General features: G+C 65.7%; 50 protein-coding genes, 1 tRNA gene and 1 pseudogene (2 of these 52 running past the window's edge). 19 read left to right on the top strand and 33 right to left on the bottom strand.

Going from position 1 to position 56343, the window contains the following annotated elements; all coding sequences use genetic code 11:
* Positions 1-2062: the 5' portion of a strawberry notch-like NTP hydrolase domain-containing protein gene (locus ACGHN1_RS02165; protein ID WP_390547947.1), read on the bottom strand. It extends 641 nt beyond the left edge of the window; the window shows 2062 of its 2703 coding nt (coding positions 1-2062); it begins with the start codon at positions 2060-2062; the stop codon falls past the left edge of the window.
* Positions 2063-2200: 138 nt separating this feature from the next.
* Here ACGHN1_RS02165 and ACGHN1_RS02160 point away from each other — a divergent pair, with 138 nt between their 5' ends.
* The 3 genes from ACGHN1_RS02160 (at position 2201) to ACGHN1_RS02150 (ending at position 3586) form a co-directional block, all read left to right on the top strand.
* On the top strand, positions 2201-2785 hold the full coding sequence (locus ACGHN1_RS02160) for a lytic transglycosylase domain-containing protein (protein WP_390547945.1): 585 nt from the start codon (positions 2201-2203) through the stop codon (positions 2783-2785).
* 64 nt (positions 2786-2849) lie between these two features.
* On the top strand, positions 2850-3401 hold the full coding sequence (locus tag ACGHN1_RS02155) for a thermonuclease family protein (RefSeq protein ID WP_390547943.1): 552 nt from the start codon (positions 2850-2852) through the stop codon (positions 3399-3401).
* Complete coding sequence (locus ACGHN1_RS02150; protein WP_390547941.1) at positions 3392-3586, top strand: DUF6961 family protein; 195 nt, start codon at positions 3392-3394, stop codon at positions 3584-3586. The genes ACGHN1_RS02155 and ACGHN1_RS02150 overlap by 10 nt, the downstream gene beginning before the upstream one ends.
* Before the next feature lie 136 nt (positions 3587-3722).
* Here the strand turns inward: ACGHN1_RS02150 and ACGHN1_RS02145 are convergent, their stop codons facing one another.
* Both ACGHN1_RS02145 and ACGHN1_RS02140 read right to left on the bottom strand, forming a co-directional pair.
* Complete coding sequence (locus tag ACGHN1_RS02145) at positions 3723-4946, bottom strand: tyrosine-type recombinase/integrase (RefSeq protein WP_390547939.1); 1224 nt, start codon at positions 4944-4946, stop codon at positions 3723-3725.
* Positions 4947-5111: 165 nt separating this feature from the next.
* A tRNA-Leu gene (locus ACGHN1_RS02140) sits at positions 5112-5198 on the bottom strand.
* Positions 5199-5370: 172 nt separating this feature from the next.
* Here ACGHN1_RS02140 and ACGHN1_RS02135 point away from each other — a divergent pair.
* Positions 5371-6315, top strand: a complete 945-nt coding sequence (locus ACGHN1_RS02135) for a complex I NDUFA9 subunit family protein (RefSeq protein WP_390549739.1) — start codon at positions 5371-5373, stop codon at positions 6313-6315.
* 3 nt (positions 6316-6318) lie between these two features.
* On the opposite strand, the gene ACGHN1_RS02130 is transcribed toward ACGHN1_RS02135, so the two are convergent.
* The 9 genes from ACGHN1_RS02130 to ACGHN1_RS02090 form a co-directional block, all read right to left on the bottom strand.
* Complete coding sequence (locus tag ACGHN1_RS02130) at positions 6319-6792, bottom strand: NfeD family protein (RefSeq protein ID WP_390547937.1); 474 nt, start codon at positions 6790-6792, stop codon at positions 6319-6321.
* Positions 6793-6798: 6 nt separating this feature from the next.
* Positions 6799-7821 carry an SPFH domain-containing protein gene (locus ACGHN1_RS02125; RefSeq protein ID WP_390547935.1) on the bottom strand — a complete coding sequence of 341 codons (1023 nt, stop codon included), beginning with the start codon at positions 7819-7821 and terminating at the stop codon, positions 6799-6801.
* 150 nt (positions 7822-7971) lie between these two features.
* Positions 7972-8190, bottom strand: a complete 219-nt coding sequence (locus tag ACGHN1_RS02120; protein ID WP_390547933.1) for a hypothetical protein — start codon at positions 8188-8190, stop codon at positions 7972-7974.
* Positions 8191-8287: 97 nt separating this feature from the next.
* A complete protein-coding gene (locus tag ACGHN1_RS02115; protein ID WP_390547932.1) occupies positions 8288-9151 on the bottom strand; it encodes a dienelactone hydrolase family protein in 864 nt (287 codons plus the stop codon).
* Between the two features lie 42 nt (positions 9152-9193).
* Positions 9194-9853: a YceI family protein gene (locus tag ACGHN1_RS02110; protein WP_390547930.1), complete on the bottom strand. Its 660-nt coding sequence runs from the start codon at positions 9851-9853 to the stop codon at positions 9194-9196.
* Between the two features lie 109 nt (positions 9854-9962).
* Positions 9963-10979 carry an NAD(P)H-dependent flavin oxidoreductase gene (locus ACGHN1_RS02105; RefSeq protein WP_390547928.1) on the bottom strand — a complete coding sequence of 339 codons (1017 nt, stop codon included), beginning with the start codon at positions 10977-10979 and terminating at the stop codon, positions 9963-9965.
* A gap of 41 nt (positions 10980-11020) precedes the next feature.
* The gene (locus ACGHN1_RS02100; RefSeq protein WP_390547926.1) at positions 11021-11419 is read right to left on the bottom strand and encodes a GtrA family protein; all 399 of its coding nucleotides are present in this window, start codon (positions 11417-11419) and stop codon (positions 11021-11023) included.
* A gap of 3 nt (positions 11420-11422) precedes the next feature.
* Positions 11423-12589: a formate-dependent phosphoribosylglycinamide formyltransferase gene (gene purT, locus ACGHN1_RS02095; protein WP_390547925.1), complete on the bottom strand. Its 1167-nt coding sequence runs from the start codon at positions 12587-12589 to the stop codon at positions 11423-11425.
* A gap of 103 nt (positions 12590-12692) precedes the next feature.
* Complete coding sequence (locus ACGHN1_RS02090; protein WP_390547923.1) at positions 12693-13988, bottom strand: aspartate kinase; 1296 nt, start codon at positions 13986-13988, stop codon at positions 12693-12695.
* A gap of 57 nt (positions 13989-14045) precedes the next feature.
* Here ACGHN1_RS02090 and ubiG point away from each other — a divergent pair, with 57 nt between their 5' ends.
* Positions 14046-14804 (top strand): bifunctional 2-polyprenyl-6-hydroxyphenol methylase/3-demethylubiquinol 3-O-methyltransferase UbiG, encoded by a 759-nt coding sequence (ubiG, locus tag ACGHN1_RS02085; RefSeq protein ID WP_390547921.1) that lies wholly within the window; start codon positions 14046-14048, stop codon positions 14802-14804.
* Here ubiG and ACGHN1_RS02080 read toward each other — a convergent pair.
* From ACGHN1_RS02080 to ACGHN1_RS02065, 4 genes are all read right to left on the bottom strand, one after another.
* Complete coding sequence (locus ACGHN1_RS02080) at positions 14785-15852, bottom strand: glycerophosphodiester phosphodiesterase (RefSeq protein ID WP_390547919.1); 1068 nt, start codon at positions 15850-15852, stop codon at positions 14785-14787. The genes ubiG and ACGHN1_RS02080 overlap by 20 nt on opposite strands.
* Entirely contained in the window at positions 15831-16181 is a 351-nt protein-coding gene (locus ACGHN1_RS02075; protein ID WP_390549737.1) for an ArsC family reductase, read from the bottom strand. Before ACGHN1_RS02075 ends, ACGHN1_RS02080 begins: the two co-directional genes overlap by 22 nt.
* A gap of 160 nt (positions 16182-16341) precedes the next feature.
* Positions 16342-16812 carry a crossover junction endodeoxyribonuclease RuvC gene (gene ruvC, locus ACGHN1_RS02070; protein ID WP_390547917.1) on the bottom strand — a complete coding sequence of 157 codons (471 nt, stop codon included), beginning with the start codon at positions 16810-16812 and terminating at the stop codon, positions 16342-16344.
* A gap of 10 nt (positions 16813-16822) precedes the next feature.
* Positions 16823-17569, bottom strand: coding sequence for a YebC/PmpR family DNA-binding transcriptional regulator (locus ACGHN1_RS02065; protein ID WP_390547916.1), 747 nt, complete (start codon positions 17567-17569; stop codon positions 16823-16825).
* Between the two features lie 57 nt (positions 17570-17626).
* On the opposite strand from ACGHN1_RS02065, the gene ACGHN1_RS02060 reads away from it, so the two are divergent.
* Positions 17627-18382 (top strand): type II CAAX prenyl endopeptidase Rce1 family protein, encoded by a 756-nt coding sequence (locus ACGHN1_RS02060; protein ID WP_390547914.1) that lies wholly within the window; start codon positions 17627-17629, stop codon positions 18380-18382.
* A gap of 12 nt (positions 18383-18394) precedes the next feature.
* Here ACGHN1_RS02060 and ACGHN1_RS02055 read toward each other — a convergent pair whose 3' ends face one another.
* The 4 genes from ACGHN1_RS02055 to ACGHN1_RS02040 form a co-directional block, all read right to left on the bottom strand.
* Positions 18395-18712: a heavy metal-binding domain-containing protein gene (locus ACGHN1_RS02055; RefSeq protein WP_390549735.1), complete on the bottom strand. Its 318-nt coding sequence runs from the start codon at positions 18710-18712 to the stop codon at positions 18395-18397.
* 40 nt (positions 18713-18752) lie between these two features.
* Positions 18753-19622 (bottom strand): SDR family oxidoreductase, encoded by an 870-nt coding sequence (locus ACGHN1_RS02050; protein ID WP_390547912.1) that lies wholly within the window; start codon positions 19620-19622, stop codon positions 18753-18755.
* Between the two features lie 71 nt (positions 19623-19693).
* Entirely contained in the window at positions 19694-19930 is a 237-nt protein-coding gene (locus ACGHN1_RS02045) for a DUF2312 domain-containing protein (protein ID WP_086437467.1), read from the bottom strand.
* Between the two features lie 75 nt (positions 19931-20005).
* Entirely contained in the window at positions 20006-20314 is a 309-nt protein-coding gene (locus ACGHN1_RS02040) for a DUF1244 domain-containing protein (protein ID WP_390547910.1), read from the bottom strand.
* A gap of 50 nt (positions 20315-20364) precedes the next feature.
* On the opposite strand from ACGHN1_RS02040, the gene pyk reads away from it, so the two are divergent.
* Entirely contained in the window at positions 20365-21819 is a 1455-nt protein-coding gene (gene pyk / locus ACGHN1_RS02035) for a pyruvate kinase (protein WP_390547908.1), read from the top strand.
* Positions 21820-21823: 4 nt separating this feature from the next.
* On the opposite strand, the gene ACGHN1_RS02030 is transcribed toward pyk, so the two are convergent.
* On the bottom strand, positions 21824-23533 hold the full coding sequence (locus tag ACGHN1_RS02030; protein ID WP_390547906.1) for a SulP family inorganic anion transporter: 1710 nt from the start codon (positions 23531-23533) through the stop codon (positions 21824-21826).
* 80 nt (positions 23534-23613) lie between these two features.
* Between ACGHN1_RS02030 and ACGHN1_RS02025 the strand changes: the two genes are divergently transcribed.
* The gene (locus ACGHN1_RS02025) at positions 23614-23793 is read left to right on the top strand and encodes a hypothetical protein (protein ID WP_390547904.1); all 180 of its coding nucleotides are present in this window, start codon (positions 23614-23616) and stop codon (positions 23791-23793) included.
* Between the two features lie 12 nt (positions 23794-23805).
* On the opposite strand, the gene gltX is transcribed toward ACGHN1_RS02025, so the two are convergent.
* The 3 genes from gltX to rpoB all read right to left on the bottom strand — a co-directional run bounded on the left by gltX (position 23806) and on the right by rpoB (position 33898).
* Positions 23806-25149, bottom strand: a complete 1344-nt coding sequence (gltX, locus tag ACGHN1_RS02020) for a glutamate--tRNA ligase (RefSeq protein ID WP_390547903.1) — start codon at positions 25147-25149, stop codon at positions 23806-23808.
* Between the two features lie 100 nt (positions 25150-25249).
* Positions 25250-29614 (bottom strand): DNA-directed RNA polymerase subunit beta', encoded by a 4365-nt coding sequence (gene rpoC / locus ACGHN1_RS02015; RefSeq protein ID WP_390547901.1) that lies wholly within the window; start codon positions 29612-29614, stop codon positions 25250-25252.
* A 75-nt stretch (positions 29615-29689) separates the two neighbouring features.
* Positions 29690-33898 (bottom strand): DNA-directed RNA polymerase subunit beta, encoded by a 4209-nt coding sequence (rpoB, locus tag ACGHN1_RS02010; protein ID WP_390547899.1) that lies wholly within the window; start codon positions 33896-33898, stop codon positions 29690-29692.
* A 399-nt stretch (positions 33899-34297) separates the two neighbouring features.
* Between rpoB and ACGHN1_RS02005 the strand changes: the two genes are divergently transcribed.
* From ACGHN1_RS02005 to rplL, 3 genes are all read left to right on the top strand, one after another.
* Positions 34298-34555, top strand: a complete 258-nt coding sequence (locus ACGHN1_RS02005) for a hypothetical protein (RefSeq protein WP_390547897.1) — start codon at positions 34298-34300, stop codon at positions 34553-34555.
* Positions 34556-34864: 309 nt separating this feature from the next.
* Positions 34865-35380, top strand: coding sequence for a 50S ribosomal protein L10 (gene rplJ, locus ACGHN1_RS02000; RefSeq protein ID WP_390547895.1), 516 nt, complete (start codon positions 34865-34867; stop codon positions 35378-35380).
* Positions 35381-35461: 81 nt separating this feature from the next.
* Positions 35462-35839, top strand: coding sequence for a 50S ribosomal protein L7/L12 (gene rplL / locus ACGHN1_RS01995; protein WP_390547893.1), 378 nt, complete (start codon positions 35462-35464; stop codon positions 35837-35839).
* 136 nt (positions 35840-35975) lie between these two features.
* Here the strand turns inward: rplL and ACGHN1_RS01990 are convergent, their stop codons facing one another.
* Both ACGHN1_RS01990 and ACGHN1_RS01985 read right to left on the bottom strand, forming a co-directional pair.
* Positions 35976-36146 (bottom strand): Flp family type IVb pilin, encoded by a 171-nt coding sequence (locus ACGHN1_RS01990; RefSeq protein ID WP_390547891.1) that lies wholly within the window; start codon positions 36144-36146, stop codon positions 35976-35978.
* A gap of 138 nt (positions 36147-36284) precedes the next feature.
* The gene (locus ACGHN1_RS01985) at positions 36285-36827 is read right to left on the bottom strand and encodes an acyloxyacyl hydrolase (RefSeq protein WP_390547889.1); all 543 of its coding nucleotides are present in this window, start codon (positions 36825-36827) and stop codon (positions 36285-36287) included.
* 142 nt (positions 36828-36969) lie between these two features.
* Between ACGHN1_RS01985 and ACGHN1_RS01980 the strand changes: the two genes are divergently transcribed.
* Positions 36970-38406, top strand: coding sequence for an MATE family efflux transporter (locus tag ACGHN1_RS01980; RefSeq protein ID WP_390547887.1), 1437 nt, complete (start codon positions 36970-36972; stop codon positions 38404-38406).
* Here ACGHN1_RS01980 and ACGHN1_RS01975 read toward each other — a convergent pair.
* The gene (locus tag ACGHN1_RS01975; RefSeq protein WP_390547885.1) at positions 38387-39220 is read right to left on the bottom strand and encodes a mechanosensitive ion channel family protein; all 834 of its coding nucleotides are present in this window, start codon (positions 39218-39220) and stop codon (positions 38387-38389) included. The genes ACGHN1_RS01980 and ACGHN1_RS01975 overlap by 20 nt on opposite strands.
* Positions 39221-39445: 225 nt before the next feature.
* Between ACGHN1_RS01975 and groES the strand changes: the two genes are divergently transcribed.
* Together groES and groL are read left to right on the top strand one after the other, a co-directional pair.
* Complete coding sequence (gene groES, locus ACGHN1_RS01970) at positions 39446-39733, top strand: co-chaperone GroES (protein WP_390547883.1); 288 nt, start codon at positions 39446-39448, stop codon at positions 39731-39733.
* Between the two features lie 53 nt (positions 39734-39786).
* Entirely contained in the window at positions 39787-41442 is a 1656-nt protein-coding gene (gene groL, locus ACGHN1_RS01965) for a chaperonin GroEL (protein ID WP_390547881.1), read from the top strand.
* 224 nt (positions 41443-41666) lie between these two features.
* Here groL and ACGHN1_RS01960 read toward each other — a convergent pair whose 3' ends face one another.
* From ACGHN1_RS01960 to ACGHN1_RS01945, 4 genes and pseudogenes are all read right to left on the bottom strand, one after another.
* Entirely contained in the window at positions 41667-42746 is a 1080-nt protein-coding gene (locus ACGHN1_RS01960) for a helix-turn-helix transcriptional regulator (protein ID WP_390547879.1), read from the bottom strand.
* A 44-nt stretch (positions 42747-42790) separates the two neighbouring features.
* A complete protein-coding gene (locus ACGHN1_RS01955) occupies positions 42791-45013 on the bottom strand; it encodes a DUF305 domain-containing protein (protein ID WP_390547877.1) in 2223 nt (740 codons plus the stop codon).
* A 134-nt stretch (positions 45014-45147) separates the two neighbouring features.
* Positions 45148-45687, bottom strand: a pseudogene (locus ACGHN1_RS01950) (acyl-CoA dehydrogenase family protein); the annotation flags it as partial.
* Positions 45687-47033 carry a phosphotransferase family protein gene (locus ACGHN1_RS01945; RefSeq protein WP_390547875.1) on the bottom strand — a complete coding sequence of 449 codons (1347 nt, stop codon included), beginning with the start codon at positions 47031-47033 and terminating at the stop codon, positions 45687-45689. The pseudogene ACGHN1_RS01950 and the gene ACGHN1_RS01945, both read right to left, overlap by 1 nt.
* A gap of 103 nt (positions 47034-47136) precedes the next feature.
* On the opposite strand from ACGHN1_RS01945, the gene ACGHN1_RS01940 reads away from it, so the two are divergent.
* Complete coding sequence (locus ACGHN1_RS01940; protein ID WP_390547873.1) at positions 47137-47544, top strand: host attachment protein; 408 nt, start codon at positions 47137-47139, stop codon at positions 47542-47544.
* A gap of 120 nt (positions 47545-47664) precedes the next feature.
* Positions 47665-48723, top strand: coding sequence for a serine hydrolase (locus ACGHN1_RS01935; RefSeq protein ID WP_390547871.1), 1059 nt, complete (start codon positions 47665-47667; stop codon positions 48721-48723).
* 90 nt (positions 48724-48813) lie between these two features.
* On the opposite strand, the gene ACGHN1_RS01930 is transcribed toward ACGHN1_RS01935, so the two are convergent.
* On the bottom strand, positions 48814-49071 hold the full coding sequence (locus tag ACGHN1_RS01930) for a hypothetical protein (RefSeq protein ID WP_390547869.1): 258 nt from the start codon (positions 49069-49071) through the stop codon (positions 48814-48816).
* 201 nt (positions 49072-49272) lie between these two features.
* Between ACGHN1_RS01930 and polA the strand changes: the two genes are divergently transcribed.
* Genes polA through ACGHN1_RS01915 form a run of 3 tightly spaced genes read left to right on the top strand, consistent with a single transcriptional unit; the run spans position 49273 to position 54564 of the window.
* The gene (gene polA, locus ACGHN1_RS01925) at positions 49273-52152 is read left to right on the top strand and encodes a DNA polymerase I (RefSeq protein ID WP_390547867.1); all 2880 of its coding nucleotides are present in this window, start codon (positions 49273-49275) and stop codon (positions 52150-52152) included.
* Positions 52149-53429 carry a sensor histidine kinase gene (locus ACGHN1_RS01920; RefSeq protein WP_390547865.1) on the top strand — a complete coding sequence of 427 codons (1281 nt, stop codon included), beginning with the start codon at positions 52149-52151 and terminating at the stop codon, positions 53427-53429. The genes polA and ACGHN1_RS01920 overlap by 4 nt, the downstream gene beginning before the upstream one ends.
* A gap of 55 nt (positions 53430-53484) precedes the next feature.
* Positions 53485-54564 carry a mechanosensitive ion channel family protein gene (locus tag ACGHN1_RS01915; RefSeq protein ID WP_390547863.1) on the top strand — a complete coding sequence of 360 codons (1080 nt, stop codon included), beginning with the start codon at positions 53485-53487 and terminating at the stop codon, positions 54562-54564.
* On the opposite strand, the gene ACGHN1_RS01910 is transcribed toward ACGHN1_RS01915, so the two are convergent.
* Positions 54561-56343 carry the 3' portion of a CDC48 family AAA ATPase gene (locus ACGHN1_RS01910; protein ID WP_390547861.1) on the bottom strand. It continues 554 nt past the right edge of the window, so 1783 of the gene's 2337 nt are visible here — the last part of the coding sequence; the start codon falls outside the window, past its right edge; its stop codon occupies positions 54561-54563. The two genes, ACGHN1_RS01915 and ACGHN1_RS01910, sit on opposite strands and share 4 nt — an antisense overlap.

Raw genomic sequence — 56343 nt, 5'->3', positions numbered from 1 at the left:
GCATATTGCGCATCGGGATCGCGTGCCGACTGCCAATCTCGTGCATCCGCACCAGGCGCTGCAATCGCAGAGGCCGAAGGTGCCTCGTCACTTCGAGCGAGACGAGACGGGTCTCGGCACCGGTCACGGGGTCTGTGCGCAGGAGCTCATCGGCGAGGACCGTGAAGTGATCGACCCTCACGGTCTCCAGTCCCTGGTCGAGCGTTCCGGCCTCGCGCGCAGCTTCAATCCGCGCTTCGACGAGGCCGAGATATTCGTCGAAGATCGCGTTCTGGAGCGCGATCGGCAGCGCGAGAATGCGGTTGAGCCAGCGCTGGATGGTTGGGAGATTATCGGTCAGCCCTCCAAGTTTCCAGCGCGAGAGCGGCTGGATATCGAGCGGCAGCCCGCCGAGCGCTTCCCAGTCGCGGCGTGCATCTTCAAGCAGCGCTTCGTTCTTGGTGATCCAGACATGCCGGCGCTCGCCTGCGAGCCAGCGGTCCATGATGACCGCGGCGATCTGCCGTCCTTTGCCCGCTCCGGTTCCGTCGCCAAGGAAGAAGCCTTGGCGGTATGCGTGTCCATCTTCGGAGAGTTCCAGCGAGGTGCCTTCCTGGCTAACCTTGAACCGGCCCGGAAGATCGCGCGCAAATGCCAGGGCAGCGTAGACCAGTGTCTCGCATTGCGCTTCGGACAGCAGGCCATCGGCCTGCCAACCTGCGGGAAGGCGCGGGCAAACATCGGGCTGCGGTGCCGCGACCGAACCCATGGCGACCGATTCCACGAGTGGAGTAGGATGAACCGGCGCGTCTTCGAACGCGATGCGGCTGGGGCGGTAAGGCAGGTAGATGCCTGCCTGTTCAGGCACCGGCGCGGGGTCAGCGAGAACAGAATAGGCAAGATTGACCGCATTCGCCTTGGCTGCTGGCGTCGCAGCGAACGGCGCCACCGGTCGGACCGGCGTGCGTTGGGTCGAAGGTTTGCAAACAAGGCGCGCTAGCTTGCCGACGGGCAGGCAATGGAGGCCGGCGGAGGTCTTCGCTCGTGGTGGCAGCTCGGTGACAAGTTCGCCGAGCGCAATCAGGTCGCAGGTAGCTCCGATGATCGTTGACGAGGATGCAGTCGGCACCTTGTCGATCACGACCAGGCGAACGGCGATCCCCGTCCCTGTCCGGCGAAACATCTGCTCCAAGCGGACATTGAGCAGGAGCGACGCTTCGTCCTGTGCTTTGGCGAACGTGGAAGCGTCAAAGCCATCGGGCATGATGGCGATTATCCTCGCCCCATTCGCAGCCGCTCGGATCGCACCGCGCAGGTGACGCATAGCGGTCTCGCCGTCCTTGCCGCGTTCATGGCTATGAGCGAATGGCGGGTTCATTAGCACGACCGATGGAACCGTGCCGCGATGCAGGTCGGCGATCAGTTCCCCGTCGTGCGCAGTGATCGTGGCCGCGGGGAAGATGTGGACCAGACCGCCTCGTCTTGCCGGATCGATCTCGTTGAGGAGCAGCGAGGCGTTCTGGAGGCAACCCCAGAGAGCAAGGGCACCATTGCCTGCGGACGGTTCGAGCAGCGTGTCTTGCGCGCAGACAGCTGCGGCCTTCGCCATCAGCCAGGCCAGCATTGGCGGGGTCGAGAACTGCTGGAGCTCGACCTGTGCTTCGCTGCGAACGTGCCGCGGAGGCAAGGCTGCTTCGAGCCAGTCGAACCGCGCTTCGGCTTCGTGTACATTCGTCGCCAGATCGATCCGTGAGGACTCTCGAAGCCAGAGTAGTGCGCCGATCTCGACCGCGCTGTTGTAGTCGTCGATCGTCCAGGCACCTCCCCAATCCAGAACACCGGTCTCTTCGGCGAACAGCCCGGAAATGTCGGTACGGGTAAGATGACGTCCCGAAGCAAGAAGCGCGGCAACTCGGGTGGCCTGTCGGCCGAGCGAGACACCGAGTGACGGCGTGCGGTCATCATGCGCGGGGCAACAGGCCATGCCCTTTGTGCCGGACCATTTGCCCCCTCGCGATTCGCAAATGCGACGGGCGGTCTCGGCAAGCGACCGGTTGGGATGAGTTTGGACAGACAGGGACATGCGAGCTCCTCAGCATGCAAAGTGGCCCCCTCATCAGCGCTCCTCTCCTCTCCCAAAGGCAGGCGTTCGCCGCTTTCCTACAGGCATATGTTCTATCTATGTTCTCTTGTGATTCGAATCAATGGAGCACCACTCGAGATGACCTCCCTCAATCGTCTGACTGCGATAGCGGTCGCCTGTCTGGGGATGATCGCGACCTCCTCACAGCAGGTCCGCGCCCAAGATTTCACTTTGTTCGAGCACGCGATCGTTCCACCGAAGACGGACCAGCAGCCGGCAAGGCAATATCTACCTGCAATCTACCAGACAGGGCCAGCAGACGTATCCTACCGGGAAGGCCTGTATATGGCGGCAATAGCCGAGGCCGAGCGCCGTTACGGGCTTCCGACCAATCTGCTTCGTGCTCTCATCTGGGCTGAGTCCCGCTTCAATCCGATGGCTGTGAGTCCAGCCGGTGCTGCCGGGCTGGCTCAGCTCATGCCGGCCACGGCGCGAGAACTGGGCGTCCGTAACCGTCATGACCCTCTTGCATCGATCGACGGTGGCGCCCGGTATCTTCGCGATATGTTGGACCGGTTCGACGCGGTCCACCTGGCCTTGGCTGCTTACAATGCTGGCCCAGGTGCCGTCTCCCGATCACGCGGCATTCCCAACAATGGAGAAACGCCGCAATATGTCCGGACTGTGTTGGGACGTTGGCAAGCAATTGGTACGTACAATTGACGAAACTACCTGATTTCCGGCTATTGTCTGAAATCATGTGCCGGAATGAAGACGGACAACGCTAGTGAATGAGACCCCCGTTGAGCCGTTCGACTTTCGCAAGGCGTTGAAGGCACAGAAGCGCCGGAAGCTGAGAAAGGAGATCGCGTTGGGTTTGGGAGCATTCGCGATCGTATTTGCTGGAGGGATGCTGGCACTCAACTGGCCAGTCTATGATGCCAGCCTTGCTGACGGCGATCAGCAGCCTCAGGCTTTGTTCCAGCAAGCGAGCTCCCCGCAATTCGACATCTGCGGATCCATCCGGCGCACATGCGTCGTGGATGGAGATACTTTCTGGCTTGATGGCGTGAAGATCCGCATTGCCGACATCGACACTCCCGAGATCAGCGAGCCTCGTTGCGACTATGAGTACCAACTCGGCATGCGTGCGACGCACCGCCTTGTCGAATTGCTGAATGGTGGGCCCATTGAACTGAGGACCATCGGGAGCAGAGATGAGGACCAGTACGGTCGCAAATTGCGGGTTGTTACGCGCGGCGGTCGCTCGCTTGGCGATCAGATGGTCAGCGAAGGGCTGGCGCGAACCTGGACCGGGAGACGTGAACCATGGTGCTGAACCGCGATCGGGAATTGTGGGCCGTCGCGCTCTGGCTCGAAAAGAACCATGGCAAAGAGGGAACCGCGTATATCGCGCAGCAAATCCAGCGGCTATCCAACGAAGGGGACGAGGCAGGCATAGCAACGTGGAAGACCGTTGCTGAGCGCTTCGATCAGCTTAGCTGCCAAAGCTCTACGAACTGAGGCTCAGCACGATGCGGAATTGGCTTGAAGCTTGGGGCATCAGAATTGAGTTCGCCTTGCTCGCGTCAGTGTCCCTGATAGGGCTAGTCCTGAGCCTTCGGTCCTGCATTGGCTGAGAAGAAATTCGTTCTTCCGATCAACCCTTCGAAAACTTTCCCATGATGACCTTTCCTCCTGTCCGGAGCTCATCGAGGTAGTCGCTCCACCATTGAGCCATTCGCACGCGCTCGTCCCAATGCTTGCCGCGATGATAGATGCCACGCACAACATTGCTGTCGCCATGTGCCAGGGCTCGCTCGATTGCATCCGGATTCCAAAGTCCCGACTCGTTCAGGAATGTCGATGCTGTCGCACGAAGTCCGTGCGCGGTGACTTCTTCTTTCGAGTATCCCATGCGACGGAATGCGGCATTGAGCGTGTTTTCACTCATGGGACGCTTGGAGCTGCGCGCAGATGGGAAAACATATCCTTCGCGGCCGAGCATCTCGGCCAGATCAGTGAGATAGCCTCTAACCTGCTTGGAAAGCGGGACGGCATGCGCTCGGCGCGCTTTCATTTTACCGGCAGGGATCTTCCAGACCCCATCGACAAGGTCGATCTCATGCCATTCAGCGTGCCGGAGTTCGCCGGGGCGGACGAACACATGCGGTGCGATCTGCAAAGCTAACTTCGTCACCATGTAGCCAGTGAAGTCGTCGATTGCGCGCAGCAGCCCGCCTAGCTCGGTGGGCTCGAGGATTGCTGCATAATGCGTGGCTCTCGGCGTTACGAGAGCGCCCTTCAGCATACTGGTCGGATCTGATTTGCAGCGGGTGGTAGCAACACCGTAGCGAAACACGCGGCCTGCGAACGAGCGGCATTTCTTCGCAGTCTCGTGCTTACCAGTGGCTTCCAGTCGTTTCAGAGGAGCCAGGACTTCGAACGGCTCGATCTCGTTGATGGGTCGGTTCCCGATGGCAGGTGCAAGTTTGTCGAGGAAATAATTGGCCTTGACGATCGTGCCATCGGCGCGGCCATTCTGGACCATCATCTGTTCAATATACTCACGTGCGACCGCCTCGAACGTCTGTGCAGAAAGGAACTCGGCGCGGATTTTCCGCTTCCGCTTCTCAAAGGCCGGGTCGCCTCCAGAAGCGACAGCTCGTCGCGCCTCATAGGCTGCGTCTCGCGCTTGCTTGAGGCTGATGTCAGGATAGCTGCCAATGCAGAGCTTCTTTTGCGCACCGCCGATCCGGTATCGGAATCGCCAAAGCTTGCCGCCGGTCGGCGTGACCTCAACATATAGGCCGCGCTCATCGGTTACCTTGTACGGCTTGTCCTTGGGCTTGAGAGCGCGGAGGCGAGTATCTGTCAGCGGCATGTGGGGGCCTTTTCATCTGGGCCTTTGCGAAACGGCCTCAAAAGGCCCACAAAAGTGTCTGGAAGCCCCGAGAACAGGCGGGACGATCCGGAACGATCCAAGGGCCAAATCCCTAGGATTTCTGCGGGTTTTATAGATTATTTGGGAGAACGTGAGAAGAACAAATGGTGCCCAGAAGAGGACTCGAACCTCCACGCCCTTGCGAGCGCCGCCACCTGAAGACGGTGCGTCTACCAATTCCGCCATCTGGGCACATGTGGCCGCGGTCGTCGTCGTCCGCGAGCCAGGTAGGCGCGCGCCACTAGCGAAGGGCGCGGGGCGGTGTCAACGTATTTGCGCCATTGGCGCTCCACTTCGCCATTCGTACCTTGCCGCCGTGGCCGCCCCCGCGCTAGGGGCCGGCAGCGGCAACACGAAGGCGGATATGGCGAAGAGCGAAGCGTTGAACGGCAGGCTGGTCGTGCTGATGGGTGGCAGCGGCTTCGTCGGCCGCTACGTGGCGCAGGCGCTGCTCGAGCGCGGTGCGCGTCTCCGCATCGCCAGCCGCAACCCGGAGAAGGCGTTCTCGCTCAAGCCGCTCGCCAATCTCGGCCAGCTACAGTTCGCGCGGTGCAACGTGCGCGACCGGCGAAACGTCGAACAATGCATTTCCGGAGCCGATGCGGTGGTCAACCTCGTCGGCAGCTTCGAGGGCGATCTCGGCAAGCTGATGGGTGAGAGCGCCGGCTGGATGGCCGCCGCGGCTGCGCAGACCGGCGCGAGCGCCTTCGTGCAGGTCAGCGCCATCGCCGCCGATCCCCAAGGGACGAGCGAATATGCCCGGGCCAAATGGCGCGGCGAAGAGCTGGTGCGCGAGAATTTCCCCAACGCCACGATCCTGCGCCCATCCATCCTGTTCGGCGAAGACGACAGTTTCCTCACCATGTTCGCCGATCTGATAAAGACCTTCCCGGTGCTGCCGGTGTTTGGGCCCGAAGCCTGCCTGCAACCGGTGTTCGTCGACGATGTCGCGGAGGCGGTCGTGCACACGCTCGAGGACCCGGCGCGTTTCGGCGGCAAGATCTTCGAACTCGGCGGTCCGGAAAGGCTGACGATGATCGAGATCAACCGCCGGATCGCCGCGGCGCAGCGGCGCAAGCGGACTTTCCTGCCGATGCCCGACGGGGTCTCCGGTGCCTTTGCCGCTATGCCCGGTACCCCCATGTCGAGCGATCAGTGGGGTCTGCTCAAATCCGGAAATGTCGTGTCCGGCGATCATCCCGGATTCGAGAAACTGGGGATCACGCCGAAGCCGCTGGGGCTGTTCCTCGACCGCTGGATGACCCGTTACCGCAAGCACGGCCGCTTTGCCGGGCGTATCCACGCCTGACGATCACCCGACCGGTGGCGCGGTTCCCTCGTCGCCGATCAGCGTCAGCGGTTCCACGAGCAGTTGCGATCCGTGGCTGCCGACGATCCGGACTCGGTCGCCAACTGCGAGGTCGGGCCCGCGCGCGAGCCATTCGCCATCGCCCACGCGGACCCGGCCGCTTCCGGCTTCGATCGCTTCGGTCACTCTGGCGGTCTGCCCCACCAGCCTCCCGAGCCGGTTGTTGAGCAGGGGGTCGCTCGACAGGATCGGCTGATCGCGCAGCCAGCGCTTGGCCGAGAACGCGGCGATCAGGGCCAGGAACACGAAACAGACGACCTGCATCAAGGCCGGCGGGCCCGAGACGAGGACGATCACGCCCGTGACCAGCGCCGCCACGGCCAGCCAGATCAGGTAGACGCCCGGCAGGACCATCTCGAGACCCGCGAGCACGAGGCCGACGGCGAACCAGATCCAATAGGCTTCGATGCCGTCCACGCCCGATCAGCCGCGAGAAGCGCTGCTGGGGACCGAGGGGCGGCGAACCGGCTCGCGCTGACGCTCCTGGGGGATCGACGTGCCCGTGTCGGCAGGCGCCGGGTTCGCGGGAGTGTGCGCATCGCTCAACCCGCCCCGAACCAGCTCGCCGATGCCGCCCAGCGAACCGATCAGCTGTGTCGCCTCGACCGGGAACAGGATCGTCTTGGCATTGGGGCTGTCGGCGAATTTTCCGACCGCCTTGGTGTATTCCTGCGCGACGAAATAGTTGATCGCCTGATTGCCCGAAGCAGCGATGGCGTCGGAGACGAGTTCGGTCGCCTTGGCCTCCGCCTCGGCTTCGCGTTCGCGCGCCTCCGCGGTGCGAAATGCGCTTTCCTTCTGGCCCTCCGCTTTGAGGATGGCGCTCTGCTTCTCGCCTTCGGCACGCAGGATGCGGCTGGCGCGGTCGCCCTCGGCCTCCAGGATTTCCGCGCGCTTGAGGCGTTCGGCCTTCATCTGGCGCGCCATCGCTTCGGAGATATCGAGCGGCGGGCGGATGTCCTTGATCTCCACCCGGGTGATCTTGATTCCCCACGGCGAAGTCGCGTGATCGACCACGGACAGGAGGCGCGCGTTGATCTCGTCGCGCTTGGACAGCGTCTCGTCCAGATCCATCGACCCCATCACCGTGCGCAAATTGGTGGTGGTCAGCGCCAGGATCGCATTGTGCAGGCCGGATACCTCGTAGGCAGCCTTGCCCGCGTCAAGCACCTGGAAGAACACCACCGCATCCACGCCCACCATGGCGTTGTCCTTGGTGATGATCTCCTGCCCTGGAATGTCGAGCACCTGCTCCATCATGTTGATCTTGTGACCGACGCGATCGATGAAGGGCACGATGATGTGCAGTCCCGGCTCCGCGGCAGCCGTGAACCGGCCCAGCCTTTCGATCGTGTAGACGAAGCCCTGCTTCACCACGCGGACCGACATCATCAGGAAGATGACGAGGACCAGTATCGCAAGGATGGAAATTATCGTGCCGCCCATGGCGCTCTCTCCTGATTGGCGGTCGAGACTAAGGAAATCCTACGCCGAAGAAAACGGCCTCCGATCCGGCGTCATTCACGCTTCCGCCCAACGAACAAAAAGGGCCGCGCAATCGCGCGGCCCTCCTCGTAATCATAATCGCGACTGGCCTTACGGGCTCAGCGGCTCGTCATCTTCGGTGAGCAGGATGCCGCCCGCGATGACCGCCGCGACGACCGCGATGATCGCCAGCTGGGAAGTTCCACCGCCCAATTCGCTCTCACCGGAAACCGGCGCAGCATCGCGCGCGGCGCTGGCGGCCTGAGCCGCAATCGGGGCGGCACTGAGCGCCGCAACGGCGGCCGCCAGTGAAACTGTCTTCAAACGCATCATGCACTCCTGTCTGATCGCTTATTCGCAGGTACCTTTGCAGCCATTCGCGCCCGACTTCAACCCGAAAAGCAAATTATCCCGTATCGAAGGCGGGTTACAGCGAAGCGGTGTAAAGCTGCAACAGGTTGGCCCAGGCCCGTTCGGCAGCCTCCGGGGCGTAGGCGGGAGAATCGGGCACGGTCCAGCCGTGATCGCCCGCATAGACTTCGATCTCGGCGTCCGCACCTGCGCCAGCGGCTGCCTCGCTCAGGATCGCCTTGTGCTGCGGATTTTCGGCGTCGTCGTCCTGCGCGATCGCGATCAGGTAATCCGTCTCGCTCTGGAGCATCCGGTGGGGGCTGGTCGGGGAATCCTCTCGTACCAGTCCGCCGCCGTGGAAGCTGGCCGCCGCGCCGACGCGATCGGGAACCGCCGCGGCAGTCCAGACGGTGAAGGGGCCGCCCATGCAATAGCCCTGCGTGCCGATCCCGCGGCTCCGATCGACCGCTTGCTGCGAATCGAGCCAGCCGATCGCGGAGCCCGCATCGCGCATGATCGCCGCGGCATCGAGCTTCGCGCGCCACGGGCGCACCGCCTGAAACCCCTCGCGTTCGACGAACGCGGCGAAATCGGCGAACTGCTCGCCGGAGACATCGCGGTAGTAGGGATTGGCGACGAAGACCGCGTAACCCGAAGCAGCCAGTCGTCGCGCCATGCTGCGCTTGGCCTCGCGCAGACCGGCGATATCGGGCCAGAACAACACGCCCGGCGCGGCGCGATCTCGCGGATGGACGAAGAAGCCGTCCATGGTTCCGTCGGCGGTCGCGAAACTCACGCTCTGTTCGCGCAATGCACCCGGTCCGCCGCCCGTCGCGGTTCCGGCCATCGGCGCACACGCCGCGGCAAGGCCCGCGCCGCCCATCGCGCCGAAGCTCCGCCGGGATAGCGCCCACTGCGCCAATTTCTCTTGATCACACATGGATGCCGTCCTCTCTCGATATTGGGCGGGCGCGGGTTCGCCTCACTGCTTCTCGAATGCGGCGCTGATCGTCAGCTCGACTTCGTCGCTGACCAGCGGAATGGCGGTGTCGATCCCGAACTCGGACCGGCGGATTTCGGTCGTTCCCTCGAAGCCGATGGTTTCCACCCCGCTGCGCGGATGTGCGCCGGCGCCGGTGAACTGCACGTCCATGCTGACCGGGCGAGTGATGCCGTTCATCGTCAGCTGGCCGGAAACGGTCGCGGACGTCCCGTCCTCGTGCACCGCCACGCTGTCGGACACGAAGCGCGCCGGGGCGGGATCGGGACCGAAGAAGTCGGGATCGCCCCCATTCGCGCCGGGCCGCAGGAGATGGTCGCGCAGGCCCTCGCTGACCACGGAGACGCTGGTGATCGGCACCGTCACGTCGACCGTGGCGGAGGAGGGATCGGCCGGATCGATCGTCAGGGTGCCCTCCGCATCGCCGAAGCTGCCGAAATAATCGTTGAACCCGAAATGGTTCACCCGCCAGCCCACCAGCGTGTGGGCGGGATCGGTGGCGTAGGTGCCCGCCGCGACTCGGGTGACGTCCATCTGTCCGGGGAGCTGCGGCGATGCGTCCTGCACGGCCAGCGCGGGCACGGTTGCGAGCGCCACGGCACTGGCGAGCGAGAGGGCGGCGAACGGTCTGGCAATTGTCATGGGCTTCTCCGGCTTGGGTCGTCTGGCCCGGGCACGCGCATGTCGTCCCGGAAGGACGGTCAATGTTCAAACCGGGCGAGCGCGTGCCGGTTCCTGAGCCGCGATCCGCTCAGCGGCGCGTCAGCGCTTCCTCGCTTTGCGCCATGAGCTTGGCGATGATCGCTGCAACCGGTTCCTCTTCCTTGAGCATGCCGACAGACTGGCCGGCCATCAGCGAACCGTTCTCGACATCTCCGTCGATCGCCGCGCGGCGCAGCGCGCCGGCCCAGTAATGTTCGACCTGCAGCTGCGCTTCCTCCATCGCGATCTCCTCGCGATCGAGCGTGGCGGCGATCTCGCGCTGCTTGGCGGTGAACTCCTCGGTGCCCTTGTTCCTGAGCGCGCGCACGGGGATGACCGGAAGCCGCGGATCGACCTGGACGCTGGCCACCGCGTCGCGGGCGCTGGCGCGGAAGAAGGCCTTCTTGAAGTTCGGATGCGCGATGCTTTCGGTGGCACAGGCGAAGCGCGTGCCGAGCTGGACGCCGCAAGCCCCCATTTCCAGATAACCGGCGATCGCCTGGCCGCGCCCGATCCCTCCGGCAACGAAGATCAGATGATCCTCGGCAAGCTCGGGCAGCATCTCCTGCGCCAGCACGCTGGTCGAGACCGGGCCGATATGGCCCCCCGCCTCCATTCCTTCGATCACGAGGGCGTCGGCGCCGGAGCGGAGCAGCTTCTTGGCCAGCGCCAGCGTGGGCGCGAAGCAGACGACCTTGGCGGGGTTGGCCCCACCCTTGATCGCCTCGACGCTGCCTTTGGGCGGGATTCCACCCGCCAGCACGACATGGGTGACGGCATGTCGCTCGCACACCGCGATCAGGTCGAACAAGTCGGGGTGCATGGTGATCAAGTTGACCCCGAACGGCCGATCGGTACGCTTTCTGGTCTCGGCGATCTCGGTATCGAGCAGGTCGGGCGTCATCGCCCCGCAGGCGATCACGCCGAAGCCCCCGGCGTTCGAGATGGCGGAAACGAGGTTGCGCTCCGACACCCAGCTCATCGCCCCGCACAGGATCGCGTGTTCGCTGCCGAGAAATTCCGCCCCGCGCCGCATCAGCGCGTCGGTCTTGGGATAGTCCGTCATTCCCGGCGCTTACCCATCACCCGTGCGGCCGACAAGCACGCTTACCCGCGGCGGCGGAAGACGAGATATCGCGCGCCGAGAAAATTGAAGCTCACCGCCGCCATCGATCCGGCCGCCACCGCCAGCATGGCGAGGCGGCGATCCTGCCCGAAAGCCGCGACGATCCCGGCGAAGACGGTGTAGTTGATCGCCATTCCGGTCAGCTGGACCATGAGATAGCGCGACGCCTGGCTGGCGGTCCGATCGCCCGCCTTCCGTCCGAACGTCCACAACCGGTTGAGCAGGAAGTTGGCGGCGAAGGCGGGAATGAAGGACACGATCCTCCCGACGAACGGGCCGACCCCGGCACCCATCAGCAGCCACAGCGTGCCGGCATCGATCGCGAACGCCAGTGTGCCGACCATGCCGAAACGCAGGAACTGGCCCGCGAACGCGCGCATGCTTCAATCCGTGCCGTAGTGGATGTGGATCCTGCCCGCCGCTTCGCGGGCCTTGCGCCGCGCTTCGTCGGTGTCGCCACCGGTCGCCAGCGCCACACCCATGCGGCGGTAGGGCCGGCTGGTCGGCTTGGCGAAGATGCGGATGTCGGTCCCCTCTTCCACCAGCGCCTCGGCAAGCCCCGAATAGCTTACCACGTCGCTGTCGCGTTCCGCCAGGATCACCGCGGAGGCCGAAGGGCGCGCCCGGATGGTTGCGGGGGCGGGCAGGCCCATGATCGCGCGCACGTGCAGATCGAACTCGCTGAGGTTCTGGCTCGCCAGCGTGACCATGCCGGTATCGTGCGGACGCGGGCTGAGCTCGGAAAAGATCACCTCGTCGCCGCAGACGAAGAATTCCACGCCGAACAGACCGTGCCCGCCAAGCTCGTCGACCACTTTGCGCGCCATGTCCTGCGCGCTCGCCAGCGCCGCATCGCCCATCGCCATCGGCTGCCAGCTCTCGCGATAGTCGCCGCGTTCCTGCCGGTGGCCGATCGGCGGGCAAAAGGTCACGCCTCCCGCGTGGCGCACCGTCAACAGGGTGATCTCGTAGTCGAAGCGGACGAACTGCTCGACGATCACCCGCGCCCGGTCGCCGCGCATGTTGGCGACGGCATAGTCCCAGGCCTCCTCGAGCCCCGCCTCGCCATCGACCCTGCTCTGGCCCTTCCCGCTCGACGACATCACCGGCTTGACGACGCAGGGGTATCCGGTGTGTGCGGCGGCGGCACGTACCTCCTCGAAATTCTTGGCATAGCGGTATGCCGAGGTGCGCAGCCCGAGCTCGTTCGCGGCGAGATCGCGGATCGCATCGCGGTTCATGGTCATCTGCGCCGCGCGGGCGGTCGGGACAACAGTGAAGCCTTCCCCCTCCAGCTCGGCCAGAACTTCGGTGCGGATCGCCTCGATCTCGGGCACGATGAAGTCGGGCCGGTGCGCCTCGACCACCTCGCGCAGCCGGACGCCGTCGAGCATGGAGAACACCTCGCGCGCATCGGCCATCTGCATCGCCGGCGCGTCGTCGTAGGCATCGCAGGCGACAACAAAGGCGCCCAGCCGCTTGGCCGAGATCGCGAACTCGCGGCCCAGCTCCCCCGAACCCAGCAGCAGGAACTTGGCGGTGTGGCTCACGTCCGTGCCGCCCCCCGCCCGAGCGCGAAGCCGGCCTGATAGGCGAGATAGACCAGACCCGCCGCCAGCAGCAGGCCGGCGCCCCACACGGCCGGGCGCCGGATCACCCCGCGCTCTCGTCCGGCGCGTCGAGGCCGTAGGCGGTGTGCAGCACGCGCACCGCCAGCTCGGTCTCGTCCTCGTCGATCATCACGCTGACCTTGATCTCGGAGGTGGTGATCGCCTGGATGTTGATCCCGCGCTCGGCGAGCGCGGCGAACATCGTCGCGGCGACACCCGCATGGCTCTTCATGCCGACGCCAACGACGCTGATCTTGGCGATGTGGCTGTCAGTGATGATGCGGTTGTAGCCGATCTCCTCGCGCCGATCCTCCAGCAGTGCCTGCGCCCGTGCGAGGTCGGCCTGCGGCACGGTGAAGGTCACGTCGGTCTCGCCCTTGTCGCGGCCGACGTTCTGGATGATCATGTCGACATTGATGCTGGCCTTGGCCAGCGGCTCGAAGATATGCGCCACCGATCCGGGCCGGTCGGGCACGCGGGTGAGGATGATCTTCGCCTCGTTCTTGTCGTGCGCGATCCCGGTTACGAGCTGTCTTTCCACTTCGCCCCTCTCCACGAGCTGGTTCATTTCGTCTTCGGACACGATCATCGTGCCCGGATGGTCGTCGGCCGGCGTCGCATCGTCGTCCACGAAGCTCGACAGCACCTGGACCCGCACGCCCGCGCGCATGGCAAGGCCGACGCTGCGGGTCTGCAGCACCTTGGCCCCGACGCTGGCGAGCTCGAGCATCTCCTCGTAGGTCACCGCCTTCAGCTTGCGCGCCCGGGCGACGATCCGCGGATCGGTGGTGTAGACCCCGTCGACATCCGTGTAGATATCGCAGCGGTCCGCCCCGATCGCCGCCGCCACCGCCACTGCGCTGGTGTCCGATCCGCCGCGCCCCATGGTCGTCACCCGGCCTTCCGGCGACAGGCCCTGGAAGCCGGGGATCACCGCGATCTGCCCCTCCTCCATCGCCGCGATCAGCCCGCTGCCCTCGATCCGGTCGATCAGCGCCTTGGCGTGGTTCTCGACGGTGTGGACCGGCAATTGCCAGCCGAGCCAGCTGCGGGCCGGTTGCCCCAGCGCCTGGAGCGTCAACGCCAGGAGGCCGCTGGTGACCTGTTCCCCGCTCGCCACCACGACGTCGTATTCCGCCGGATCGTAGAGCGCGTTGGCTTCGCGGCAGAAGTTGACCAGCCGGTCGGTCTCCCCCGCCATGGCGCTGACCACCACGGCGACCTGATTGCGTTCACCGTCGCGCCCGGCCGCCTGCCGGCGCACGATGTTCGCCACCCGGCGAATGCGCTCGGTGCCGGCCATCGAAGTGCCGCCGAATTTCATCACGATGCGTGCCAAGACCGGAGCGATGCCTCCCGCTGGATTGTGCCGAGCGGCGCTGTTACGGCAGCACCCATGGAAGATGCAACAGCCCAGCGGACCGGCGGCATTGCGGCGGGATCGACGATCCGGCCGGGCGAGGCCGCCCATTTCGGCGCGCTGGCGGCCGACTGGTGGGATCCGAAGGGTTCCTCGGCGATGCTCCACCGGCTCAACCCGGTGCGGCTGCGTTTCGTCCGGCAGGCGATCGATGCGCATTGGGGCGGCGACGTACGCGACCGCGCGCCGCTGGCGGGCAAATCCGCGCTCGACGTCGGCTGCGGCGCGGGCCTTCTCGCCGAGCCGCTGGCGCGGTTGGGAGCGGAGGTGACGGGCGTCGATGCCGCGCCCGAGAACGTCGCCGCCGCCGCCGCCCATTCGGAGGGCAGCGGGCTCGACATCCGCTACATTGCCGGCGAGGTCGCCGCGCTCGACATCGGCAGTTTCGATCTCGTCACCGCGCTCGAGGTCATCGAGCATGTCGCCGACAAGCCCGCCTTCCTGCGCGCGCTCGCCGAGCGGCTGGCTCCCGGCGGCCTCATGATCCTGTCCACCCCCAACCGCACGCCGCAATCGCGGCTGCTGATGGTCGGCGCGGCGGAGACGATCGGACTGATCCCGCGCGGGACCCACCACTGGGAGGATTTCGTGACGCCCGAGGAACTGGGCGGCATGCTGGCCGACCTCGGGCTCGAACCGGTCGAGCGGCGGGGAATCGCCTTTTCGCCCGCCCGGGGGCTGCACCTGTCGAGCGATTGCTCGCTCAACTACATCCTCAGCGTCCGGCGTTCCTGACCGCGACCGCGAGCGCGGGATCGTCGGTGAAATAGCCGTCCACTCCGGCCGCCACGAGCAGGCCGATCAGCGCCTCGGCATCGCCGCGCGCCGCCGGATCGCTTCCGCGGCGCAAGGCCGGCGGCAGGAAGCCGTTTTCCTTGCGCACCGTCCACGGATGGACCGTCAGCCCCGCCGCATGGGCATCGGCCACGAGCGCGCTCGGCGTGCCGTCCGGGGCGAGGACGTGGCCCATGTAGGGGCCGATCCCGTCGGCATAGTCGGCGATTTCGGCAAGGCCAGAGGGAGTCATCATCTGCGCCCAGCGCATGGCGGGCTCGTCGAAGGGTCCACCCTCGGAGGAGATCAGCAGGACCAGGGGCACATCCACCATCCGGTCGAGCCGCTGGAGCGGGCCGACTTCGAAGATCTGCACGAAGACGGGATCGTCCGCATCGTCGAGATCGTGCTTGCGCAGGGCAGTGACCAGCAGATCGACCGTGTCGATCCCCGCCTGCTGCAGCAGCAGGGTCGGGTGCTTGAGTTCCGGATAGAGGCCGATGGTGCGGCCCGTCTCGGCCTCCTTGGCCTCCACCAGCGCCACGATCTCGTCGAAAGTCGGCACTTGATATAGCCCGTCGAACCGGACGTTCTGCGGCCGAAGCTCCGGCATGCGCTCCGTGACCCTCAGCGTGCGCAGTTCGGCAAGGGTGAAGTCCTCGGCGAACCAGCCGCTGACCATCCGGCCTTCGATATCCTTGGTCCGCTTGCGTTCGGCGAATTCCTCGCGCGCGGCGACATCGGTGGTGTCGGACAGCTCGGTCTCGTGCCGCGCGACGAGGACGAGATCCTTGGTCACCACCAGATCGGGTTCGATGTAGTCCGCGCCCTGGTCGATCGCCCGCTCGTAGGCGGCGAGCGTGTGCTCGGGCCGCTCCCCGCTCGCGCCGCGGTGGGCGATGATCAGCATGTCCCCGGTGGCGGGCTCGGGGGCGGGCTTGGGGGCGGGCTGGGCCGCGGCGGGCGCCGCGAGCGCGGCAGCGACAATCAGGAGAAGGCGGCGGACCATTCGTCTTCCTCGAAACCGATGATGATGCCGCCCGCGTGTTCGGCGACCGGACGCTTGATCATCGAGGGATGCTGAACCAGCAATGAGACGGCCTCGTGACTGTCGTCCGCACGGGCCTTTTGCGCATCGTCGAGCTTGCGCCATGTCGTCCCGCGCCGGTTGAGCACGGTGCCCACACCCTTGGCGGCGATCCAGCTTTCGACTTTCGCGGGATCGGCACCTTCCTTCTTGAAGTCGTGAAAGGTGTAATCGAGGCCCCGGGCATCGAGCCATCGCCGCGCTTTCCTGACCGTGTCGCAATTGGGGATGCCGTAAAGCTGGATGGTCATCGGATGCCTGTAGGACATGGACCGGGTGTTACACGGTCCAGGAGAGGAAATTCCCCGTGCCCCGCGCCGGCATTGTCGTCGGAACGCAGGGCGGGTGGAGACGCGATCGTCGACGCCCCCTAGCCCGGCGCCCGCTTGTAGGAAAGGCCGGCAGGAAAGGTCAGATCGGCCGGTGCGCGTCGGCGATGGCGACCGCCAGCGCGTCGGCAGCGTCCGGACCGGCGATCGCGGCACCGGGCAGCAGCACCTTGAGCATGGCCTGGACCTGCGCCTTGTCGGCGCCGCCGGTGCCGACGATGGCCTTCTTGACCGCCCGCGCGGCATGTTCGCGCACCTCGATACCCGCTTCCCCGCAAGCCGCCAGCACCGCGCCGCGCGCCTGGGCGAGCTTGAGCGTGGATTGCGGGTTCTTGTTGACGAAGACCTCCTCGGCCGCGGCGCGATCGGGGCGGTGGGTGGCAATCGCTTCGGCGATCCCCGCCTGGAGCGCCGCCAGCCGGGCTGCCATGGGTGCCGAGGGGTCGGTGGCGATCTGCCCGTTGGCGACATGCGCCAACCGCGAGCCCTCGACGCGGATCACGCCCCAGCCCGTGCAGGAAAGCGAAGGGTCGAGGCCGAGGATGTGAGTCACCCGACCTCCGTCAGCCCTCCACCTTCTCCATGACTTCGTCGGAGATGTCGTAATTGCCCCAGACCGTCTGGACGTCGTCGTCGTCGTCGAGCGCGTCGATCAGCTTGAGCAGCACGCCCGCGTCCTTCTCGTCCATGTCGACGGTGAGGTTGGGCTTCCAGGCGAGCTTGACGGTCTCCGCCTCGCCCAGCGCCTTCTCGAGATCGGCGGCGACCTGGTGGAGATCGTCGGCCGCGGTCCAGATCTCGTGGCCGTCATCGGTCGAGGCGATGTCCTCGGCGCCCGCTTCCATCGCCGCCTCGAGCACCTTCTCCTCGCTCCCGGCATCGGCCGGATAGAGGATGAAGCCCAACCGTTCGAAGCCGTGGACGACGCTGCCCTCGGTGCCAAGATTGCCGCCGTTCTTGGAAAAGGCGGTGCGCACGGCGGTGGCGGTGCGGTTGCGGTTGTCGGTCAGCGCCTCGACGATGATCGCGCTGCCGCCCGGGCCGTAGCCCTCGTAGCGGACCTCCTCGTAATTCTCGTCGTCGCCGCCGGTGGCCTTGTCGATCGCGCGCTGGATGTTGTCCTTGGGCATCGACTGCGCCTTGGCGGCGTTGACCGCCAGCCTGAGGCGCGGGTTCATGTCCGGATCGGGCATGCCCATCTTGGCCGCCACGGTGATCTCGCGGCTGAGCTTGGAAAAGAGGTTGGAGCGCTTCTTGTCCTGGGCACCCTTGCGGTGCATGATGTTCTTGAACTTGGAATGGCCTGCCATGTGCTATGCTTCTTCGCGTATCGCTGATGGGTGGAAAATCGGGGCCGCAATAGCCGCATGACAGAGGTGACGACAAGCCCGGTCCGGGGCGATACGGCACGCGCGGAATGGCGCGCCTTCCGGCGCTTCGTGGCGCGGCCGGTCCTTCCCGAACGCACCGCGCGCTTTTCCGCGGGCGCGGCCGCGGCGCTCGTGCGGATGTACGCGCTCGACGTGCTGCTGATGGCGGTGCTCGCCCTGACCGCGGGCGCGGTGATGGCGGCGGGCTTCGAACTGCCGGAAACCGCGCTGGCGGAAATGGAGATCACCGCCGGAGTCGCGCTGGCGGTCGTGGTCGGCGCACCGCTGATGGAGGAGATCGTCTTTCGCGGCTGGCTGTCGGGCCGCGCGCGCCATCTGCTGGCGATCGCCTCGCTGCTGTTCGCAGGGGCCGCCGCCGCGGCGATCATGGGGACGGGCATTCCCGGCACGGGCGTCTGGGCGCTGGCGGCGCTCGCCATTTTCGGCCTGCTCGCCGCCTGGCTCTCCTGGAGCGGACGCCGCAAGCCGCCGATGCGCTGGTTCCGGCGGCTCTTCCCGGTGTTCTTCTGGCTGAGCACGCTGGCGTTCGCCTGCATCCACCTGCTCAATTTCAGCGAGGGGGCGCTGTGGGTGCTGCTGCCGCTGGTGCTGCCGCAGTTCATCCTCGGCGCGATCCTCGGCTATCTGCGGGTGTATTACGGGCTCTGGGCCAGCATCGCTCTCCACGCGATGCACAACGGCACCGCGCTGGGGCTGGTCTATCTCGGCACACGGTATGCGACCGGAGCCTGATCCGGTCCGGGGTCAGACCTTGACGGCGGTACCGCTGACCGAAACCATCAGCATCGACCCGGTATCGCCGATCACCTCGTAATCGAGATCGATCCCGACCACCGCATTGCCGCCCAGCGTCCCGCACTCGGCCTGCAATTCCTCGATCGCCCGCTCGCGCGCCTCGCGCAGGATGCGCTCGTAGCTACCCGAACGCCCGCCGACGATGTCGCGGATGTTGGCGAAGAGATCGCGGAAGATGTTGGCACCGACGATCACTTCCCCGGTGACGATGCCGAGATATTCCTGGATCGGCTTTCCTTCGATCGTCGGTGTCGTGGTGACGGTGATCCCGCGCGCGTCTTTCCAGGGGCCTGCCATCCTGTCCTCCTCAGCCGTTGACGATGATGCCGCCGTTGGGATGCAGCACCTGGCCCGACATATAGGAGGAATCCTCGCAGGCAAGGAAGAGGAAGGCGGGCGCGACCTCGTTGGGCTCGCCCGGCCGCCCCATCGGCGTGTCCTTGCCGAAATCGTCCATCTCCTCCCTGGGCTGGCCGCCCATGGGATTGAGCGGGGTCCAGATCGGGCCGGGCGCGACGGCGTTCACACGGATTCCGTCCTCGATCAGGTTTTCGGAGAGCGAGCGCGTGAAGGCGGTGATCGCACCCTTGGTGGCCGAATAGTCCAGCAGGATCGCCGCGCCCTTGTACATCGTCACGCTGGTGCAATTGACGATCGCCGCGCCCTTCTTGAGATGCGGTCGCGCCGCCTGCACCAGATAGAACATCGCGAAGATGTTGGTCTGGAAGGTGCGCTGGAGCTGTTCGGCGGTGATGTCCTCGATGTCGTAGTCGGGATGCTGCTCGCCGGCATTGTTGACCAGCACGTCGAGCCGGCCCCATTTGCCGATCACCTTGTCGACCAGCGCCCTGCCGACCGCCGGATCGCCCAGATCGCCCTCGTGCAGGATCGCCTCGCTGCCTTCCTGCTCGATCGCGTCCTTGGTGATCTTGGCGTCGTCGGTCTCCTCGAGATAGGCGATCGCGACCTTCGCCCCTTCGCGCGCGAACAGCACGGCGGTGGCGCGGCCGATGCCGCTATCGCCTCCGGTGACGATCGCCACCTTGCCCTTCAGGCGCCCCGATCCGGGGAAGCGCGGTTCCCATTTGGGTTTGCGGTCGAGCGCGGTCTCGTGCCCCGGCATCCGGGGCTCTTCGGCGGTCTCTTCGATGAAGGCGGTATCGGTCTCGGTGGGCATGGGGCGTGTTCCTTTCGCCCCCACCTACTGGCGAGCGCCCGGTCGCGTTCCGAAACCAACCACCGGCAAGATCAACCCATGCCGAGCGCGGCCTTGTAGGTGTCGAGGATCATTTCCTGTTCGCTGCGGTCGTCGGGCTTCATCTTCCGCAGACGCACGATCTGGCGCATGATCTTGGTATCGTAACCCACCGCCTTGGCCTCGGCATAGACGTCGCGGATATCGTCGGCGATGCCCTTCTTCTCTTCCTCGAGGCGTTCGATGCGCTCGATCAGCAGGCGCAGGCGGTCGTCGGTGGCTTCGGCCATCTTGTCGGGCTCCATTGGTGAATCGGTTGGCGGCTCGATAGCCAGCGCAGTCGCCCGGGTGAACAGGGCGCGGTTCTAATCCACGCGATTCTTCGCCACGCTTGCCGCCATCCGGTCGAGCTGCTCCTGCGTCGCCGGGGTCTGGCGGGTGGCCTTCCACTCCTCCTGCGGCATGCCATGGATCAGTTCGCGCGCAGCCGCTTTGTCGCCCGCGTAACCGGCGTCCCGGATCCAGTCGGCGAGGCAGTTGCGGCAGAACCCGGAGAGCCCCATCAGCTCGATGTTCTGCGCATCGTGGCGATGGCGCAGGTGGCGGACCAGTCGGCGGAAGGCGGCGGCGGCCACTGCATCGTCGAGATCGTCGACCGGGTCGGGTGTGGGCAAAACGCTTCCTCCTTCATTCCGTCACGCGGCTCTGCCATAGGCGGCCGCGCATGAAGAAATTCGCTCCCCGCGACCGCAAGGTCAAGATTCTCGCCACGCTCGGCCCGGCCAGCCGCGATCCCGAAATGCTCGAGCGGCTCTTCCGTGCCGGTGCCGACGCCTTTCGCGTCAACATGAGTCACGGCGAACACGCGACCCATGCCGAAACCATCGCCGCGATCCGCGCGATGGAAAAGAAATTCGACCGGCCGATCGCGATCCTCGCGGACCTCCAGGGTCCCAAGCTCAGGGTCGGCAGCTTCAAGGACGGCAAGGCCGTGATCCGCCATTCGGGTCATTTCACCCTCGACCGCCGCGACGAGCCGGGAGACGATACCCGCGTCCAGCTGCCTCACCCCGAACTGTTCGGGGTGCTGGAGAAGGGCCAGCGGCTGCTGATCAACGACGGCAAGATCAGGCTCAAGGTGATCCGCGCCGGGGAGGACGAGATCCTCTGTTCGGCCGAGGTCGGGGGGGTGATCTCCGACCGCAAGGGGGTCAACGTGCCCGATGCCGAGGTGCCGATCCCGGCGCTGACCGACAAGGACCGGCGCGATCTCGCCTTCGCCATGGACCAGGGGGTCGACTGGATCGGGCTCAGCTTCGTCCAGCGGCCCGAGGATCTGGCCGAGGCGCGCAAGCTGATGGGCGGCAAGGGTGCCCTGTGCGCCAAGATCGAGAAGCCGAGCGCGGTGCGCCGGCTCGACGAGATTCTCGAGCTCGCCGATGCCCTGATGGTCGCGCGCGGCGATCTCGGGGTCGAGCTCGAGCCCTTCGAGGTGCCGCCGCTGCAGAAGCGGATCGTCAACCAGGCGCGGACCGCGGGCAAGCCGGTGATCGTGGCGACGCAGATGCTCGAATCGATGATCGAGAGCCCGGCCCCGACCCGTGCCGAGGTCTCCGATGTCGCCAACGCGGTCTACGACGGGGCCGATGCAGTCATGCTTTCGGCCGAGACCGCCGCGGGCGAATGGCCGGAGGAGGCGGTGGCGATGATGGACCGCATCGCCGCGCAGGTGGAACGCGACGAGGCCTATCTGCCGCGCATCCGCTTCCTCGACACCCCGCCCGACCGGACCACGGCGGATGCATTGGCGCACAGCTGCATGACCATCGCCGATACGGTGGCGATCCGGGCGATCACGGTGTTCACCTTCTCCGGTTCGACCGCGCGGCGCGTGGCGCGCGAACGGCCGAGCGTGCCGATGCTGACGCTTACGCCCTCGCTGGAGACCGCGCGCCGCGTGGGCCTGCTGTGGGGCGCGCATGCCGTCGTCACCCGCGACATCGGCAGCTTCGAAGAAATGATCGCCAAGGGCCGGCGCATGGCGTTGCGGCACGGTTTCGGCGCGGGCGGGGACAAGCTGATCGCGCTGGCCGGGGTTCCCTTCGGTACGCCCGGGAGCACCAATCTGCTACACATCGTCACCCTTTCCGGCGACGAACTGGACCGCCATCGGCGATGATGTCTCAGGTGTAGGGCAGCGTGTCGTCGAGCAGGACGCCGCAATGCTCCACCGCCTGGCGCACGCTGCGATGGAAGGTGCAGGCCTTGCTGTCGAGCCCATTCATCCGCGCGCGCACCGGCGCGTGGATTTCCGCGAAATGCACCTCCACCCCCATCTCGCGCAATCGCACCGTCAACCGGCGCAGCATCGCCGCGCCGCTGGCATCGACATCGTTCACCGCCCGCATGTCGAGGATCAGCTTCTCGATGGTCTCGTGCTCGGAAAGGCGATCGAGGATCTCCTCCTCGCAATAGGCGGCATTGCCGAAATAGAGCGAACGGTCGATCCGAACCACCAGCGTGGGCAGGGTTTCCAGCTGCACCGCCTCGCGGTCGATCGAGCGGAAGGTGACACCACCATCGTCGGTGCCCACGCGGGTGACGCGCGGAAGCGACGAGAACCAGAGGAAATGCGCGATCCCGAGACCGGCCCCCAGCGCCAGCCCCCAGCGCACCCCCAGCAACAGCGTACCGAGGAAGGAGAGCGCGATGATCGCTCCCTCGATCCGGTCGTGCCGCCAGACATCCTTGATATCGCGCCACTTGATGAGGCCGAAGACCGCGCTGATGACCAGCGCCGCCAGCGCCGTCTCCGGCAGGAAGGCCAGCAGCGGCGCGAGGAGCAGCAGGACCGCGAGAACCACCAATGCGCCGACGACGCTGGCGAGCGGCGAGCGCGCGCCGCTGTCCTCGACCAGTGCCGAGCGGCTGAGACTGGCGCCGACGGCATATCCGCCGGTGAGCGCGGCGGCGATGTTGGCGCTGCCCAGCGCCACCGCCTCGCGACTGGTGTCGAGCTGGCTGCGGTCGCTGCCCGCGAGCGACTTCGCCACTGCGGTGGCCGTCACGAACACGATTATCGCCACCGCTACGGCACTGGGCAGCAGGTCGAGCCACAGCCGCGGTGCGCCGAGCCCGCCGGGGAGCGAGGGCAGCGCTGCATCGATCGCCCGCACCGTGGCGACGGCGCCCGGCCACAGGGTCGCGGCGAAACCCGCCGCCACGATCACCGCGAGCGGAACCGCCTTGGCGATCGCCTGCCGGAACGGTGGCCTGACGCCGAGCTTCCACAGCAGCGGGGCGGCGAGCCGGTTGGCGAGCAGCAGCGCGGCCAGCGCGCCGGCCCCCACCCACAGCGTCGGCCAGCTCGTCTGCTCGATCGAGCCGAGGAGAGTGGAGAGCGCGCCGACGAGGTTTCCCGAGCGCGCCGCCTCGATCCCCAGGAGGGTCGGCAACTGGCTCGCCGCGATCAGGAACGCCGCCGCGGCGGTAAAGCCGAGCAGCACCGGCTCGCTTATGAAATTGACCAGTCGCCCCAGGCCGAGCCCGCCCAGCAGCATCAGCAGCACGCCGGCCTCGATGGCGATCAGGACCGCGGCGGTTGCCGGATCGCCGCCGCTGTTGCCCGCCGCCTCGGCGACGACGAGCGATACCAGCGCCACCGGGCCCAGCGAGACGAAGCTGCTCGTTCCGAACAGGGCATAGAGCACGGGCGGCAGCAGCGCGGCGAAGAGACCCATTTCCGGCGGCAGCCCGGCGAGCTGGGCGTAGGCCATCGCCTGCGGTACCAGCAGAATCGAGAGCACGAGACCTGCGATTGCATCCTTCGCCGCTGCCTCTGCGCCGTAGCCGGGCAGCCATGCGAGGCGCGGAACCAGTGCGCGACCGGGCATCAGCAACCCCGTCCGTTCGCGGCTTTCGGAAAGATCGCCGTCATCGGGCGTTGGTCTTCAAGAAAGACAGGAGAAAAATCGTGGAAGGATTCTGGGGTATCGTCCTGATCGTCGGGCCGCTCTTGCTGATCGGTGCGATCATCTACGGGACCATGCGCAACCGCAAGGCGGGGGCCGCGACCGATCGGCAAGCGGAAGTTGGCGCCAAGCGTCTGCAGGAAGAAATCGAGGCGCGCCCGAACAAGGATGTCGACCTGTAGCGCCCGCATCCCTCAGCCCGATGCCGCGCGGGCAAGCCGTTCGCGCGCCCGTTCGGCCCCGATCAACGGCAGAAGTTCGCCCATGTCCGGGCCGTGATCCATGCCGGTTAGCGCTTGGCGCAGCGGCAGAAACAAATCCCGGCCCTTGCGTCCGGTCGATTCCTTGAGCGCGCCCGTGAGCGCGCGCCAGGGGTCGTCGACGGCAAGGCCATCTCCCTGCGCCACGCGCACCGCTTCCGCCAGATAGGCGCGTTCTTCGGGTGAAAACGCGGGTGCTTCCACCGGCCCGGTGACAAGCCGCCACCAGTCCGCCGCTTCGCCGACATGCGCCAGATTGGGGCGGATCGCGTGCCACCCGGCCTCGTCCATGCCGTCGGGCAGACGATGGGCAACGGCATCGTAATTCATCTGGTGAACGATGGCGGCATTGAGTCGCTCCAGCTCGTCCTCGTCGAACTTCGCCGGGGCGCGGCCGAAGGTGCCCAGATCGAAGCTTTCCAGTAGAACCTGGCGATCGGCGATGGGTTCGACCGGAAGCGCCGTGCCGAGCCGGGCGAGCAGGGCGACCAGCGCATCGGGTTCGATGCCGCGCTCGCGAAAGGCGTCGCAGCCCAGCGACCCGAGCCGTTTCGACAGCTTGCCTTCGCGGCCCACCAGCAGCGCCTCGTGCGCGAACCGCGGGTGTCGGGCACCGAGCGCGGTGAACATCTGGACCTGCACCGCGGTATTGGAGACGTGGTCCTCCCCGCGAAGGACATCGGTGATCCCCAGGGCGATATCGTCGACCGCGCTCGGCAGCATGTAGAGCCAGCTGCCGTCGGCCCGTCGGACCACGGGGTCGGACAATTGTGCCGGATCGAATGTCTGCGGTCCACGAACGCCATCCTGCCAGACGATGGCCTCGTCGTGGTCGAGGCGGAAACGCCAGTGCGGGGCCACGCCCTCGGCTTCCTTCGCGGCGCGCTGCTCCTCCGTCAGCGACAGCGCGGCGCGGTCGTAAATCGGGGGCAGGCCGCGGCCGAGCTGCACCTTGCGCTTGAGTTCCAGCTCCTGCTGCGTCTCGTAGGCCGGATAGACCCGCCCGGACTGCTTCAGCGTCTCGAAAGCGGCCTCGTAATGCGCCAGTCGCTGCGACTGCCGTTCCTCGCCATCGGGTTCGAGCCCCAGCCAGGCGAGATCGGCCCGGATCGCCTCGACATGTTCCTCGCGGCTGCGCGCCGCATCGGTATCGTCGATCCGCAGCAGGAACCGCCCGCCCGTCTTTCGCGCCAGCATCCAATTGTGCAGCGCGGTCCGGATGTTGCCGACATGCAGGCGCCCCGTGGGCGAGGGTGCGAAACGGGTGACTTTGGCCATCCCGAGCCGTTAGCCCGCCCGATCGGGAAGGCGCAAGAAAAAGGCCCCCCGGACGCCTGAGGTCCGGGGGGCCGATCTTGCTTTTGGAAGGAAGGCGGGCCTATTCGGCCTCGCCGCTCTCCTTCTCGATCGCCTCGGCATTCTCGGCGCCTTCGAGATACTCGCCCGCATCGGCATCGGTGCCGTGGGTCTCGCCCTCCATGGTCGCCAGCGGATCGTCGCCGATCGCCGCCTCGGGACCCTGGGCGAGTTCCGCCTGGTGCTCTTCCTCGGCGGTCTGGGCGGCGATGATCGCCTCCTGCGCCTTCTTCCACTGCGCCCGCAGGGCAGCATCGCGGCCGGAAGCGGTGACGCGCAGCCGGTTCATGCCCGCGCCGGTACCGGCGGGGATGAGACGGCCGACGATCACGTTCTCCTTGAGACCGATCAGCGTGTCCTTCTTGCCCTCGACCGCGGCCTGGGTGAGCACGCGGGTCGTTTCCTGGAAAGACGCCGCCGAGATGAAGGAACGCGTCTGGAGCGAGGCCTTGGTGATCCCGAGCAGGATCGGCTTGCCCTCGGCCGGCTTCTTGCCTTTGCCGAGCTTGGCATTGGCCTCGTGCATTTCGCCCAGATCGACCTGTTCTCCCGGCAGCAGCACGGTGTCGCCGCCGTCGGTGATCTCGACCTTCTGCAGCATCTGGCGAACGATCACCTCGATGTGCTTGTCGTTGATCTTCACGCCCTGGAGTCGATAGACCTCCTGGATCTCCGTGCAGAGATACTCGGCCAGCGCCTCGATCCCGAGGACCTCGAGGATGTCGTGCGGGTTCGGCGCGCCGGAGATGAGCGTGTCGCCCTTCTTGACGAAGTCGCCTTCCTGAACGTCGATCACCTTGGTCTTGGGGATCAGGTATTCCACCGGATCACCCTCTTCCGGAATGATCGCGATCTTGCGCTTGGCCTTGTATTCGCGAACGAATTCGATCTTGCCTGAGACCTTGGCGATCACCGACATGTCCTTGGGCAGACGCGCCTCGAACAGCTCCGCCACCCGCGGCAGACCGCCGGTGATGTCGCGGGTCTTGGCTGCCTCGCGGCTGGCACGGGCGAGGATGTCGCCACCCTGGACTTCCTGGCCGTCCTCGACCGAGAGCGTGGTGCCCGGAGCCAGCAGGTAACGCTGCGCCTCGGTTTCCTCGTCGCTCTGGCCTTCCCCGAGCAGGGTGAGGCGCGGACGCAGATCGTCCTTCTTCTTGCGGCCGGTGGTGCGCACCTCGGTGACCACGCGCTGGGCGATACCGGTCGCATCGTCGACCTGTTCCTCCAGCGTCGTGCCCTCGATGAGGTCCTGATACTTCACCACGCCCGAGGTTTCGGTGATGATCGGCAGGGTGAACGGATCCCATTCCGCCAGCCGATCGCCTTCGGAGACCTTGTCGCCATCCTTGTGCATCAGCACGGTGCCGTAGGGCACCTTGTGGATCTCGCGCTCGCGACCCTCGGCATCGATCACCGCCAGTTCGCCATTACGGGCGAGGCTGAGGATACGGCCCCTCTTGTCGACGATGGTCGGCATGTCGCGATAGACGACCTTGCCGTCCGAGATCGATTCCAGATGGCTGGTCTCGTTGAGCTGCGCCGCGCCGCCGATGTGGAAGGTCCGCATCGTCAGCTGGGTGCCGGGCTCGCCGATCGACTGCGCCGCGATGACGCCGACCGCTTCACCGATGTTCACCGGCGTGCCGCGCGCGAGATCGCGCCCGTAGCAGGTCGCGCAGACGCCCTGTTCGGCCTCGCAGACCAGCGGCGAGCGGATCTTGGCCACCTGGACCTCGGCGTCCTCGATCTCCTTGACCATCGGCTCGTCGAGCAGCGTGCCCGCCTTGACGATGACCTCGCCGGTCTTGGCATTGACCAAGTCCTCGGTGATCGTGCGGCCGAGGATGCGCTCGCCGAGCGAGGCGATGACCGAGCCACCCTGCACGATCGCGCGCATTTCGAGCGCGTTCTCGGTCTTGCAATCCTCCTCGACGATGACGCAGTCCTGCGACACGTCGACGAGGCGGCGGGTGAGATAACCCGAGTTCGCCGTCTTCAGCGCCGTGTCCGCGAGGCCCTTGCGGGCGCCGTGGGTGGAGTTGAAGTATTCGAGGACGTTGAGACCTTCCTTGAAGTTCGAGATGATCGGGTTCTCGATGATCTCGCCCGAAGGCTTGGCCATGAGGCCGCGCATACCCGCGAGCTGCTTCATCTGCGCCGGCGAACCACGCGCACCCGAATGGCTCATCATGTAGATCGAGTTGATCTCGGCTTCCTTGCCGTCCTCGTCGATCGGGCGGGCCTTGATCTCGTCCATCATGGCGTCGGCCACCTGATCGCCGCAGCGGCTCCAGGCATCGATCACCTTGTTGTACTTTTCCTGCTGGGTGATCAGGCCGTCCTGATACTGCTGCTCGTAGCCGGCGACCAGTTCCTTGGTCTCCTCGACGAGCTTCACCTTCGATTCCGGAATGATCATGTCATCCTTGCCGAAGGAAATGCCGGCCTTGAACGCGTGGCGGAAGCCCAACGTCATGATCGCGTCGGCGAACAGCACCGTGTCCTTCTGGCCGGTGTGGCGATAGACCTGGTCGATGACGTCGCCGATCTCCTTCTTGGTCAGGAGCCGGTTGATGACGTCGTAGGGAACCTTGTGGTTCTTGGGCAGGCATTCGCCGATCAACATGCGGCCCGGCGTGGTCTCGAACCGCTTCATCTGCGTCTTGCCGTCCTCGTCGGCCTGCGGAACGCGGGCAACGATCTTGGTGTGCAGCGTGACCTGCTTGGTCTCGAGCGCCTGGTGGACCTCCGCCATGTCCGAGAACATCGGCAGCCGCTGGTGCTTTTCGCCCTTCTTGTCGCCGTCGACGAACTCGGGGGTCTTCTCCTGGCGTTCCATCGACAGGTAATAGAGCCCCAGCACCATGTCCTGCGAAGGCACGATGATCGGCTTGCCGTTGGCGGGCGAGAGGATGTTGTTGGTGCTCATCATCAGCACGCGTGCTTCGAGCTGGGCTTCCAGCGAAAGCGGCACGTGGACGGCCATCTGGTCGCCGTCGAAGTCGGCGTTGAAGGCCGAGCAGACGAGCGGGTGCAGCTGAATCGCCTTGCCCTCGATCAGCACGGGCTCGAACGCCTGGATGCCGAGACGGTGAAGCGTCGGCGCGCGGTTCAGAAGCACCGGGTGTTCGCGGATGACTTCATCCAGGATGTCCCAGACTTCCTTGCGCTCCTTCTCGACCCACTTCTTGGCCTGCTTGAGCGTCATCGACAGACCCTTGGCGTCGAGCCGGGCGTAGATGAACGGCTTGAACAGCTCGAGCGCCATCTTCTTCGGCAGGCCACACTGGTGCAGCTTGAGTTCGGGGCCGGTGACGATGACCGAACGGCCCGAATAGTCGACGCGCTTGCCGAGCAGGTTCTGACGGAAGCGGCCCTGCTTGCCCTTGAGCATGTCGCTGAGCGACTTCAGGGGACGCTTGTTGGCACCGGTGATCACGCGGCCGCGACGGCCATTGTCGAACAGGGCGTCGACCGATTCCTGCAGCATGCGCTTTTCGTTGCGCACGATGATGTCGGGCGCGCGCAGCTCGATCAAACGCTTCAAGCGGTTGTTGCGGTTGATGACGCGGCGATAGAGATCGTTGAGGTCCGAGGTCGCGAAGCGGCCACCGTCGAGCGGCACCAGCGGGCGCAGTTCGGGCGGGATGACCGGCACGACCTCGAGGATCATCCATTCCGGCCGATTGCCGCTCTCGATGAAGCTCTCGACGACCTTCAGCCGCTTGATGATCTTCTTGGGCTTGAGCGCCGACTTGGTGGTCGCGAGCTCTTCGAGAAGGTCTTCCTTCTCCTGTTCGAGATCGAGGTCCATCAGCATGGCCTTGACCGCTTCGGCGCCGATCCCGGCACTGAAGGCATCCTCGCCATATTCGTCCTGCGCCTCGAGCAGTTCGTCCTCGGTCAGGAGCTGGAACTTCTCCATCGGGGTCAGGCCCGGCTCGGTGACGACGTAGCTCTCGAAATAGAGGATCCGCTCGAGCTGCTTCAGCTGCATGTCGAGCAGCAGGCCGATGCGGCTGGGCAGCGACTTCAGGAACCAGATGTGCGCGACCGGCGCGGCCAGTTCAATGTGGCCCATGCGCTCGCGGCGGACCTTGGTCACGGTCACCTCGACGCCGCACTTCTCGCAGACGACGCCCTTGTACTTCATGCGCTTGTACTTGCCGCACAGGCACTCGTAATCCTTCACCGGACCGAAGATGCGCGCGCAGAACAGACCGTCACGCTCGGGCTTGAACGTGCGGTAGTTGATCGTCTCGGGCTTCTTGATCTCGCCGAAGGACCACGAGCGGATACGCTCGGGGCTGGCGATGCCGATCTGGATCTCGTCGAAGGTTTCGGGCTTCGCGAGCTGGTTGGTGAATTTGGTCAGTTCGTTCATGACTTCATGTCCCTAGCGGGTGAATTTTTTCGTGGCGGGTGGCGGGAGGGAGTTGCCGGGCTCTCGGCCGCCCCCTCACTCCGCCGCGATCTGCATGGCCGGATCGTCGTCCTCGTCCTCGTCGGCGAGGCTCTTTAACTCGACGTTGAGGCCCAGGCTGCGCATTTCCTTGACGAGCACGTTGAAGCTCTCGGGAATACCCGCCTCGAAGGTGTCGTCGCCCTTGACGATCGCCTCGTAGACCTTGGTCCGCCCGATCACATCGTCCGACTTCACGGTGAGGATTTCCTGCAGCGTGTACGCCGCGCCGTAGGCCTGGAGGGCCCAGACCTCCATCTCACCGAAGCGCTGGCCGCCGAACTGCGCCTTGCCGCCCAGCGGCTGCTGGGTGACGAGCGAGTACGGACCGATCGAACGCGCGTGGATCTTGTCGTCCACGAGGTGGTGGAGCTTGAGCATGTAGATGATGCCCACGGTCACCTTGCGGTCGAACGCCTCGCCGGTGCGGCCGTCGAATAGCACCGACTGGCCGGAGCTGTGCAACCCGGCCTTTTCGAGCTCCACCGTCACGTCGCCTTCGCGCGCGCCGTCGAACACCGGGGTGCCCATCGGTACACCGGCGGCGAGATTGCCGGCGAGTTCGACGATTTCCTCGGTCGAACGGCTCTCGATGTCGCCATGATATTGCGCGCCGTAGGTCTCCTTGAGACGCTCAACGACAGCCTCGGGCGGCTTCGCACCGGCATAGTCCTCGGCGGCGTTCGGGTTGGCCTGCTTCCATTCCTCCAGCGCATCGCCGATCTGGTGGCCGAGGTTGCGGGCCGCCATGCCGAGATGGGTCTCGAAGATCTGCCCGACGTTCATGCGCGAAGGCACGCCCAGCGGGTTGAGCACGACATCGACCGGGGTCCCGTCCTCGAGGAACGGCATGTCCTCGACCGGCAGGATGCGGCTGATGACACCCTTGTTGCCGTGACGGCCGGCCATCTTGTCGCCCGGCTGCAGCTTGCGCTTCACCGCGACGAAGACCTTGACCATCTTGAGCACGCCCGGGGCCAGCTCGTCGCCGCGCTCGAGCTTCTCCTTGCGGTCCTCGAACTTGGCGTCGATGACCTTCACGGCCTCGTCGTACTGGCCCTTGATCGCTTCGAGCTGCTGCTGCCGGCTGTCGTCGGCGACGGCGAACTTGAACCATTCGTGCCGGTCGACTTCCTCGAGCACCTCGTCGGTGATCTCGGAGCCCTTCTTGACGCCCTTGGGCGCCGCCGAAGCGGTCTGGCCGACGAGCATGTCGCGCAGGCGATTGTAGGTCGCCCGGTTGAGGATCGCGCGTTCGTCCGCCGCATCCTTGCGGAGGCGTTCGATTTCCTCGTTCTGGATCGCGCGGGTACGGTCGTCGATCTCGATGCCGTGGCGGTTGAACACCCGCACCTCGACCACCGTGCCGGACACGCCCGGGGGCAGACGCAGCGAAGTGTCGCGCACGTCGCTCGCCTTTTCGCCGAAGATCGCGCGGAGCAGCTTCTCTTCCGGCGTCATCGGGCTTTCGCCCTTCGGCGTGATCTTGCCCGCGAGGATGTCCCCCGGGTGCACTTCCGCGCCGATGTAGACGATGCCCGCCTCGTCGAGGTTGCGCAGAGCCTCCTCGCCGACATTGGGGATGTCGCGGGTGATGTCTTCCGGCCCGAGCTTGGTGTCGCGGGCCATCACCTCGAACTCCTCGATGTGGATCGAGGTGAAGACGTCGTCCTTCACGATGCGTTCGGAAATGAGGATCGAGTCCTCGTAGTTGTAGCCGTTCCAGGGCATGAAGGCGACGAGGCTGTTGCGGCCCAGCGCCAACTCGCCAAGGTCCGTCGAGGGACCGTCGGCGATGATGTCGCCCTGCTCCACCAGATCGCCCACCTTCACCAGCGGGCGCTGGTTGATGCAGGTGTTCTGGTTCGAACGCTGGAACTTCTGCAGGCTGTAGATGTCGACGCCGGACTGGCCGGCCTCGACCTCGCCCTGCGCGCGGATCACGATGCGGGTGGCGTCGACCTGGTCGACGATACCGCCGCGGGTGGCCGCGATCGCCGCACCGCTGTCACGCGCCACGGTCTCTTCCATGCCGGTGCCCACCCATGGTGCCTCGGCCTTGACCAAAGGCACCGCCTGGCGCTGCATGTTCGAGCCCATCAGCGCGCGGTTGGCGTCGTCGTTCTCGAGGAACGGGATCAGCGAGGCCGCCACGGACACGAGCTGCTTGGGGCTGACGTCCATCAGCGTGATCTGCTCGCGAGGAGCCATGAGGTTGTCGCCATTGTGGCGAGCCGAGACCAGTTCCTCGACGAAGCCGCCGCTCTCGTCGAGCTCGGCCGAGGCTTGCGCGACGGTGTGCTTCTGCTCCTCCATGGCGGAGAGGTAGATCACGTCCTCGGTGACCTTGCCGTCCTTCACCTGGCGGTAGGGCGTCTCGATGAAGCCGTACTTGTTCACCCGGCTGAAGCTCGCCAGCGAGTTGATGAGGCCGATGTTCGGGCCTTCGGGCGTTTCGATCGGACAGATGCGGCCATAGTGCGTCGGGTGGACGTCGCGGACCTCGAAGCCCGCGCGCTCGCGGGTGAGGCCGCCCGGCCCCAGCGCCGACACGCGCCGCTTGTGCGTGACTTCGGACAGCGGGTTGGTCTGGTCCATGAACTGCGAGAGCTGGCTCGAGCCGAAGAACTCGCGCACCGCGGCCACGGCGGGCTTGGCGTTGATCAGGTCGTTCGGCATCACGGTCGACACGTCGACGCTGCTCATCCGTTCCTTCACCGCGCGCTCCATGCGCAACAGGCCGACGCGGTACTGGTTTTCAAGCAACTCGCCGACCGAGCGCACACGGCGGTTCCCGAGGTTGTCGATGTCGTCGACCTCGCCCTTGCCGTCCTTGAGATCGACCAGTTCCTTGACCACGGCGAGGATGTCTTCCCTGCGCAGCGTGGTCACGGTGTCCTCGGCATCAAGTTCGAGGCGCATGTTGAGCTTGACGCGGCCGACGGCCGACAGGTCGTAGCGATCGCCATCGAAGAACAGGCCTTCGAACAGTGCTTCCGCGGTTTCCTTGGTCGGCGGCTCGCCCGGACGCATGACCTTGTAGATCGCTTCCAGGCCTTCCTCGCGGTTCTCGGCCTTGTCGGCCTGGAGCGTGTTGCGCATCCACGGGCCGGTGTTGATGTGGTCGATGTCGAGCAGGTCGATTGCATCGACGCCCGCCTGGTCGAGCGCTTCGAGGTTCTCGGGGCTGACTTCCTCGCCCGCCTCGATCCAGATCCGGCCGGTCTTCTCGTCGATCATGTCGCGCGCGGCATAGCGGCCGAAGATTTCCTCGGTCGGCAGGAGCAGTGTTTCCAAGCCGTCCTTCTTCGCCTTGTTGGCAGCGCGGGGGCTGATCTTCTGGCCAGCGGCGAACATTTCCTCGCCGGTCTTGGCGTCGACCAGCGGGAAGGCCGGCTTGAATCCGCGCCATTGATCGGGGACGAAGGGGATGGTCCAGCCTTCGCCCTTCTTGCCGGTCGCGCGCTTCCAGGCGACCGTGTCGTAGAATTGGTCGAGAATATCCTCGGCATCGAGGCCCAGCGCGAACAGCAGGCTGGTCACCGGCAGCTTGCGCTTGCGGTCGATACGGACGTTGACGATGTCCTTGGCGTCGAATTCGAAATCGAGCCAGCTGCCGCGATAGGGGATGATCCGCGCTGCAAACAGCAGCTTGCCGGACGAGTGGGTCTTGCCGCGGTCGTGGTCGAACAGCACGCCGGGCGAACGATGCATCTGCGAGACGATGACGCGTTCGGTGCCGTTGATCACGAAGGTGCCGTTCTCGGTCATGAGCGGCATGTCGCCCATGTAGACGTCCTGCTCCTTGATATCGAGCACGGAGCGGGTCTCGGTCTCCTGGTCCACCTCGAACACGATCAGGCGCAGGGTCACCTTCATGGGCGCGGCGTAGGTGATGCCGCGCTGGCGGCATTCGACGATGTCGTACTTTGGCGCCTCGAGTTCGTAGTTCACGAAGTCGAGTTCGGCGGTGCCGGCGAAATCCCGGATCGGGAACACGCTTCGCAGCGTCTTTTCGAGGCCGGAGACGTAGTCGATCTCCTTGTCCGAACGCAGGAACTGCTCGTAGCTCTCGCGCTGGACCTCGATCAGGTTCGGCATGTCCACGACTTCGTGGATGTCACCGAAGATCTTGCGGATGCGACGCTTCGCAGTGCCCGAAACCTTCTGGGACGCGGACTTCTTCGTCGGGGCCTTGGTTGCCATGATGTGGTGTTCGCCTCTTCGCCTTGCGCCGGACCGGGGTGCCGGAGCGGAAAAATGTCTCATGCGCGTGAGAGCCATGCCGCAGACGCGAAAAGAGGCCGCAGCATGGGCGCGCCGGTGGGGGCGGCTGGGCTGCAGCATCCTGTCAAACGTCGCGATATGGAAACGCCGCTTCCATCCTGTGTCCGATACCCGCGCATGAATCGGACTCGCTCGAAGCGTGCGGTCGGAAAGGCATGTAGGAAACCCCCGGCCCGATGTCAAACGGCGCACGGGCCAGCGGCGATCGATGGCCGGAACGATCGACTTCGCGCGTCACGCCCGCTTTATTCCCGCTTGCATGCCGGTTCGAATAAGGCGATAATATGGCGGCCAATCACGGCTCAAAGGATTGTTCACATGAAGAAGATCGCTCTCGTCGCGCTCCCGCTGGCCCTCGGCCTCGTCGCCTGCGACAATGCCGCCGAAGAACCGGTCGACGGCACCGACACCACCGCCATGGAACCCGCTCCCGTCGAGCCGATGGCCACCGGCACCACCGACCCGATGATGGACGACACCATGACCGACGACACCATGACCGACGACATGGCCGACGACACCATGGCCGACGACATGGGCACCGAGACCCCGGCTGCCGAAGAAACCCCGATGTGATCATGCCCGGGGTGCACCGCATCCCGGCTTGACTTCCACACGGAATTCCCTAGAGGCCCGCCCGGAACGGCGGGCCTCTTTGTATCTGCCGTTCATCCGTCCGAGACAGTTGGTGACCGGATCTTGCCGGTCTTAATGTCCAGCCTAGACGGGGAAACGAGATTATACGGCCGCGCTCATGCGCTGCCACGGCGTTGATAGCGCCCTCCTTCCCCATCGATGGATATCTGCTGTACGGCATGAGCCGCGCAGCGATGTGAGCCGGTCGTTCGGGAGCCATCCCGGGCGATCACAGTGAAGGAGTATGGCATGGATCGTTCGCAGAAAACCGATTCGGTCGCCCAGCTCAATGCGGTCTTCAACGAGGCGGGCGTGGTGGTTGTCACCCGCAACCTCGGCCTTTCGGTGGCGCAGTCCACCGAACTGCGCTCGAAGATGCGCGAAGCCGGTGCGTCCTACAAGGTTGCGAAGAACCGCCTCGCCAAGCTCGCCCTGAAGGACACCGATTACGCCGGTATCGACGAATATCTGAGCGGCCCCACGGCCCTCGCCTATTCGGAAGATCCGGTGGCGGCCGCCAAGGTCGCGGTGGACTTCGCCAAGGGCAACGACCGACTTGAAATCGTCGGCGGTGCCATGGGGGCGACGGTGCTCGACGAAGCAGGCATCAAGGCGCTCGCCTCGATGCCTTCGCTCGACGAGCTGCGGGGCACGATCGTGGGCCTGGTGAATGCGCCGGCGACCAAGGTCGTCCGCACCATCAAGGAACCCGTATCGATGCTCGCCCGCGTCTTCGGTGCCTATGGCGCCAAGGAAGCGGCGTAGGCTGTTCTACGCGAGAAGCACGAAACATCCGGGGCCAAGCGCATTTCCGCCTTGCCCCACATCATTTTGGAGTGAAACATCATGGCCGATATCGCCAAGCTTGTTGAAGAACTGAGCAAACTGACCGTCATGGAAGCCGCCGAGCTTGCCAAGGCGCTGGAAGAAGAGTGGGGCGTTTCCGCCGCCGCAGCCGTGGCCGTGGCCGGCCCTGCCGGCGGTGGTGGCGATGCCGCCGCAGCCGAAGAGCAGACCGAATTCGACGTCATCCTGACGGGCGACGGCGGCAAGAAGATCCAGGTCATCAAGGAAGTCCGCGCCATCACCGGCTTGGGTCTCGGCGAAGCCAAGGCGCTGGTCGAAGGCGCTCCCAAGCCGCTCAAGGAAGGCGTCGCCAAGGCCGAAGCCGAAGAGATCAAGGGCAAGATCGAAGCTGCCGGCGGTACCGTCGAGCTCAAGTAAGCTGCCGATCCCAGGAGCGCATCGGCGCTTCGGGGTGGCATCTGCCAAAAATTGGGGGCGGCACCGCATGGTGCCGCCCCCTTTTTTGCATCGCTAGGGTGGTCCGCCGTCGCGCGGCAGACCCGGCGAATACCGATCAGGCCGTGGCCGTCATCGAGGTGCTGACCTTGTTGAAGGTGGTCGAGAGATTGTTGCCGAGACCCCGCATCGCGGTGATTGCAGCGACCGCGATGAGCGCGGCGATGAGCCCGTATTCGATGGCGGTGGCGCCGCGCTTGTCGCGCAGCAGGTTCCGGAAGAAGCGCATTGTAGAAAACTCCCTGTGAAGCCCGAACTTGGCAATCCTGGTTGCCTGCAATCTCGCAGACAGAGGTTAATTTCCCGTCAACCGGACCTGTCCGGGCAAGGAAGGGTGTATTCTCTCGCTCGCGTGGAAATGGAGAGGTCAGAAGCGCACGCCCAACCGCACGCCCATCATGTCGATCCCGGGGTTCTGATCGCGGTTGAAGAGCCGGGCGTTGCTGATGTGGATCCAGCTCGCCTCGACCGAGATACGCTCGGAAACTTGCGTACCCACGGCGATTTCCGGTTCGAAAAGCACCCGGCTGCCCAGATCGGTGCGCAGACGGGTCGCCGGATCGATCCGCAGATCGGGGGCGTTGTGAAGCGCTAGCCCGATGCCCGGCCGGACATAGACCGGCCCGGCACCGATCTTCCACGACAGCCCCGCTGCGACGAAATCCGTCCCGCCCTCCTCGCTGTTGAGCGAGCCGAAGACATGCGCTTGTGGCTTGCCGAGAAAGCCGAGCCTCTCGATCGGCGCGCTGCGCACCCCGATCTGGACATCCACCCCGCGCTCTCCGGTATCGAAGGTGAAGGGGGTGTCCACGGCATGGGCATAGACCCCGCCGATGATCTCGCCCGCGGCGGCGGGCCCGGCGATCGAGGCAAAGGCAAGACTGGCGGCAAGCAGAGGCAAACGGATCATGCGAAGGGTCCCGAACGGCTGGCAGTGTGCCTTTGGCGCATCGCATATTGCCTGTCGATTAAGCCGGGCGGGTTTCGCATTGCCTGCACCCCCGCTCACCCCTATCCGGTGCGGCTGTCCTGACCGGGCGGCGGACCGCACGATGCAGGACCCAATCATTCCCGAGCCCCGGCCTGCGGACCTGCCGCTGGCGCGCGAAGGCTGGCGCGGCGAGATCGCTGCGACGCTGCGGCTGAGCTGGCCACTGGCAACGGCGAACCTGCTGCAGATGCTGACCTATGCCATCGACGTGATCTTCATCGCGCGGCTGGGCGAAGCGCAGCTGGCGGCCTCCGCCCTCGCGGTGGCGCTGTTCGGCCTGGTGCTGTGGGCGATGTCGGGCCTGACCGGGGCGGTGGCGCCGCTGATTGCTGCTGAGCTGGGCGAGCGCGCGCCGGCGCTGCGGCCGGTGCGCCGGGCGACGCGAATGGCGCTGTGGCTTTCGGTTATCTGCGGCATCGCCGGCATGGGGCTGTGCCTGCTGCTCGGGCCGCTGATGCGTGCCACCGGACAGGACGGAGAGATCGTGGCGTTGGCCGCGCAGTACAATCTCGTCATCATCTTCTCGCTGGTGCCGATGCTGTTCAACAACGTGTTGCGCAATTTCGTCAGCGCGCTCGACCGGCCGATCCTCGCCACGCTGATCACAGCCGGGGGGATCGGGGTCAACGCGCTGGCCAATTATGCCTTCATTTTCGGCAATCTCGGTGCGCCGGAACTGGGTCTCAGGGGTGCGGCGGTGGCGACGATCATCACGTCGCTGGTTACCGTCGCCGCCTATCTCGTCGCCATCCGGCTCGACCCGCGGCTTCACCGTTATCGCATTCTCGGGCGCTGGTGGTCGCCGGACTGGATGCGGATGTGGCAGATCGTTCGGATCGGCACGCCGATCGCGCTCACGATCACGGCGGAGGCAGGTATCTTCGGCGCGGCGGCATTCCTGATGGGCAATATCGGGGCGACCCAGCTTGCCGCGCATACGGTGGCGCTGCAAATCGCCGCGCTCGCCTTCCAGGTGCCCTTCGGCGTGGGACAGGCGGCGACGATCCGCGTCGGCTATTTCTACGGTGCGCGCGATCCGATCGGGATTCGCCGCGCGGGCTGGGCCGGGATCGCCATCGGGACCGGCTTCATGTTGGCCACCGCATCCGCCATGCTGCTCGCGCCGAAACTGCTGATCGCGATCTACATCGATCCCTGGGCTCCCGCGAACATGGCGCTGGTCGGTTTTGCCCTCGCCTACCTCAAGATCGCCGCCGCCTTCCAGCTGTTCGACGGGATGCAGGCAGTGGCGGCGGGGGCCCTGCGCGGATTGCAGGATACCCGCATCCCGATGTGGATCGCGATCTTCGCCTATTGGCTGCCCGGCTTCGGCACCGCCCTGGCGCTCGGCTTCGCGACCAGCCTCGCCGGGATCGGCGTGTGGATCGGGCTCGCGGTCGGGCTGTTCACTGCCGCGCTGCTCCTCGGCTGGCGCTGGCACCGGCGCGAGGCGCTCGGCCTCGTGGAGCGGCCCTTGCTCAGGCGGTCTTCGTCGTGATCTCGCGCTGCGGGAAGGGGATCGAGATCCCGACGGCGTCGAACCGCGCCTTGGCCGCCTCGGTGAGGTCCCAGCTCAGTCCGAGATAGTCGCCCGTCGCGCACCATACGCGCAAGCCGATGCCGACCGAGCTGTCGTCGAGCGAGGCGACGAAGGCCTGGGGGGCCGGATCGGGCAGGACGCGCTGATCGGCCTCGGCCAGCGCCAGCAATTCCTTGCGCGCCTGGTCCATGCTGTCATCGTAGGCGATGCCGACGATCAGTTCGAAGCGGCGGGTGGGGTGACGGTTGAAGTTGACGATCGGCTGGTTCCAGAGTTCGGAATTGGGCACCATCACGAACAAGCCGTCGAACTGCTTGAGTTCGGTGGTGAACAAGCCGATGTTCTGCACGACCGCGGTAATCCCGTCGACGGTGATCGCCTCGCCCACCTTGAACGGTTTCTGCACCAGGATCATCACTCCCGAAGCGACATTGCTGAGCGTGCCCTGCAGGGCGAGGCCGATGGCCAGCGCCATACCGCCCAGCGCTGCGAGGATGCTGGTGGTCTCCACCCCGAACTGCGCCAGCACGGTGACGAGGACCAGCGCCCACAGCGCGTATTTGATCAGATTGGCGAGAAAGTTGCTGACCGTCGGATCGAGCCGCGGCGAGCGATTCAGCGCCTTTTGCGCCCAGCGCGACAGCAGGCCGGCGATCAGCAGGCCGATCACCAGCACCGCGAAGGCCCCCGCGATCTCGACCATGTTCAATCGCAACCACAGCCAGATCTGTTCGGGTATGGTGAGGGCGGCCACTTCCTGGTCGGTGGTCATGCTCGGTTCTCCTGTCGCGAATGGCGGAATTGCGCCGCGCGATAGGATACCGACCGCCGCTTGGCCACCCCCGGGTCAACCCCCAAGATACGGCATCGGCACCACAAATTTTTTCGCCGTAGCTCGCTTGACTTGCCTGTCGCCGATCCCCAGATGCGCCTCGCTGGCACTCTCCGACCGGGAGTGCCAACGCAGAATTTTCACTCTCAACTGAAAGGTCAAGACATGGCATTTCGTCCGTTGCACGACCGCGTTCTGGTCCGTCGCATCGAAGCCGACGAGAAGACCGCCGGCGGCATCATCATTCCCGACAGCGCCAAGGAAAAGCCGAGCGAGGGCGAGATCGTCGCCGTCGGTTCGGGCGCCAAGGCCGAAGATGGCACGATCACCCCGCTGGACGTGAAGCAGGGCGACCGCATCCTGTTCGGCAAGTGGTCGGGGACCGAGGTCAAGCTCGACGGCGAAGACCTGCTGATCATGAAGGAAAGCGATATCATGGGGATCATTTCCTGATCCTCTGAACGCCCACCCTTCGACACAACCAGAATTTCTCAGGAGAAACCAACATGGCTGCCAAGGACGTAAAGTTCAGCCGCGACGCGCGCGAAGGCATTCTGCGCGGCGTCGACACCCTCGCCAACGCCGTCAAGGTGACGCTGGGGCCCAAGGGCCGCAACGTCGTCATCGACAAGAGCTTCGGCGCCCCGCGCATCACCAAGGACGGCGTCACCGTCGCCAAGGAAATCGAACTGAAAGACAAGTTCGAGAACATGGGCGCGCAGATGATCAAGGAAGTCGCCAGCAAGACCAACGATCTTGCCGGTGACGGCACCACCACCGCCACCGTGCTCGCCCAGTCGATCGTGACCGAGGGCATGAAGTCGGTCGCGGCCGGCATGAATCCGATGGACCTCAAGCGCGGCATCGACATCGCCGTGGCCAAGGTGGTCGACGACCTCAAGAGCCGTTCCAAGGACGTCTCCGGATCGCAGGAAATCGCCCAGGTCGGCATCATCTCGGCCAATGGCGACCGCGAAGTCGGCGAGAAGATCGCCGAGGCGATGGAAAAGGTCGGCAAGGAAGGCGTGATCACCGTCGACGAATCGAAGGGCCTCGAATTCGAGCTCGAGACCGTCGAGGGCATGCAGTTCGACCGCGGCTATCTGTCGCCGTACTTCATCACCAACCCGGACAAGATGACGGTCGAGCTCGACAACCCCTACATCCTGATCCACGAGAAGAAGCTCTCCAACCTCCAGGCGATGCTCCCGATCCTCGAAGCGGCCGTCCAGTCGGGCCGTCCGCTGCTGATCATCGCGGAAGACATCGAGGGCGAGGCGCTGGCCACTCTGGTGGTCAACAAGCTGCGCGGCGGCCTCAAGGTCGCGGCGGTCAAGGCCCCGGGCTTCGGCGATCGCCGCAAGGCGATGCTGCAGGACATCGCGATCCTGACCAAGGGCGAGATGATCTCCGAGGATCTCGGCATCAAGCTCGAGAACGTCACCCTCGGCATGCTCGGCGAAGCCAAGCGCGTCACCATCGACAAGGACAACACCACCATCGTCGACGGTGCGGGTGACGAGAACGACATCAAGGCCCGCGTCGGCGAAATCCGCACGCAGATCGACAACACCTCCAGCGATTACGACCGCGAGAAGCTGCAAGAGCGTCTCGCCAAGCTCGCCGGCGGCGTTGCCGTGATCAAGGTCGGCGGTGCGTCCGAGGTCGAGGTGAAGGAGCGCAAGGACCGCGTCGACGACGCGCTTCACGCCACACGCGCCGCGGTCGAGGAAGGCATCGTTCCGGGCGGCGGCACTGCGCTGCTCTATGCCACCAAGGCTCTGGAGGGCCTCAGCGGCGAGAACGACGACCAGACCCGCGGTGTGGACATCGTCCGCCGCGCGCTGCAGGCGCCGGTTCGCCAGATCGCCCAGAACGCCGGCCATGACGGCGCGGTGGTCGCGGGCAAGCTGATCGACGGCAACGACACCTCGCTCGGCTTCAATGCGCAGACCGACACTTACGAGGATCTGGTCAAGGCCGGCGTCGTCGACCCGACCAAGGTCGTGCGCACCGCGCTGCAGGATGCGGCGAGCGTGGCCGGCCTGTTGATCACCACCGAAGCCGCGATCGTCGAGAAGCCCGAGGACAAGTCCAGCGGCGGCGGCGGCGGCATGCCCGACATGGGCGGCATGGGCGGAATGGGCGGAATGGGCTTCTAAGCCCGCATCGTCCGGTCCACCGACCGAACACGAGAGGCCCGGCGGAGCGATCCGCCGGGCCTTTTCACATTCCCCGGCATGTCCCGGAAACAAAAAACCGGGGGCCGGAAATCGGCCCCCGGTTGAAAGTAAGAGCAGCCAGATTGCGCCGGATGCCCTTCGGGTCGCAAGAACCCGATAGCGGAGGCTCGACAGGCCCGGAATAACCCCTTTGCACTACGGAATCAGAAATCGCCGGTGTTGATTGCGGGCAAGACGCTGATGCGCCTGACGATTTCGATCTGTCGCGAGCATCCCATCTTCTGGGAGATGTTCCGGACCTGCTGGCGCACGGTATGCGGGCTGGTGCATCTCGATTCGGCGATTTCCGTTAGGAATTCTCCGCCGTGGAGCCGCAGGGCTATGTCGCTTTCCGCCGCCGAAAGGCCGTAGATCATCTGCAGAAGCTCGGCCCGGCACGGAGGCTCGATGTGGGAGAGAATCAGCAGGACGTTTCCATCCCTAATCATCATCGCCACCGCATCGTCCGCGGGCCCCGTGCCATCGTCTAGCCGAATGCCGCAAAGGCCCGGGCTCCGGCCATCGAAACCGGTCAATAGTTCGACGAACCGCTGCCGCGCACGGATCGATGCGGGCCTCACCACACCCCGATGAAGGGCAAGCACCCGCCCCTCTCGCAGCAGGCCCTCGGCCGTCGCATTGGCCCGCACCAGACGCCCGTCGGTTTTCAGCACCAGCATCGGGCGTCCGCTGGCATCCGCCATCTCGCGACTCGAGCGTTCCGCCTCCATCAAGGTTAGGATTTTGAGCCGCGCAGAGAACAAACCCGCGAGTTCGGGCGCGAAATTGGTCAGGAGAGCGATCTCGTCCTTGCCGAACATCGGTTGGGTCTTGCCGCGCTGGAAGGTCACCGCCCCCTTGTGCCCACCAATTTCGAGCGGCACCCCCAGTGAACGGAACGTGTCGTCGCCCGTGGGTCGGATGAAGTCCTGGTAGAGCCTGGAATGCTCGAAAGTACGCGGACCGATCATGCGTTCGAGGTCGAGGACGCTCTGAGGAGCCCAATTGCTCAGCATTGCCGCGACGCACGGATCGTGGTCGAGAAAATGCGTGCCGTAGAGGGCAATCTGATCGGCGTTCCACCAGCCGCTGTCGACCGCTATGCCCTCGACGGCCCCGTCCATGCCGAGGCCGCCGAAAAACGAGCGCGCGCCGATCCTCTCGGCGAGCGCACGGACCACGTCGACGAACGCCTCCTCGTCATGCACTGCCTCGAGCAGGCGCCCGTTTGCGACCCACGACATTGCACCCCCTTGCCGCGCCTCCCCCTGGCGCAAAAATCTGGTTCCTACTCGCCCGTTTCGCCCCCGGTGACCCGTGCGGCCACATCGGTTGGCCAGGTAACCTCGGTCTGGGTCTGCGGATTGAACCGATCGTCCTCGTACTGCGCCGCCTCGGCCGCGGCGATCTCCGCTGCGGTGAGAAATTCACTCGGTTCCAGCGCGAAGATGTCGAGCCCGCGGGCGATCTCGGTCGCGTAGATGCGGCCATTGTACCAATAGGCCGACCAGTAGCCACCGGTGATGAGTTGGTCTTCGTCGATCGGTCCGCGGTCGAAATAAGCGATCTCGACCGGATTGGCGGCATCGGTGAAATCGATCACGCTGATACCGCCCTGATACCAGGCCTGGACGAAGATGTCGCGCCCGGGAACGGGAATGATCGAGCCGTTGTGGGCGACGCAGTTCTCCTTCTCGCCCTGCGGCGCGGGGAGCTTGAAAGTCCCGCGGTATTCGAGCTGGCCCCCGTCGAGCGCATAGAAGGCATTGGCGCCCCAATTCGTCGGATCGCCGGCCTGGCACCGCGCCTGGGTACCGCCACCCCATTCGTCGGTGAAAAGCACCTTGCTGCCGTCGTTGTTGAAGGTCGCCGAATGCCAGTAGGCGAAGCCGCGATCGGTGACGTCGCTGATCCGCTTGGGGTTAAGCGGATCGGACACGTCCATCACGATTCCGTTGCCCGAGCACGCGCCCGCCGCGATCTTCTTGGCCGGGAAGGCCGTGATGTCGTGGCAGTGATTGGTCTCGCTCGTCTCCTGTGTGCCGTCACCGTGGTCGCCGCCGCGCCACAACCCGGCGATCTCGTCGCCTTCTGCGAAGACCCGCGGGCTGGCGACCAGCCGCGCCTGGCCGGGGTTCGCGACAGGGATCTCGATCACGTCGATGCTGAACAGCGCGGTCGCATCGCCGCCGCGTTCGAAACAGCCTTCGAGCTCCTCGTTCGGGCGGACGTAGGAGGTCCCCGAATTGTAGACGACGATGCGCCGGTCGTCGGACGAGACGATCGAATGGGTGTGCGAGCCACGGCAGGTCTGGACCGCGCCGACCTGACGCGGGCGATCCAGATCCGAGATGTCGAAAATCCGCAGGCCGCGGAAACGCTCCTCGCTGACCCGATCGGTGACTCCGCCGAGCCCGCAATCGAGCCGTGCGCGGCTGTCCTGCACGCTCATCAGCAGCAGGTTGCCGACCACCGAGACATCGCCTTGGCCGCCCGGGCAGACGGTCGAGCTGACCAGGGCGGGGCGGCCGTCGTCGCCCAGCCGGTAGATGTTGAACCCGTGGTAGCTGCCGGTGATCAGCAGATCGTCGCGGAAGGCCATGTCGGTCGACCAGAAGGTGAGGAGCGAACCGCGCTTGCCGAAGCTGGGCTCGTCTTCCTCGTCCTCGAGGATTTCCTTGCGCTCGCCGTCGGCGGGTCCTTCCTCGTCGCGCTCGATCAGCGGCTGGAGCTGCGCCGGATTGTCGGGATCGAAAAAGCCCGCCGGCTTGGGCATCGCCGCGACGAGACGGAGATTGCTGATCGCCTGCCCGGCGTCGCGAAACCCGGCCGCAAGCGTCGCCCGCGGATCGTCCGAAAGCCGCGCGAGGACGGCGTTCATGCGATCAATCTCTGCATCCTGATCGCTCACCACGTCGTTGGTGAATTCGAACACGGTCGGCTCGTAGGCCGTGCCGGGAAGTTCATGCAGCGTCTCGACCATGTCGATGGCCCCGCGATGATGCTCGATCATAAGCGTGAGAAACTGTCGGTCGAATTCGGTGCCGCTGGCGGCGCGCAAACTGGCGAGCTGCTCGGGTGTCGCCATGCCGCGCATCATCTGGTGGCCGGCATGGGCGTCGTGGCCGGCATGCGCGGAGGCATCCATCGCCATCGCCGAGGCGAGGCTCTCGTCCCGCTCGCGCAGCCAGGTCTCCATGAAGGCGATCTCGTCGGCCTGGGTGGCAAGGATGCGGTCGGCGATCTGAGTGACCGCCTCGCTGCCGCTGCGCTCCTTCGCGAGTTCGGACATCATCACCGCCTGGCGGTGATGGACGATCATGTCCTGCATGAAGCGCACGTCGCCCGGCGCGTAACTGGTGCCGGTGAGCGCGATCGCCGCTTCGGCATCAATCGTTTTGCTCGCTTCTCCGGGCGCGCCGGCGAGCACGATGGGCGCGTCCTGCGCGGCGAGCGGCACGGTTGCCGCACCGGCGAGCAGGATGGCGGTCAGGGTATTGCGAGCGGGCATGGGAATCTCCGGGAACAGGACGGACGTCGCGCGGGGTGCTATCACGATGCGGGAATTACGCAAATTCCTGTTTTCTCGGTCCCAGATAGCCGAACAGATAGGCCGCCACCTTGCGCATCTGAATTTCCTCCGCGCCCGGCCACGCCGTCGCGGGTCTCGGGCACGGCGCGGGTTTCCATCCAGGTCGCGTCGGAGCCGTGGTCGGGCTCGGTCAGGCCGAAGGCTACCCGGCGCTCCCGCGCGAAGCCACCGTGGATGAATTCCTGCTTCTGCACCTCGGTCCCGAAGGTGTCGAACATCGCCACGAAGGGGAAATTCCCGACGATCGAATGCTCGTTCTGGAGATCGTTGTGAAGGCCCAGTCCGCGCTGGGCGAAGCGGTCGCGGATCACCGCCATCCACAGGTTGGAGCCGTCCTTCCCGCCATATTCCTTGGGCGCGGAGAAGCGCCAATGACCGGCGGCATCCGCGCGCCGGGTGGCCTCGCGGAGCAGGTCTTCCCATTCGCGGCTGGGCAGGCCGTCACGATCCCAATCGGTGCGTGCATCCTCGCGGCGGTGATCGAAGAAGCGGATGTTGTCGCCGCTCGCCACCAGCGGCTCGATCTCGCTTTGGATGAAGCGTTCGAGCTCGGCGTAATAATCCTCCAGTTCTTGCGGGACGGTGAAATCCATCAATGCTCTCCGGTCCATTTTGCCCGCGCGCGCGCCAGCATCGGGTATTTGGGAACGTCGGCGGCGAGCTTGTCGAGCGCCGTCCGCCGCAATTGCGCCAGCAGCCCAGGCGTGGCGAGCGACATCTCGCCGTGCAGGAGGCTGGCGGCGAGAGGGGCGTTCTCGGCATCGCCATCGGTCCGTTCGCCGCGGGCAATCATGCCAAGTGCGTTGCGGGCGACGGCGTGCTGGAAGCGGTCGTGGCCCTGCATCGCCGGCTTGATGGTCTCCAGCCATTCGGCGATCGCGGTGGCGATCTCGCCGGCGCTCGCCTCGCCCTCGGGCCGCTCCCTGTCTTCGCGCGGGGGGACGGTGCGGTCGCGTTCGGCCTCCGGCGCCTCGTCCTCGAGGAGGAGGAGCAGGTCGAGCTCCTGTTCGCTCGTCCGGCGCGAGATCACCACCCGTTCGAGCATCCGGTCTTCGCCGCTGCGCCATACCGCGGCGTTGTGCAGGCAGCCGAGCGCCCACCAGACAGTGCGATAGATCAGCCAGAAGCGCAGCCGCGCGGGATCGACCTTGCGCCCGCTCTCCTGTTCATAAGCGGCGACGTATTCCTCGACCGAGCCCAGGCCCAGCGCCGGGCGATCGACCCGGGAGAATCGCCACACCGCCATGCAGCCGAAGGCGAGGTCTTCGTGCGGGTCTCCGAAATGCGCCAGCTCCCAATCGAGCACGCCCGACAGCCGCCCGCTGTCCGCCAGGAGATTGCCGAGGCGGAAATCGCCGTGGTTGAGCACCGGTGCGACCGGCTCGGGGCAGTTGTCCGCCAGCCATCGCAGGCCCAGGGCAATCATCGGTCGCGCCCCGCCCGCAGCCCGATACCGTTCGCGCAGATCGGCGATCGCGGCGGGATAGTCGATCTCCGGTATCCCCGGCGGCAGATCGGCCGGCGCAATGGCATGGATGCGGGCGAGATCGCGCGCCGCATCGCCGAGCAGGGTCAGCGGTGTGTTGCCCTCCAGGATCACGCGCGGATCGGCAGTCCCGGGTAGCGCGCGCATGACATAGCCGCTGCCGATCCCGTCGGCCGGCTCGAGATTTGCCAGAACCTCCGGGGCTCGAACGCCGGCACGATGGGCGGTGCGCACGATCTCGGCCTCCACTGTGTGGCCGAACGGGCGCTCGGCCATGAAATCTTGGGACGGGGCACGCCGCAGCACGCAGGCCTCGCCGGCGGCGGTGAACCGCCAGCTCTCCATCGTGGCGCCCCCGGTGAGGCGCGTCAGGCCGTCGGGCGCGGGCAGTCCCGCCCGCCCCAGCGCTCGGGCAAGCCCGCGTTCCAGATCGTGCGGTGTACCTTCTCCCACAAGCGATCTTGTCGCAGCCTTCCGGCTCGCCCTCAAGCCCGGACCCATCCGCGGCCGCGGCCGTTGTGTCAGCACGAAATCGGAAACAATCGAGGAGAACTCCATGCACCTGCCGAAGAATGCCCATGTCGCGCTGGTCGACGGCGAGAATTTCACCGTGATGCGCAATGGTGGCGCGCCGCTCGAGCCCAAGCTCGACCGCGGCGAACAGCCGGATCTCTCGGCGACGAATTACAGTGCCGGGGTCAAGCACCAGGACGACATCGGTCAGGAGCACGGCCGCACCGACCTTAAAGAGCTGGCGCATGGTGCCGCCGCGGCCGAGTGGCTGAATGCCAAGGCCATCGCCGGCGAGATGGACAACTTGTTGGTCATCGCCGATCCCAAGACATTGGGGGAGATGCGCCGCCACTATCATTCGGAGCTCGAGAAGTGCCTGATCGGCGAAATCGGAAAGACCCTGACCGGCGAACCGACGAAGCGGATCGAACAGGCCATCGCCGCCGCCTGACGCTTTGCGCGGGTTTCATATTGTCCGAAAAGGAATATTTGATCGCCCCCGCGACACTATTCGTCGCGGGGCGGTTGTTCAGCGCATGCTCTCCACGCATTAAGCTTCTGCACACCAAGGATGGGTTACAGGGGCTGCATGGGATTGAAGCATCTAGGGAGCGCGCTGGTCGCCGGGGTTCTGGCCTTGGCCATGCCTGCGCAGGCACAGACACATCAACAGCCGGGCACGCAGAGCGGCGAATACCAGGCGCTGTTCGACAAGATGCTCGGGACCGAACCCCGGGTTCCGCAGGGTTTCAGGACGATTCAGGAAAGCCCGCTCGGGCTTGCCATCGCCCGGCTCGCCGAGGGGTCGGATGGACGGATCGGCGTCTATGCGATCGATCTCTCCTCGGGACAGGAGGTCGGCGTACTCGCCGACCAGCGCTTCCCGATGGCGAGCACCAGCAAGGTCGCCATCGCCGCAACCTATCTCGCCGGGGTCGACCAGGGCCGGTGGAGCCTTACCCGCGAAATTCGCCTGCCCCGTCCCGGCGGGGCCTATATGTCGGCCAAGCAGCATCTCGACTTGATGATCAGCAAGAGCTGCAACGATTGCACCGACGCGCTGCTGGCGGCGGTAGGCGGGCCGACGGCGGTGAATCAGTGGATGCGGCAGGCGGGGATTACCGATTTCCAATTGAACCGCGATATCGCCACGCTGATCCGCGAGGACGGCCGGACCGATCCCGCATCCAGTATCGATCTGCGCGACAGCGCGACACCGCGGGCCATGGGGCAATTGCTCGCCGGCATCTATCAGGGCCGCTGGCTCAGCTCGGATTCGCGCCGCGTGCTTATGAACGCGATGAACGAGACGACCACCGGCAAGCAGCGGATGCGATCGGCGCTGCCGTCCAGCGCGGGCCTTGCGCACAAGACCGGAACGCTGAGCCGGACGGCCAGCGACATCGGGATCTTCCATACGCCCGATGGCAGGGCGATCGCGGTTGCGATCTACGTCACCGGACAGAGCCCCTCGATGGCGTACGAGAACGGCAACCGCAGCGCCAAGCTCGCCGCGCGACGGCAACGCGATTCCCGGATCGCGACCATCGCCGGCGCGCTGTATCAGGGCTTCGGCAGCCGGGCCGACGATGGCCGGGTCTGGGCCAACGCCGATTACGGCGGGCAGTAACCGGGGGAATTCCGCCCGGCGAATAGAAGGCACATATGAAAAGGGCGGCGCCGCGAGGCACCGCCCTTTCCTTTTGGTTTGAAGAACCGATTACTCGGCGACTTCTTCGTCCATCTCGGCTTCGGCTGCGTCGGTCGCGGCTTCGGCTTCCATGGCGGCTTCGTCGGCCTCGGCAGCGACTTCGTCACCGGCGGCTTCGATTTCGGCGCCAGCGGCTTCCATGTTGGCTTCGGTGTCGGCCGCGACGTTTTCGGCGGTCGATTCGGCGGAATCTTCGGTGGCTTCCGAGCAAGCGGCAAGCGACAGAGCGGCAGCCGAAGCGGCGGCGACGAGAGCGATCTTACGCATGGAATGATATCCTTGTTTAGCGAGTGTGTTCACGATCCGTGAGGATCGTCGGAGGACCGGCATTGGGGCCTCACGGTGTTCGAATAGTGGCGAGATTGTGGCGTTGCAAGCAAAATCGCCACCATTCGCCACATTCTCGCCATATTTGATCAGAGATTAAATCTCCCCTCCCGTCGAGCTCGCTGCTAGTGCCGGGCGTCCATGCCAGAACGCCAGCATCTCTATCTCGTCGACGGATCGGCCTATATCTTCAGGGCCTACCACCGCCTGCCGCCGCTCACCAACCCCGAAGGCACACCGGTCGGCGCGGTCTATGGCTACACCACGATGCTGTGGAAGCTCGCCGACGATCTCCACAAGGCGGACGGGCCGACCCATCTGGCGGTGATCCTCGACAAGGATTCGACCAGTTTCCGCAACGAGATCTACCCCGAATACAAGGCCAATCGCCCCGAACCGCCCGAAGACCTGCGCCCGCAGTTTCCGCTGATCCGCGACGCCACGCGCGCCTTCAGCCTCCCCTGTATCGAGGAGCAGGGGCTGGAGGCGGACGATCTCATCGCATCCTATGCACGCGCCGCCACTCGCAAGGGATGGGACGTCACCATCGTTTCCTCCGACAAGGACCTGATGCAGTTGATCGGCCAATGCGCGACCGAGGATCTGGAACCGGGTGTCGAGAGCGGTGGGTGCATCGACATGCTCGACACCATGAAGAGTCAACGGATCGGCCGCGAAGAAGTGATCGAGAAATTCGGCGTCGGCCCCGAACTGGTCGGCGACGTACTGGCGCTGATGGGCGACAGCGTTGACAACGTCCCCGGCATTTACGGGATCGGGCCCAAGACCGCCTCGAAATTGATCCAGGACCATGGCAGCCTGACCGTAGCTCTCGATGCGGCGCCGGACATGAAGACGTCCAAGCTCAAGGAGCGCCTGATCGAAGGCCGCGCCGACGCCGAACTCAGCCGCGTGCTGGTGACGCTGAAGGAGGACTGCGAGCTGCCCGAGCCGCTTGACGACTTCAAGCTCGACGGCGTGCCGCCCGAACCGCTCGCCGCCTTCCTCGAAAAGCACGGCTTCACCAGCCTCCTGCGTCGGCTAGACAGCGGTGGCGGCAGCCCCGATCGCCCCAATAATCTCAATCCCGCGAAACCCGTCAACAAGGGCGCGGCGGCGAGCGAGGACGGCAACCGCCAGCCCCCGCCGGACATGCCGGCGATCGACCGCTCCGCCTACGAATGCGTCCAGACATTGGAGCGTCTCGAACACTGGATCGCACGCGCCACCGCCGCGCGCATGGTCGCGGTCGATACCGAGACCAGCGATCTCGACTGCATGGTCTGCGATCTCGTCGGCGTCAGCCTCGCCGTGGGGCCAGGCGAAGCCTGCTACATTCCCCTCGCGCATCTCAACGTCGATGGCGGAGGGAGCGACATGTTCGCCCAGCCGCCGCAGCAGGTCGAGAAGGCCGCCGCGCTCGACGCGCTCAAACCGCTGCTCGAGAACGATGCGGTGCTCAAGGTGCTGCACAACGCGAAATACGATTGCAACGTGCTGGCGCGCAGCGGCATCCACGTCGATCCGATCGACGACACGATGGTGATCAGCTTCGCGCTCGATGCGGGACGGGCCGAGACCGGGATCGGCGGTGGCCACGGAATGGACGAACTGGCCGAGCGCCATCTCGGCCATAAATGTCTGACCTTCAAGGAAATCTGCGGCACCGGCAAGAAGGCGATACCATTCGGCGAAGTGCCGCTCGACAAGGCCACCGAATACGCCGCCGAGGATGCCGAGGTGACCTGGCGGCTCCACCGCCATCTCAAGCCCCGGCTCGCGCTCGAGAACGGCACGCGCATCTACGAGCGGGTCGATCGCCCGACGATTGGCGCGATCGCCGCGATGGAGCGCCATGGCATCAAGGTCGACCGGCAGCAGCTTGCCAAGCTGTCCGGGGAATTCGCCACCGAAACCGGGCGGCTGGAGAAGGAAATTCACGCCTTGGCCGGCGAGGAGTTCACTGTCGGCAGCCCCAAGCAACTCGGCGACATCCTGTTCGACAAGCTCGGCCACAAGGGCGGGCGCAAGGGCAAGAGCGGCCAGTATTCGACCGACCAGGCGGTGCTGGAGAAGCTTTCCGCCGAGGGCGCCGAAATTGCCGACAAGGTGCTCGAATGGCGGCAGCTGTCCAAGCTCAAATCGACCTATACCGACGCTTTGCAGCAGGCGATCAACGCGGACACGGGACGGGTCCACACCTCCTATTCGCTGGTCGGCGCGCAGACCGGGCGGCTGTCCTCCACCGACCCGAACCTGCAGAACATCCCGATCCGCACCGAGATCGGCCGCCAGATACGCGAGGCGTTTGTCGCCGAGGAAGGCAATGTCCTGCTCGCGGCCGACTATTCCCAGATCGAACTGCGCCTGGCCGCGCACATGGCCGATGTCGGCCCGCTGAAGGATGCCTTCGCCAATGGCGAGGACATCCACAACCGCACCGCGCAGGAAATGTTCGGCACGGTCGACCGCGACACCCGCGGGCGCGCCAAGACGATCAACTTCGCGATCCTCTACGGCATCTCGCGTTGGGGGCTCGCCGGACGGCTGGGCGTCGAGCCGGACGAAGCGCAGGAGATGATCGACACCTATTTCAAGCGCTTTCCGGGCATTCAGCGCTACATCATGGAAACGCTCGAACGGGTGCGCGAATGCGGCTATTCCGAGACGCTGTTCGGCCGAAAGACCTGGTTCCCGCGGATCAACTCCAAGAACCCCAACGAACGCGCCGGGTCCGAACGCGCGGCGATCAACGCGCCGATCCAGGGCACCAGCGCCGACATCATCAAGCGGGCGATGGCGCGCATGAACCCGGCGCTCGACGCCGCCGGGCTCGATCGCGTCCGCATGCTGCTCCAGGTCCATGACGAACTCGTGTTCGAACTTCCCGAAGACGACGTCGACCGTGCTTCCCGAGTGATCGAGGACGTCATGGCCGGGGCCGCGGCGCCGGCAGTCACGCTCGACGTCCCGCTCGGCATCGACATCGGGACCGGGCACAGCTGGGACGCGGCGCATTGAAGCGCTATTTCCACTTCGCCCGCACGAATCGCGAGTTCCGCTGGAACAACGTCATCCTGCTGGCGGTCATCGTCGCGGCGATGTTCGGGCTGATCTTTCTCGCCTTCACCACCATCGAGAGCGAGCGGCAGGAGCGCGATCAGGTCGCCAGCACCAACGAGATCCTGGTCGAGTTGCGCGATGTGGGGCGCGCCGCGCTCAACGCGGAGACCGGCCAGCGCGGCTATCTCATCACGCTCGACCGCCGCTATCTCGAATCCTATCTCGCCGGACGCGAGCAGATCGAACCGACCCTGCGGCGGTTGCGCGAGCTTACCGAGCCGGGCGCAACCGCACGGCAGATGGAGCTGCTCGAACAGATCGAGGTGCTGAGCCGTGCGCGGTTCGCCGAGCTCGACGCCTCCGTTAGCCTGCTCGAGGAGGGGCGGCTGGCCGAGGCGCGACGCGCCGTGCTGACCGATGAAGGACACGAGGCGATGGAGCGGTTGCGCCGGGCCACCCGGGAGATGGAGCGCATCGAACTCGACATCCTCACCGACGCGACGGAAAAGACCGCGCGGGCCGAGGCGCGAGTGCTGCCGCTGCTGGGCGGCCTTGGCGGGCTGCTGCTGATCGCCGTCTTCTCCGCGATCCGGCTGGTCGCACGGACCGCGCGGGCGGAGGCCGAAGCGGCGCAGGCGGTAGCCCTGGGCGAAGCGCGCGACCAGGCCGATCTGCTGGCGCGCGAGCTCAACCACCGGGTCAAGAACCTGTTCGCGGTGATCCTGGCGATCGTCCAGCTTTCGGCGCGCGACAAGCCGGAAGCCAAGCCGGTCACCGACAGCATCGCCGACCGCATCCGGGCTCTCCTGACCGCGCACGAGGTGAGCCAGGGCGAGCTCGACCGCCAGGTTGCCTCGTTGACCTCGCTCGTCGAGACGACGCTGGCCCCGTACCGTTCGGACGATCTCGTCGCCAGGGTCGAAGGCGAGGACATCATGCTGCCTGCCAAGCAGGTCACGCCGCTCGGGCTGATCCTCCACGAGCTGACCACCAATGCCGTCAAATACGGCGCTTGGTCGCAGGGCGGATCGATCGAGGTCAGCTGGCAGCGCGCCGGTTCGGACATCGAACTGATCTGGCGCGAGCGCGGCGCCAATATAGACGGCGAGCCCGAACGCACCGGCTTCGGCAGCATGCTCATGACCAGCGCCGCCCGCCAGTTCGGTGGAACGCTGGAGCGCTCGTTCCTGCCCGATGGCGTGGAAGTCCGGATCGTTCTGCCGCGCGGCGCCTGATCCGCTTGCCTTGGCCGGTTGCCTTGGCGAGCCGCGCGAATTAACGGGTCCGCCGATGCTGGAGCGTTTCGATCCCCGCAACTGGAACGTGACCACCGAGAATCTGGTCGACACCCTGGTGGCCCTGAGCGCCGCGGTCGTCCTGGCCCTGGTCCTGCATTGGATCGTCTTCGCGGTCTTGCGGCGGGTCGCCCGCCTTTCGACCAACGCGCTCGACGATATGGTGGTGGGGCAGGTCGGGAAGCCGCTGCGCTGGGTCATGATCGGCTTTGCCATATCCGCCGCTGCGGAAACGGACGCGCTGGTGGGGCCCGGCTGGGATCTGGCCACGGACTACATCAGGCCGGCACTGGTCGGCTGGCTCGCCTATGCCGTGGTCAAGGGCTTCGCGGCGGGGATGGAAGCGCAGGCCGAACGTTCTGAGGACCCCGTCTCGCAGCGGGCGCGGATCACCCGGATCGCGATCCTCAGCCGGACGATGACCGTCGGCATCATCATCATCACCGTAGCGCTGATCATGCTCAACATTCCCGGCGTGCGCGACATCGGCGTGACGATGATGGCCTCTGCCGGGCTTGCCGCGCTGGCGGTGGGCGCAGCCGCCCAGCCGGCGCTGAAGTCCCTCATCGCCGGGTTGCAGGTGGCGATCACCCAGCCGCTGCGGATCGGCGATCTGGTCAAGGTCGACGGCGAGGTCGGCCGGATCGAGGAAATCCGGATGAGCTTCGTCACCGTGCGGACCTGGGACGAGCGGGTGATCGTGGTGCCGACCAGCCGGTTCCTGGACCAGAGCTTCGAGAACTGGTCGCGCATCGACGAGCAGCTGACCGGCCCGGTCTTCCTCCATCTCGACCCCGCAGCCGAGATCGCGCCGATCCGCGCCGAGTTCGAACATTTCGTCGAGGCGCATCCGCTGTGGGACGGGCGCACGAAGGCGCTGCTGATGACCGAAGCTTATCCGGAGAGTATCGAGTTGCGGCTGGCGGTCAGTGCCGCCACGATCGGCGATCTGTGGACGCTGCGCTGCGAAGTGCGCGAACATATGCTCACCTGGCTGCGCGAGCACCAGCACGAGGCACTTATCCGCCACCGGCTCGAGGTCGAGGCGGCCAATGCGAAGGTAAAGAAGGCCTAGCCGTCGGCGGCGTCGGCGTCGGCGTCGCCGTGTTTCCGCTCCCGCGTGCTTTCGACCATCCCCTCGTGGATGAAGCCGATCGGCATCGCTTCGGCGGCGCGCTTCTTCAGCTCGCCGCGCATCTTCTTGTACTCGTCCTCCATCTTCTGCGTGACCGTGGCGCGCGAATCGCCCAGCGCCTCGACGAAGTCGGCGGAGGTGACGGAATCGACCTTGCCGCCCCCGCGCTTGAGCGCATTGAGGCCGGCACGACGGACCACATCTTCCAGATCGGCACCGGTGTAGCGCTCGGTCTTGCCGGCGATCTCGGCCAGCGAGACATCGTCCGCCAGCGGCATCGAAGCGGTGTGGATTCCCAGAATCTGTTCGCGCCCGGCGCGGTCGGGGGTGCCGACATAGACCAGCTCGTCGAACCTTCCCGGACGCAGCAGCGCCGGGTCGACCAGCGTCGGGCGGTTGGTGGCACCGATCACCACAACGGATTGCAGCTCTTCCAGCCCGTCCATCTCGGCCAGGATGGTGTTGACGACCCTGCCCGTCACCTCCGGCTCGCCCTGGCTCGATCCGCGCGCGGGGACCAAGCTGTCGATCTCGTCGATGAACACCACGCAAGGCGCGACCGCACGGGCGCGGCGGAACATCTTGGCGATCTGCTGCTCGCTCTCGCCATACCATTTGGACAGCAGATCCGAGCTCTTCATCGAGATGAAGTTCGCCTCGGCCTCCTTGGCGACGGCCTTGGCCAGCAGCGTCTTGCCGGTCCCGGGCGGCCCGTAGAGCAGGAACCCCTTGGCCGGGCGGATGCCGAGACGCCGGAACGCCTCCGGGTTCTTCATCGGCAGCTCGATCCCCTCCTTGAGCTTCTCGACCGATTCGCCGACGCCGCCGATGTCTTCCCATGCCACGCTGGGAACCTGCACCATGACCTCGCGCATGGCGGACGGCTGGATGCGTTTCAGTGCGGTGAGGAAATCCTCGCGGCTGACATAGAGATCGTCGAGGACCTCGGGCGGAACCTCCCGCGCATCGAGGTCGAGCCGCGGCATGATTCGCCGCACCGCGTCGATTGCCGCCTCGCGCGCCAGAGCCGCGATGTCCGCGCCGACGAACCCGTATGTGGTCCGCGCCAGCTCGTCGAGGTCGACCATGTCGCCCAGCGGCATGCCGCGGGTATGGATGCCGAGAATTTCGCGCCGCGCCTGCTGGTCGGGAACGCCGATCACGATCTCGCGGTCGAAACGGCCTGGCCGGCGCAGCGCCTCGTCGATCGCCTCGGGGCGGTTGGTGGCGGCGATCACAACTACGTTGGCACGCGCCTCGAGCCCGTCCATCAGGGTCAGGAGCTGGGCCACCAGCCGCTTTTCCGCCTCGCCGGGCACGCGGTCGCGCTTGGGGGCGATCGAATCGATCTCGTCGATGAAGACGATCGCGGGCGCGTTCTTCCCGGCCTCCTCGAATACCTCGCGCAGCCGCTTCTCGCTCTCGCCATAGCCGGAACCCATGATCTCGGGCCCGTTGATGATCGAGAAATTGGCGTCGCTCTCGTTCGCCACGGCCTGGGCAAGCCGGGTCTTGCCGGTCCCGGGCGGACCGTGGAGCAGAACGCCCTTGGGCGGATCGACGCCGAGCCGGGTGAAGAGCTCGGGATAGCGCAGCGGCAATTCGACCATCTCGCGCAATTGCTGGATCGTATCGCCCATGCCGCCGACATCGTCGTAATTGACCGTGGCGCGGCCGCCGGGCGAGGATTCCTCGAATTCGGAGCGCAGTTCGACCTCG

This window comes from Qipengyuania sp. MTN3-11, assembly GCF_042851825.1.
Classification (GTDB): Bacteria; Pseudomonadota; Alphaproteobacteria; order Sphingomonadales; family Sphingomonadaceae; genus Qipengyuania.
Note: the sequence above shows the minus strand (reverse complement) of the source record. Positions and strands in the feature narration are given on the sequence as shown.

Coding starts and splice junctions, on each gene's coding strand:
- ACGHN1_RS01960 (WP_390547879.1), bottom strand. CDS start 42,746: ATGTCGTGGGTCGCAAACGGGCGCCTGCTCGAGGCAGTGCATGACGAG.
- ACGHN1_RS01915 (WP_390547863.1), top strand. CDS start 53,485: ATGCTGGAGCGTTTCGATCCCCGCAACTGGAACGTGACCACCGAGAAT.
- rpoC (WP_390547901.1), bottom strand. CDS start 29,614: ATGAACGAACTGACCAAATTCACCAACCAGCTCGCGAAGCCCGAAACC.
- ACGHN1_RS02060 (WP_390547914.1), top strand. CDS start 17,627: ATGACAGAGGTGACGACAAGCCCGGTCCGGGGCGATACGGCACGCGCG.
- ACGHN1_RS01975 (WP_390547885.1), bottom strand. CDS start 39,220: ATGACCACCGACCAGGAAGTGGCCGCCCTCACCATACCCGAACAGATC.
- gltX (WP_390547903.1), bottom strand. CDS start 25,149: ATGGCCAAAGTCACCCGTTTCGCACCCTCGCCCACGGGGCGCCTGCAT.
- ACGHN1_RS02135 (WP_390549739.1), top strand. CDS start 5,371: ATGGCGAAGAGCGAAGCGTTGAACGGCAGGCTGGTCGTGCTGATGGGT.
- ACGHN1_RS01940 (WP_390547873.1), top strand. CDS start 47,137: ATGCACCTGCCGAAGAATGCCCATGTCGCGCTGGTCGACGGCGAGAAT.
- pyk (WP_390547908.1), top strand. CDS start 20,365: ATGAAGAAATTCGCTCCCCGCGACCGCAAGGTCAAGATTCTCGCCACG.
- ACGHN1_RS01935 (WP_390547871.1), top strand. CDS start 47,665: ATGGGTTACAGGGGCTGCATGGGATTGAAGCATCTAGGGAGCGCGCTG.
- ACGHN1_RS02115 (WP_390547932.1), bottom strand. CDS start 9,151: ATGTGTGATCAAGAGAAATTGGCGCAGTGGGCGCTATCCCGGCGGAGC.
- ACGHN1_RS01930 (WP_390547869.1), bottom strand. CDS start 49,071: ATGCGTAAGATCGCTCTCGTCGCCGCCGCTTCGGCTGCCGCTCTGTCG.
- rplL (WP_390547893.1), top strand. CDS start 35,462: ATGGCCGATATCGCCAAGCTTGTTGAAGAACTGAGCAAACTGACCGTC.
- ACGHN1_RS02160 (WP_390547945.1), top strand. CDS start 2,201: ATGACCTCCCTCAATCGTCTGACTGCGATAGCGGTCGCCTGTCTGGGG.
- rpoB (WP_390547899.1), bottom strand. CDS start 33,898: ATGGCAACCAAGGCCCCGACGAAGAAGTCCGCGTCCCAGAAGGTTTCG.
- ACGHN1_RS02100 (WP_390547926.1), bottom strand. CDS start 11,419: ATGCGCGCGTTCGCGGGCCAGTTCCTGCGTTTCGGCATGGTCGGCACA.
- ACGHN1_RS02110 (WP_390547930.1), bottom strand. CDS start 9,853: ATGACAATTGCCAGACCGTTCGCCGCCCTCTCGCTCGCCAGTGCCGTG.
- ubiG (WP_390547921.1), top strand. CDS start 14,046: ATGGAAGATGCAACAGCCCAGCGGACCGGCGGCATTGCGGCGGGATCG.
- groES (WP_390547883.1), top strand. CDS start 39,446: ATGGCATTTCGTCCGTTGCACGACCGCGTTCTGGTCCGTCGCATCGAA.
- ACGHN1_RS02050 (WP_390547912.1), bottom strand. CDS start 19,622: ATGCCCACCGAGACCGATACCGCCTTCATCGAAGAGACCGCCGAAGAG.
- groL (WP_390547881.1), top strand. CDS start 39,787: ATGGCTGCCAAGGACGTAAAGTTCAGCCGCGACGCGCGCGAAGGCATT.
- ACGHN1_RS01980 (WP_390547887.1), top strand. CDS start 36,970: ATGCAGGACCCAATCATTCCCGAGCCCCGGCCTGCGGACCTGCCGCTG.
- ACGHN1_RS02080 (WP_390547919.1), bottom strand. CDS start 15,852: ATGGTCCGCCGCCTTCTCCTGATTGTCGCTGCCGCGCTCGCGGCGCCC.
- ACGHN1_RS02120 (WP_390547933.1), bottom strand. CDS start 8,190: ATGCGTTTGAAGACAGTTTCACTGGCGGCCGCCGTTGCGGCGCTCAGT.
- ACGHN1_RS01985 (WP_390547889.1), bottom strand. CDS start 36,827: ATGATCCGTTTGCCTCTGCTTGCCGCCAGTCTTGCCTTTGCCTCGATC.
- ACGHN1_RS02030 (WP_390547906.1), bottom strand. CDS start 23,533: ATGCCCGGTCGCGCACTGGTTCCGCGCCTCGCATGGCTGCCCGGCTAC.
- ACGHN1_RS02005 (WP_390547897.1), top strand. CDS start 34,298: ATGAAGAAGATCGCTCTCGTCGCGCTCCCGCTGGCCCTCGGCCTCGTC.
- ACGHN1_RS02145 (WP_390547939.1), bottom strand. CDS start 4,946: ATGCCGCTGACAGATACTCGCCTCCGCGCTCTCAAGCCCAAGGACAAG.
- ACGHN1_RS02150 (WP_390547941.1), top strand. CDS start 3,392: ATGGTGCTGAACCGCGATCGGGAATTGTGGGCCGTCGCGCTCTGGCTC.
- ACGHN1_RS02045 (WP_086437467.1), bottom strand. CDS start 19,930: ATGGCCGAAGCCACCGACGACCGCCTGCGCCTGCTGATCGAGCGCATC.
- ACGHN1_RS02075 (WP_390549737.1), bottom strand. CDS start 16,181: ATGACCATCCAGCTTTACGGCATCCCCAATTGCGACACGGTCAGGAAA.
- ACGHN1_RS02125 (WP_390547935.1), bottom strand. CDS start 7,821: ATGGGCGGCACGATAATTTCCATCCTTGCGATACTGGTCCTCGTCATC.
- ACGHN1_RS02065 (WP_390547916.1), bottom strand. CDS start 17,569: ATGGCAGGCCATTCCAAGTTCAAGAACATCATGCACCGCAAGGGTGCC.
- rplJ (WP_390547895.1), top strand. CDS start 34,865: ATGGATCGTTCGCAGAAAACCGATTCGGTCGCCCAGCTCAATGCGGTC.
- polA (WP_390547867.1), top strand. CDS start 49,273: ATGCCAGAACGCCAGCATCTCTATCTCGTCGACGGATCGGCCTATATC.
- ACGHN1_RS01990 (WP_390547891.1), bottom strand. CDS start 36,146: ATGCGCTTCTTCCGGAACCTGCTGCGCGACAAGCGCGGCGCCACCGCC.
- ACGHN1_RS01955 (WP_390547877.1), bottom strand. CDS start 45,013: ATGCCCGCTCGCAATACCCTGACCGCCATCCTGCTCGCCGGTGCGGCA.
- ACGHN1_RS02105 (WP_390547928.1), bottom strand. CDS start 10,979: ATGACGGACTATCCCAAGACCGACGCGCTGATGCGGCGCGGGGCGGAA.